This window comes from Granulicella sp. S190 (assembly GCF_009766095.1).
Taxonomy (GTDB): Bacteria; Acidobacteriota; Terriglobia; order Terriglobales; family Acidobacteriaceae; genus Edaphobacter.
This window is the reverse complement of record NZ_LMUD01000039.1, coordinates 30,143-83,440: the sequence shown is the minus strand read 5'-3', so window position 1 is coordinate 83,440 and position 53,298 is coordinate 30,143. Positions and strand designations below refer to the sequence as shown.

Below are 53,298 nucleotides of genomic sequence, written 5' to 3'. Positions count from 1 at the left end.
TTGGGTGGGTCGGGGGGGAGGGTCTTCCAAAGGGCGGCGTACTCGGGGCGGTCGTAGGCGCGGGCGGCGAAGAGGAGGCTGGGGGGGCGGATGGGGAGCGAGGTGAAGTAGGTCGCGTCGGCGCGGTAGGGCCAGGAGCCTCGGCTGAGGATGTAGGGGTAGATGCGGGCGACGACGGTGCGCATGCCAGGACCGTCCTGGAGCTCGTAGTCCCAGACACTCTCGAAGCGGGAGGAGAGGAGAAGGCAGATGGCGGCGAGCATGTCGAGGTTGAAGAGGGTGTTGCGGTATGGGTTTGGGGTGGTGAGCTCGTGGGGGAAGGTGCCGTCGGCGAGGATCTGGGCGCGGATGGTGGAGCTCTTGTACTGGTGGCGGAGGGTGGTGAGGGGGCTGTCGTCGGTGAGCTGGGTGAGGTGAGCGATGGCGGCGGCCTGGAGGAGCCAGGAGGAGCCGTGGTGGCTCTTATGGTCGCGGGCGAGGCCGGCGAGGCGGGAGGTGTTAAGCCAGTCGAAGTAGTCGGTGAACCATTTGGTGAGGGTGGCGAGGTCCTCGTCGGTGAAGACTTCGGAGGGGAGGAGGAAGGGGAGCGATTGGACGATCTCGGCGAGGTGGACTGCTTCGATGACTCCCTCTGGGCGGCCGTTTTTTGCGGGGGGTATGGTCTGGGCGTACTGGATGCTGGGCGTCATGCGGGTGGCGGGGGTGAGGAACCAGGCGCGGAGGTGAGCGGCGGCTTGCTGGGCGTAGCGTGGGTCGCTGGTGAGGAGGAAGGCGGCGGTGAGGGCGGGGACGTAGAGGCTGAGGTTGAGCAGGGCGTCGCGGTGGGCGGAGAAGGCGGCAGGGTTGGGGGTGCTGTCTGGGTGCTGGGTCTGTTGAGTCCATGGGCCGGTTGGGTTGGCGGGGTCGGGAGAGTAGTCTTCGGCTTCGGAGTAGAAATCGTTAGGGGTGCCGGGGCTGCGGGGGCAGAGCAGGGTGGTGAGGGGGACGGGGGGCTGGGTGAGGTAGCTATTGGCCTGGGCGAGGATGCGATCATGGTCGATCGCGGCGACGTCGGGGCGGGCGGAGGGTGGTGCTGGGTGCAGGGCCTGGGCGGTCAGGAGATTGCGCGAGAGGAGGATGGTAGCGGTTTGGGCGCAGAAGGTGCGGCGGTTAATGGCCATTGTTGGCAGAGCCTCTTCGGCGGCAGAGTATCACGGAGGCTCGTTGGTTTGCCTGCTGTGTAGCCCCTCCCCCCTCATGGGGGTATCTTGCGGAGAAGGTACTTTTTATCAGCAGTTTACGAGGGGTCGGTGTCTGTAAAATGTTGAAGGATAAAGGGTTGTGCGCAAAATACTTGTAATCAATAGGATAGAGATCAAAAAGACGCTCCGGCGTTGCATTAGCCTCCTCTTGGATCGAACGCGGCGTTCGTACTTTGCCTAAACAAACGACAGCAATACAGCGATCCATCCCCTTCGACTACGCCCACGGTCAGGATGCTGAGCTATACCGTTTTCGCTTTGTTCGTTGTTTTGTTTGCTCGATGGCAGCCAGAGACCGCTTCGCTTCTGAACGACGCCTGTAGTGAAGAGCCAGGTTTCAGTTTTCCTGAGCTCCTTATTTATTTTAATGGATTACTAGAAACTCATGCGCCACGAGAATGTGCCCGTGGCGCATGGGGATTTGGGACTTCGGGGATTGACAGGTTTTAGACGGCGTCGGGTTTCAGGACCAGATTCTGGCCCTCGCCGCTGGTTCGCGTGGTGAGAGAGCGATTTTTGTCTTCGATGCGGCCGAAGGTGCTTATGAGAAGACGCTGCATCTTGGCGGCGGCACCGGTGACTGCGGTGGGAATGTCAGAGGAGTCGTTGGTGACGGCGAGTGCCTGGTGATGTTTATGACGGACTTCGAGGCGGCAGCGTTTGTCCTGCGCTCCGGCCTTGTCACCGTTTTCGTCGCTGAGGTGAACTTCAACACGGGTGAGTTGGTCTTTGAATCGGTCCAAGATGCGGTTGAGATCGGACTCGATCAAGTTGGAGAGTTTGGTGTGCATGGAGATGTTTTTATCGCTGCTGATTTGAATCTGCATTCGTTAAACTCCTTCTCTCTTGCCTGTCACGTTAGACGTAGTGGGAAGTAGTAAAGGAGGCGATTTTTTGCAGGTTGACCTGAGAAGGCTGTGCAAAACTCCAAATTATTTTTTGTGGGTGGACGAAGAGCAAAAGCAGAGACAAAGGCGAGATACGGGGGTCTCTCCACTGCACCGTTCACGATAAGACTGTGAACGGCTTCGGTCGAGTTGACGTTTCTTACGGGTGGTCTCTGCTGCGCCGTGTGAAAGCTGCATGGCTTCGGTGGAGGTGACGTTCTTGGGGGGAAGCCTGTATGCAAGAAGTAGAGACTATAGGCGATGAGTAACTGTCGCTTGCGGAGCTTTGACTGCTTGCAGATAGGTGGACGCCATGAAGAGGAGCTCTTGATGCAGGGTGTCGAAGTGTTTTTCTGGGGCGCCGGATTCAAGCAGCCTGCGGCTGACTCCGGCCATGGCACTCATCAGCATGGAGGCTACGAGGTGCGGATCTTTGGCGAGAGGCTCGCAGGTGGTTGATAACATCTCCACTACGGCTTTGTTGGAGCGGAGGCCCATGCGCTGCGCCATCTTGGCTCCGTCCACATCGGAGCTGACAGAGTAGAGAGCGACGCTGGTCTTGGCATCCTTCATCTTGGCGCGGAGGAAGGTGGTGATAAGAGCGGTCGCCATACTCTCGAGGGTGTTTCCTTTTTGCTCCTGCGTGACTTGTTCGATGGCTTTGGTGACGTCGTCGAGGTGACGCTTCAAGGCAGCTTGCAGGAGAGCGCTCTTGTTGGGAAAGTACTGGTAGAGGGTCCCGATGGAGACGCCTGCACGCAGAGCTACCCTGGTTGTGGTGAGGCGCTCTTTTCCTACGCTCAGTAAAACCTGAGTGGTGGCGTCGAGAATGGCATCGACGCTGGCAGTGGAGCGAGCTTGAACTGGCTGTTTACGGGGCTCCAGGAGCGTGTGCGAGGCTTGAGGCAAATGCGAACTCCTAAGCGGAAGCTTTCTTCATCTAACTACAGGTAACTGTGATGGCAGGGAATTGAAAAGAGGAGAACACGGTGATGACACAGACAGATGGTAGCGCGAAGTTGGGCGGCAGTTTTACTTTTCCGAAGACCGGGATGCGAGTAAATCGCATGGGGTATGGCGCGATGCAGCTTGCGGGAAAGCAGGTGTTTGGGCCGCCGCGGGATGTGGATGCGGCGATTGCGGTTCTGCGGGAGGCGGTAGAGGCTGGCGTGAACCATATCGACACCAGCGATTTTTATGGGCCGCATGTGACGAACCAGATTATTAGGCAGGCGCTGCATCCTTATGCGGATGGCTTGGTGATTGTGACGAAACTGGGGGCGAAGCGGCCGGCGGATGGATCGTGGCAGCCGGCGATTGGACGGCAGGATCTGATCGATGGGGTGCATGACAATCTACGTAACCTCGGGCTGGAGGCGCTGGATGTTGTGAACTACAGGACGATGGGAGATGGGCATGGTCCAAAGGAGGGCTCGATCGGCAAGCAGGTGACGGTGCTGGCGGAGCTGCAGCAGCAGGGGCTGATTCGCCATATTGGCCTGAGCAATGTGACACCGACGCAGCTGGCTGAGGCGCAGGGGATCGCGGAGATTGTGTGCGTACAGAATTTGTATAACGTGGCCAATCGAAGCGATGACGAGTTTATCGACAGCCTGGCGAAGCAGGGGATCGCGTATGTTCCGTTCTTCCCGTTGGGAGGGTTTACGCCGCTGCAGTCTTCTGTGCTGGATGATGCGGCAGCGTCTTTGAATGCGACTCCGATGCAGGTGGCGCTGGCGTGGCTGCTGCATCGTTCGCCGAATATGCTGCTGATTCCGGGAACATCATCGGTGGGGCATCTGCGGGAGAATCTTGCGGCCGCGACGATTGAGATTCCTGCGGATGTGATTGCGACGCTGGACTCGATTGGGGTGGCTGCGGCGCATTGATTTGAATGTGTGCGATTGGCGAGTGCCCCGTTGCGAACTTTGCGGGCACTCGCTGCTTGTTTGAGGTCACGCGATGGCGGCGGTGACCAGTGATTGCGCTTCCCTCTGAATCTGCTTGAGGTGATCTTTGCCTTTGAAGGATTCGGCGTAGATCTTGTAGACGTCCTCGGTGCCGGAGGGGCGGGCGGCGAACCAGCCGTTCTCGGTGGTGACTTTAAGGCCGCCGATGGGGGCGTGGTTGCCGGGCGCTTCGGTGAGGATGGCGGTGATGGGTTCGCCTGCCAGCTCCTTTGCGGTGACTTGTTGTGGGGAGAGTTTGGCTAACTTTGCTTTTTGATCCTTGGTGGCTGCGGCGTCGATTCGCTCGTAGACGGGGTCGCCGTATTTGGCGGTGAGTTCGGCGTAGAGCTGGCCGGGGTCTTTGCCGGTGCGCGCAGTCATCTCGGCGGAGAGGAGGCCGGGGATGAGGCCGTCCTTGTCGGTGGTCCAGACCTGGCCGTTGCGGCGGAGGAAGGTGGCTCCGGCTGACTCTTCGCCGACGAAGCCGAGGGTGCCGTCGATGAGGCCGTCGACGAACCACTTGAAACCTACCGGGACTTCGAGCATGGGACGGTTGAGGCCTCTGGCGACGCGGTCGATGATGCTGGAGGAGACCAGGGTTTTGCCGATGCCTACTTTTTCTGACCACTCGGGGCGATGGGTGAAGAGGTACTGGATGCAGACGGAGAGGTAGTGGTTGGGGTTGAGCAGGCCGGTGGTGCGGGTGACGATGCCGTGGCGATCGTGGTCGGTGTCGGCGGCGAAGGCTACGTCGTACTTTTCCTTGTTTGCGATCATGCTGGCCATGGCATAGGGGCTGGAGCAGTCCATGCGGATGCGGCCGTCCCAGTCACAGGTCATGAAGCGGAAGGTGGCGTCGACGTTGGGGTTTATGATTTGTAACGATGGGAGGTACTTTTCTGCGATGCGTGGCCAGTAGTGGACGCCGGCTCCACCGAGTGGGTCTACGGCTAGCTTGAGGGTGGTGTTTTTGAGGACGTCGAAGTCGATGACGTTGCTGAGGTCGTCGACGTAGGCGGTGATGTAGTCGTGACGGTGGGTGGTGGAGGCGGCGAGGGCCTTGGCGTAGGGGATTTTTTTTACGGCGGTGAGACCTGAGGCGATAATCTCGTTGGCGCGGTTCTCGATCCACTTGGTGGCAGTGGTGTCAGCGGGGCCGCCGTTGGGTGGGTTGTACTTGAAGCCGCCGTCTTCCGGGGGGTTGTGGGAGGGGGTGATGACGATGCCATCCGATTGATGATCTTTGTGCGTCGCGTTGTAGGTGAGGACGGCGTGGGAGAGCGCGGGGGTGGGAGTGTAGGCGAGATCGGTATCGACCATGACGTCGATGCTGTTGGCGGCGAGGACTTCGAGGGCGGTGGCGAAGGCGGGCTCGGAGAGGGCGTGGGTGTCCTGGGCCAGGAAGAGGGGGCCGGTGGTCATCTGGTCGCGGCGATAGTCAACGATGGCCTGAGTGATGGCGGCGATGTGGTCTTCGTTGAAGGCGGTTTTGAAGGCGCTGCCGCGATGGCCGGAGGTTCCGAAGGCTACGCGCTGGGAGGGGACGGCGGGATCGGGATGGAGGGTGTAGTAGGCGGTGACGAGGCGGGAGAGATTGACCAGGTTGGCGGGAAGGGGTGGTTTGCCGGGCTGGTTGGGGGTCTGGGTGGAGTTGGTGCTCATGCCGTTTTATATCCCTCTTCGACTGCTGGTTGGTTGTGACCGTCGAGTGCTTTGATCTCAGACACTATATGGGATGCGTGGGGTGTGGGAAATGTGTGTATGGCGCGCGGGTTGCGGATTTGGCGATGACACGGAAGTGGCACGGGGGAGAGCTTGTGTTTTGTGCGGGGTTCGCCTAAAACGGAGAGGATCCGGGTTTTGTTTTTTGTTGGTACGTGCTGGGCCGCTTCATGGGTTTCTACGTGCACTGTTGAGTATCGATCGTTGAACGATGGCTGGTCTGGTTGGCGCGGTGCGCTGCGGTGGCCTGTCCATGAGGGGTTGGATGGGTTTGGTACGGAGAATCTGTCTGCTTGGTGCGGGGTTGCTGGCGGCTGCTTTGCCTGCGTTTGGGGTGGAGGCGACGCTGGTGGCAGACGCACATGTGAACAGCGCGCGGCCGACGGCGAACAGCGGGACTATCTCAAATCTGAATGTGGGCGGCGGGTATACGGCGCTACTGCAGTTCGACCTATCGATGCTGCCGGCGGGAACGACGGCGGCGCAGGTTTCACGCGCGACGCTGAGGCTTTATTGCAACCGGATGGATACGGCTGGGCAGGTGAGCGTGCAGCCAGTAGGCGCTGCGTGGGGCGAGTACAGCGTGACGTATGGAACGCTGCCGTCGCTCGGGAGTGCGACGCAGGTGGTTTCAGTGGGGCAGGCCGGAGCATATGTGGTGGTGGATGTGACCGGGCTGGTGCAGGGGTGGGTGAGTGCTCCGGCGACGAACTTTGGGATGGCGCTGACGGCCGGGACGGCGGTGGTTCAGTTCGACAGCAAGGAGAATGACCTGACGGGGCATGCGGCGGTGCTGGATGTGGCGCTGGCTTCGTCCGGGGCGGCAGGGGCTACCGGGGCTACGGGACCGGCCGGACCTGCTGGGGCTGTAGGAGCGACTGGACCTGCGGGCGCCACGGGACCGGCTGGTGCGCCGGGGCTGAGTTTTCAGGGGGCGTATGCGGCTGGCTCTACCTATGCGCTGAACGATGTGGTGACTTATCTGGGGTCGAGTTTTGTTTCGCTGACGGGCGGGAATCGGGGGAATACGCCGGGAGTTGCGGCGCAGTGGGCGGTGCTGGCCCAAGGCGGCACCGGATCGGGCACCGGTGGGACGGTTGGGTTGGCATACCAAGGGACGTATGGTTCAGGGACAAACTATGCGTTGAACGATGTGGTGACGTATCAGGGGTCGAGCTATGTTTCGCTGATCGTGGCCAACCATGGGAATACGCCTGGGTTGAGTCCGGGGCAGTGGGGTGTGCTGGCCTTGGCGGCGGTGGGGATTCAAGGGCCTGCGGGAGCTACCGGCGCGCAGGGTTTACAGGGATTGACTGGGCCGCCTGGACCGACGGGTGCAGCGGGACCGACCGGAGCGACCGGGGCTGCGGGCGCTGCCGGACTGCCGGGGCTGGTTTACCAGGGGAGCTACGCTTCGACGACGAACTACGCGCTGGGAGATGTGGTGCTGTGGCAGGGGTCGAGCTATGCTTCGCTGCTGAATGGGAATCGCGGGAGTACTCCAAGCTTGAGCCCGGGGCAGTGGGGAGTGCTGACGGCGCAGGGGCCTGCCGGGGCTACTGGCGCACAGGGTCCGCAGGGCGTTGCGGGTGTGCAGGGTTTGCCGGGGTCGGTGGGGCCGAATGGGCCGACGGGTCCACAGGGTGTGCAGGGAGTTCCGGGGCAGGCGGGAGCGCAGGGCTTGACGGGAGCTACCGGGGCGCAGGGGTTGAGCGGGCCGATGGGTCCCCAGGGGCCTGCCGGTCCGGTAGGGATGACGTTTCGCGGGAGCTACTCGTCGGCGGTGAACTATGAACTGGGGGACGGGGTCTTGTTCGGCGGGTCGGCGTATGTGTCGCTGGTGGCGAATAATATTGGGAATACTCCGAGCGTGAGTCCGACGCTGTGGTCCTTGTTCGCGACTGGGGCGCAGGGTGCCCAAGGGTCTGCTGGACCGGCGGGTCCGCAGGGATTGCAGGGGCCTGCAGGGGTTGCGGGTGCGGCCGGTGCGCAGGGTGTGGCGGGGGCTATCGGACCACAGGGTCCCCCGGTTGCGAACTATACCGGGAACTATGTTTCGTCGACGAACTATGCGCTGCATGATGCGGTGAGCTTCAATGGTTCGACGTATGTTTCGCTGACTGCGGGAAATGTGGGGAATACGCCTTCGTCGAGTTCTGCGCAGTGGGCTTTGCTGGCTGCTCAGGGGGCAACGGGACCCGCAGGTGCGGCTGGGCCTGCAGGGCCGACGGGTGTTGCCGGGCCCGCGGGGGCCGCTGGGACGGTTGGTCCGCAGGGGCCTCCGGTCAGTTTTGTTGGCGGATGGCTGGTAGGGACTAGCTATGGAGTTGGGAGCGCGGTGAGCTTTGGCGGGTCGAGTTATATCGCGCTGGTGGCGAATAGCGGGAGAGAGCCGGATGTGAGTCCGAGTTTCTGGGGGGTGCTGGCTCAGTCCGGAGCGCAGGGACCAGTCGGAGCAACCGGGGCTACGGGGTTACAGGGGCCTACCGGGTTTCCCGGAGCGCAGGGGTCTGCCGGGCCGACGGGCGCAACGGGGGCGCAGGGACCTGCGGGTTCGACTGGAGCCGTGGGGGCTGCCGGTCCACAGGGGATCGCGGGACCTGCGGGAGTTGCCGGGCCGGTGGGAATGGTCTACCGGGGGAGCTACTCTTCGGGAACGAACTACGGGTTGAACGATGCGGTGAGCTATCTCGGATCGAGCTACATCTCGGTGGCTGCGAGTAATGTGGGGAATGCTCCGAGTGTGAGCCCGTCGGTGTGGAGTCTGTTGGCGGCGCAGGGTTCGGCCGGGGCTGCGGGAGTGACCGGGGCGACCGGCGCGCAGGGAGTCGCCGGGGTTGCGGGTCCGCAGGGCGCTACGGGCCCGGCTGGACCGGCGGGGGTTGTGGGGGTGACGTATCGCGGGGCGTGGGGCGTTGCGGCTACTTATCATGCGAACGATGTGGTGAGCTTCGGTGGAGCGACGTACCTGGCGGCGGTGGGGTCGGTTGGCTCGGAGCCGGATACTTCGCCGTCGGTTTGGGCGGTGCTGGCACAGAACGGGAGCGCAGGGGCTACTGGTCCGGCTGGCGCTCCGGCGACGGTGAGCGTGGGAGCGGTGGCGACGGGTGCGGCTGGGACGCAGGCCAGTGTGACGAACGTTGGGACGAGTAGTGCGGCGATCCTGAACTTTACGATTCCTCAGGGTGCGGCTGGCGCGAATGGAACGGGCGGGGGCAGCGGCGGTGCGGAGACCAGCGGGATACCGTTCGCCTCGATCTTTCATTCGGTTTCGTTCAACCTGCTGTTTCACTCCGTGAATAGCGCGACGGACGCTTCGACCGAGACAGATGCGGTGCTGACGTGGGTTCCGGCGGGATGCACGGCTACGCAGTTGAGCGTGTTTTCGCACCAGACGAATACGGTGAATGTGATTCTGCGACAGGGCAGTAGCGCGGGGAGTATGGCAAATACTTCGCTGGTCTGCTCGGTGGCGCCGGGCGGGTCTTGTACGCAGAACGGAAGTGTGACGGTGGCGGCGGGAAACTTTGTGGACTTTACGGTGACTGGCGCGAGTGGGACAGCCTCGGGGATGTGGGTGGCGCTGGCTTGTAACTGACGGCGTGCGGTGGGAGCGAAGAGCACAAGCAACAACAACAAGAGCTGGAATACGGGGGTCTCTCCACTGCGTCGCGCGATGACGACTTCTGGATGCGTTTTCGATCCGAGTTATAGCTGAGATTTCCGCTGAGAGTTACAGGCCTGCGGCGAGCGAGGTGCGGAGGTCTTTTGCGAGCGTGAGGAGGGTGGTGAGTTCGGCTGGAGTAGGGGACTTGAGGATCTGCTCGATCTGGCGGGCGATGTCAGTACCTTGCTGAAAGCCGAACATGCCGAGAGAGCCGGTGAGTTTGTGAGCGATGCCGTATGCCTCGAGGCGAGGGGCTTCGTCGAGGGACCCGGAGGCGGCGATGGAGGCGGTGCGGTCGAGGAGATCGAGACGCTCGCGCAGGGTGGGAAGGTTCTTCTTCCAGAGGGTTGCGAGGAGAGTGTCGATCTGGTCGGCTTTTTTCATTGGAGCGGAGAGGGATGGAATGTGTCGTTGGGGAGCGGGTCGAACGCATTTGATGCGCAGAGCATGAGAGTTAGTTTACTGCGGATTGTGCGGCTGGTGGGGAGGAAGGCAACCGCAGATTCCCTTCGGGAATGACAAACAAAGAATACAGATAAAGGGTACGAGCAGATTTTGCGCCAACCGCCACTTTGTTCTAATCTTTCCAGCCGAGGGTGGTGGAGATCTGTTCGGCGAGGGTGAGGGGATCGAAGGGTTTGAAGAGGATTCCGGCCAGGCCCAGTCCGGCGAAGCGGCGCTGATCGACTCCCTGAACTTTTGCGGTGAGCAGGAGGACGGGGATCTGGGCGATGGCGGGGGTCTGCTGCATTCTTCCGAAGGTCGTGGGGCCGTCGACTCCGGGCATCATGACGTCCATGAGAATGGCGTCGGGCTGCTCGATGGTGGCGATGTCGATGCCTTCGGCACCGGAGCTGGCGGTGAGTATCTCCCAGCCGGCGGTGGCTTCCAGGGACAACGCAGCTACTTCGCGGATATCGTCTTCGTCGTCAATGATGAGAATGCGTCGCATAGGCGAGTTTCATTCTCTCATGTGAAAAGAGTTTGTGGAGTCGGCTGGTAGCTTCGCGGTCAGGCGTCTAGGGAGGAGAGAGAAGTGCGGCAGAGTTTTGCTAGGCGCCCTGACCTGTGGCGGCGAGGTCGGCGAACTTACCACGGAGACGCTGGACCATGGAGAGAACGAGCTCTTCGACCTCCTGCGGCTGGACCTTGGCCTTGGTGAGGAACTCGGTGGGGCCGAGACGAAGCTTGGCCATCTCTCCCTCTGAGATCTCGCGGCCGGAGTAGACAACCAGCGGCATGGTGCGGAGGGTGGGCTGCTGGCGAAGCCACTCGACGAGAGAGAAGCCGTCGCCGTCGGGGAGGGTGAGATCGAGGATGAGGAGATCGGGCGGCCGGGTGATGCACTGGCGGATGGCCTGCTGGCGAGTGGCGGCGTGATCGATGTGGACGGCGGCGTCTTGAAAGCTGGCGGTGAGGACGCTGGCGAGGTCTTCATCGTCTTCGACGAGGAGGACGTAGGCGGGGCCCTCGCCTTGATGGAGGACACGGCCTAGTTCGGCGAAGAGGAGATTTTCGTTGAAGGGTTTCTGGACCCAGCCCTGGGCGTCGCCGGTGAGCTGAGGGCGCAGGGTGGAGGAGAGAACGCTGAGGACGACGACCGGGATGTTGGCGGTGACGGGATTGTTGCGGAGTCGCTGGAGGGTCTCCCATCCGCTGAGTCCGGGCATGTAGAGATCGAGGAGGATGGCTTCGACGTGATGCTCTGCGGCGAGGACGAGAGCCTGTTCGCCGGAGCTGGCTTCGACGACGGTGTAGCCCTGCCGGTGGAGGTGTTCGGCTACCACGGTGCGAATGCCGGGGTCATCGTCGCAGACGAGGATGCAGCCTTCGCCGCGTGGGGCAGGCTCGGCAGGAGCGGTGACGTCGGTGGCGCGCGAGGTGCGGGGCAGCATCATGTAGAGCGTGGTGCCGGGGCCAAGGTTTCGCTGCGCCCAGATGGAGCCGCTGTGCTGCTGCACGATGCTGCGGCAGATGGCGAGGCCAAGGCCGGTGCCGCCCTTCTGGCGGGCGTCGGAGGGTTCAATCTGCTGGAAGCGGTCGAAGATGCTGTCGAGCTTGTCGGACGGGATGCCGCGGCCTTCGTCGGCGACTTTTAGGAGGATGGAGTCAGAAGCTGCCTCGGTGTGGATGCGGACTGTGGAGGCGGGAGGCGAGAACTTGATGGCGTTGGAGAGGAGATTGGTGAGGACTTGGAGGATGCGATCGGAGTCGCCGTCGAAGAAGAGGGCCTCCGGATAGGCTGCCTGCGCGACGGTGGAAGGCTCGAGCGCGAGGTGGACGGTGTTGGCGTCGGCCATCGGGGTCATGGTGTCGATGGCCTGCTGGGCGAGATCGCGCAGGGAGCAGCGGCGAATCTGGAGAGGAGCGCGGCCTGACTCCATGCGCTCGAGGTCGAGGATGTCGTTGATGAGGCGGATGAGGCGGTCGGTGTTGGTGACGGCGATGCGAAGGAGATTGAGGGCTTTGGCGTCGACGTCGCCGATGATGCCGGAGGAGAGAAGGCCGAGCGCGCCGCGGATGCTGGTGAGAGGAGTGCGCAGCTCGTGCGAGACGGTGGAGATGAACTCATCCTTGAGCGTGTCGAGTTCTGAGCGATGGGTGAGCTGGAGAGTGTGCTGGTGCTGCTGTTCGCGGGCCTGGTTCAACTGTTCTGTCAGTTCGCGGGTGGTGCGTTGAGCACGGAGGAACGCGATCAGCAGAACGGCGGAGGTGGCGAGCAGCGAAAGGAAACCAAGTAGTGAAAGGATGTGCATGTTTTCCGGTAACCCATGGTAACTTCTTGTGCTATATATTCGTAACTTTATTTGGTGACCGTTGGAAGCGTTATAGCACGTACGTGTTAAAGCACAGCTTGGATGAGGATTCGGCCAAAGATTGTGCGGAACCCGATATCGTTCTGCGTAGATTCTGTTTTCAGGGTGAGAATGACAGAAAACTAGTTGTAGCGGCAATAACACCTCAGTGGGTTATCGGAGATGACAACATTGGAGGGAAAGCACTTAGACGAAAAAAGAGCATAGAAAAGCCGCCTTTTGCTGGGAAAAAGGCGGCTTCCGTTGGGTTTTTAACGGGTTTAGGCCGAGACGGGTACCTGGTCGAGGATGGTGGCCCACTTTTTCCCTTTCCGGGAGACATGAGCGTTTTTGTGGAAGGCGTAGCCGGTAATCAGAGGGAGAGCGAGGGTGGCTTCGGAGAAGACCATCTGCTCGTAGGTAAGGTCGACCTTGCCCCAACTGGAGGCTTCCTTGAGGGTGGAGCCTGAGAGGGCACCGTCGCGGGCATCGGCCACAGTGATCTGGATGGCGTACTTGTGCATAGAGGCTTCTACACCAAGGATATCGGCGGCTACTACGATGTCCTGGGCGAAGTTCTTGGGAACGCCGCCGCCGATCATGAGCAGACCGGTAGTGGGATTGGCGATCTTGAGCTGGGTGATCTCGTAGAAGTCCTTGGCGGAGTCGATGGAGACCATGGGCTTGCCCTGGCGGGCGTGCTGGTGAGCGACCAGACCGAAGCCCGCGGAGCAGTCAGAGAAGGCGGGGCAGAAGATGGGAACGTTCTTCTCGTAGGCGGCGAGGACGATGGAGTCGCGGCCACCGGCCTGGGGAGTCTTGCCGTTCTTGCTGAGGTAGGCGCCCATCTCGCGGATGAACTCGCGGGAGCTGTGGGGGCGGGGCTCGAGAGAGTTCGTGATCTGGTGGGTGGTCTCATCGCAGATGCGGAGCTCTTCTTCATCGATGAAGGTGTCGTAGATGCGGTCGATCATGAGCTCGCGGAGCTCGGCGTCGCCTGCGCCATATTTGTACTCGTCGCCAGCGACGTAGTGGTTGAAGCCGAGGGCCTCGAAGAAGTCCTGGTCGACGATGTTGGCACCGGTGGAGACGATGGCGTCGACCATGTTGTTGCGGATGAGGTCGACGAAGATCTTCTGGAGTCCGGCGGAGATGAGGGATCCGGCGAGGCAGAGGATGACGCCGCAGTCGGTGTCGCGGAGCATCATGTCGTAGATGTTGGCGGCGCGGGCAGTGTCACGCGCGGAGTAGGCCATGTGGGACATCGCGTCGACGAGGGGGACGACGTTGTGCTGCTTGATATCGAGGTGCTGAATGGGGCGGGCGAGAAGTTCTTTTTTCGTAGGCATGGCCTATCAAGGATAGCAAGCTGCGCCGCCTGTTGACAGGGTGATTTGAAAATTTGCGATGAATGAAGGCCTGGAAGGTAAGAGTTGCGATTTAAACGAGACTTGTGAACGGCTGTGGAAATTTTTCATGTAACGGCTGGGATGAAAGTGCGCTCTAAAGGGTTAATCGAGTAAAGCGTAGTTTCGCCGCTGATGCGGGCAATTGTAGACGCCTGATTGCTCGAGCATGTGACCTTTACTCTTTTCTATGGCCTTGGATTGTTGACTATGGCCGCACTCATAACCAACGCTGACATTTGTAAAACATCAGCCCAAGCAAGTCTGCACCTTATTAGAGGGCTTGCAGTTTTCATCTGCTAGGAGATAACTATGTTAAATCGTCGAGATTTGTTGAAACAGAGCAGTTTAGTAGCTGGCGCACTGAGCTTTGGCTCCGTGGCCACAGGGAGAGCGAGCGCTCAGAGCACGCCGTCCACGATACAGAACTTTGAGGTGACCGCGAACGGTTTCATCTTCGAAGCCATCTCCTGCGGTCCGACGACAGGAGAGCTGGTCCTGTGCCTGCATGGATTTCCCGAGTTTAAAGAGACCTGGATTCCCGTAATCCAGGCGCTTGGCGCACAGGGCTATTATGCAGTTGCTGTGGACCAGCGGGGCTACTCGCCCAAGGCGCGTCCTACGTCTGCCTCCTCTTACGCCCAGGCCAATCTTGTGTCCGACATCGTGGGTTTCGGAGCGTCGCTTAAGGGAACCGGTGTGAAGTTTCACCTGATAGCGCATGACCAGGGCGGTTCGGTGGGCTGGGCCTTCGCTGCGGCGAACCAGGCGCTGCTGCTGTCGACGACCATTCTTGCGACACCGCACCTGAACGCCTTTGTGCCTGCGTACACGCAGTCGGGGAATCCGCAGCAGACCGCTTCCAGCTACATTCCGATATTGCAGGGATCCAGTGGAGTGGAGTTCATGACTGCCAATAACAATGCAAACTTCTTCGGTTCTTACAATGGCGTTGTGCCTTTAGCGAACCAGTTTGTGACCCAGTTTACTCAGACCGACCCCGGCTCATTGGCGGCTGCATTGATGTGGTACCAGCAGGAGAACTTTACGGTTGCGAATGGTGCTTCCGTCAACGGGCCGGTCACTTACATCTGGGGCGCGCAGGACGCGTTCCTGTTGAAGCAGGCCGCAGTGAACACGGCGAACTTCGTGACTGGACAGTACACGTTTGTCATTCTGCCGAATGTGGGCCACTTCATTCAGGACCAGGTTCCCCAAGATGTTGTGACGATCTTCCTGCAGCAGGTAAGTGCAAATCTCACCTAAATGGTTCCTCAGTATTGAAGAGCGGTCCGGAGTTCAACCGGGCCGTTTTTTTTTGTTTGCTGCGCTTCTTGTCTCCTGCAGGGATTTATTGTTAGAGAGATATTCTTGTTTTTTCAGGCTGTTACAAGGGCCCAGGCTCACGACAACGACGATCCAGGAAAGACGGAGCCGGAAGATGAATGTGAACTTTGCGGAGCGGGCGCATAACCATAACTGGAAGCTGGACCCGATTGTACGGTCGCTGCTGGATACGGATTTTTACAAGCTGCTGATGCTGCAGTTTATCTGGAAGAACTTTCCTGCGGTTCATGTGACCTCGGAGGTTACAAACCGGACGGTGGCGGTTCGGCTGTCGGAGCAGATTCCGATGACGATGCTGGTAGACCAGATGGAGCATGTGCGAGGGCTGCGATTTCGCAGATCGGAGATTATCTGGCTGGCTGGCAATACGTTTTATGGGACGCGGACGATCTTTGAGCCTGCGTTTCTGGAGTGGCTGGAGCGGGATTTTCGGTTATCCGACTACACGGTGACGGAGAATGACGGGCAGCTTGTGATTCGGTTTGAAGGTTTGTGGACCGAGGTGACGATGTGGGAGGTGTACGGGCTGGCGCTGGTGAGCGAGATGAAGACGCGGGCTGCGTTGAGTACGTTGAGCGAGCTGGAGCTGGATGTGTTGTACGCGCGGGCGAAGACGAAGCTGTGGGAGAAGATCGAACGGCTGCGGACGATGCCAGAGGTGAGGATCTCGGAGTTTGGGACGCGGCGACGGCACAGCTTTTTGTGGCAGGAGTATGTGGTGGAGGTGATGAGGGTGGCGCTGGGGGCAAGCCTCTCTGGAACGTCGAATACGTTTCTGGCTTATAAGCATGACCTGGAGGCGATGGGGACCAATGCGCATGAGCTGCCCATGGCGATGGCCGCGCTCGCTAAGAGTGATGAGGAGCTGCATGAGTCGCAGTATCGGGTGCTCGAGCTTTGGCAGAAGAGCTATGGTGGCGAGCTGCTGATTATGCTGCCGGATACTTTTGGGACGACGCAGTTTCTAGAGGGCGCACCGGATTGGGTGGCGGATTGGACAGGACAACGGTGTGACAGCAAGGATCCTTTTATTGCCGGGGACGAGTATGTTGCGTGGCTGACGGCGCATGGGAGGGATGCGAAGAAGAAGCGGCTGATCGCCTCCGATGGGTTGGATGTGGACGATATTCTTCGGCTGCATGAGTACTTTCATGGGCGGATACGGTTTAGCGCTGGGTGGGGGACCTTGTTGACGAACGACTTTCGCGGGTGCCATCCACGCGGAGAGACTACGTTGGAGCCGATCAGCCTGGTTTGCAAGTTGATGACGGTGGAGGGAAGGCCTGCGGTGAAGCTTTCGGATAATGCGCGGAAGGCTACCGGGCCTGCGGAGGAGATCTTGCGGTATCGGCGGGTGTTTGGGAGTGTGGCTGTAACGGGCGCTTTGATTACGGTTTAGTTGGCCTGCCGGCCGGGCCCGCTACGCGCGGGGCGGTCACTTCGTGACTTGTATACCTTTTTGTGATTTTGCTGGGTCTCGTGTTGCTCGTCTGTTTATTTTTTGTTGGGGGGAGCCTCGTATACTTTTTGCATGAAGAGAGTGATGGGTGCGGTTCGGGTTGCGGCAGCAGTTGCCTTGTTGCCGGTGATGCTGGTTCAGCAGGGTATGGCATGGGGCCGGGATGGGCATATGATGATCAACCGGTTGGCTGGGGCTGCGCTGCCAAATGATGTGCCGGAGTTTTTGCGGTCGAAGCAGGCGTTGGATGCGCTGGAATACTATGGGCCGGAGCCGGACCGGTGGAAGTCTCCGCTGGAGCCGGAGCTGAATGCGGCGGGATTTCCGGAGCACTTTATCGATCTGGAGTGGGCGGACCTGGTAGGGGAGCTGCCACGGCGACGGTACGACTATGTGAGGGCGCTGGCGTTTGCGCAGAAGTCGCACCCGGATCTGGCGTTGACACCGGAGAAGGTTGGGCTGCAGCCCTATGTGACGGTCGAGGTGTGGGAGCGGCTGAAGAGTGCGATGCGGGACTATCGCGCTTTGAAGGACGCGCACAAAGATACGAAGCCATCGGAGTGCGAGATTGTGTTTCTGGCTGGATGGCTGGGGCACTATGTCGCGGATGGCTCACAGCCGTTGCATACGACGATTCAATACAACGGGTGGACGGGGCCGAATCCGCAGGGATATACGACGGAGCACAAGATTCATGCTCAGTTCGAGTCGACGTTTGTGACGGCGAATGTGAAGCCGAACGAAGTAGCTCCTTTGATTACGGAGAAGCCGGTGGTGCTGGGGGATGTGTTCACGGACTACATGGCTTACCTGCGGCATACCAACTCACTGGTGGAGAAGACGTACCAGTTGGAGAAGACCGGGGCGTTTGCGGGCGCTGGGACGCCGGAGGGTAAGGCGTTTGCGGAAGAACGGCTGGCAGCGGGAGCGACGGAGCTTCGAGACATGATCTATTCTGCGTGGGTGAAGAGCGCGGAGCCTCTGCCGCCTTCGAAGTGGGCCGATTAGGAGAGTTATTTTTCTGCTTGCTTCGTTGCGGAGAGGAGCGGGTATTGGTGGTGTTCTACGCGCTTGAGAAGCCGGCGGAGGATTGGTGTTAGCGCGAGCGCGAGGATTGGGATGGCGAGCGCTGCGAGGAGAGCCCAGAGGAGAAAGGCGTGCCACTCCCACAGCCAGAGCTGACGGGAGAGAGCGATGGGGTGCTCGCGCGCGGCGCGAAGAAGCTCTGGCGCCGAGAGAGGCATGGGCGCGGTGTGAAAGAGGCGGCTGGCTGCGCGGATGAAGGGGATGACGAGAATCAACTCCAACGGGTAGACGATGTGGTTGGCGATCTGCGAGGCGGCCAGGTTGAGGCGGAGGACGAAAGCAATGGCGAGGCAGAGAAGGGTGGTGCTACCGAGGATGGGGTTGATGCCGATGAGGAGGCCGACGGCGAGGCTCCAGGCTAGTTTTTCTGGTGAAGCACCCATGCGGAGTAGAGCAAGGATGGGAAGAGCGACACGGCGATAGAGCCAGCTGTGATGTGCGGGGGCTGGAGCTTCGGAGCCGACGTTGAGATTGGATTCGCTGGGTTGCACTGATGACAGGATAGACTGCGCAACGAGGGCTGATGTGGTGGGGCCCGGTTTGCGAAAGCGAGGATTCGATCTGGTGAACTTTTTTCGGGCTGCGTGGCGGAGTGTTCGGCTGGTGGGAATGTTTGCCAGGGCAGGCGCGGAGCTGGTCGTGACGCGGCCTGCGACGCGGGAGCAGAGAGCGGCGTGGCTGCATCGTTTTTGTGCGCGGGCGATGCGGGGGCTGAAGATTGAGATCGATGTGTCGGGAAGCTTTCCGACGCGCGGTGCGGTGATCTCGAACCACCTGAGCTATCTGGATATCGTGGTGTACGCGGCGCTGCACCCTTGCGTGTTTGTGTCGAAAGCGGAGATCAAAAGCTGGCCGGTGGTGGGGTGGATGACGACGATGTCGGGCACGGTGTATGTGGCGCGGGGGCATGGCGGATCGGCGATGAAGGCGCGCGAGGGGATGCAGGCAGCGGTGGATGCGGGGTTGCCGGTTGTCTTCTTTCCGGAGGGGACGACAACGAACGGGAGCGGAATGCTGAAATTTCATAGCGGCCTGCTGGCGCAGGCTATTGATGGGGGTGCGCCGGTGACGGCGGCTCATATTCGCTATGGGTTTCGAGAGCAGAATGGGCCGGATGTGAGTGTGGCGGACGATGTCTGCTACTGGGGCGACAGGGACATGCTGGGGCACATCTTTACCTTTCTTGGGCTGCGCGGGGTGCGGGCGGAGGTGCTGTTTGCGGATGAACCGATTGAGTTTTCGAGTGATGCGCTTCACCGGAAGCAGGCGGCGATAGAGGCACGAGCGGCGGTGACGGCGCTTGCGACGGCTCACCCCTTGGGGGAGAAGAACGAGTAGCGTGGCAGATGCATCATTTTTGATTCAACGAATGTTCACTTGCCGTGAACATTCTGTAACAGAAGACGAAGCAGACTGACATCGAACGCACCACATTCCTGGAAGTTACAAGGAGAGTCGATGCCAACAGTACTTAAGTCGCGGTCTGCCGTACTGCTTCCGAATAGAGCTGCATCTCCGGAGCTGCCGTCGAAGAAAGATATTCGGCTGGAGGCGGGAGAGTATGTTGTGCGGCTGGCGCTGAGCGAGGGGGAACGGGCTGCGGCGTACAGGCTGCGATTTCTGGTGTTCAACCTGGAGATGAATGAAGGGCTTGAGGCTGCCTACGTGGATGGATATGACAAAGACCACTTCGACGATGTGTGCGACCACCTGATTGTGACAGAGAGAAACACCGGCGCGATTGTGGGGACGTACCGGATGCAGATGGGCGATGTTGCAGGGAAGTACTTTGGATATTACAGCGAGCAGGAGTTTTGCTTTGCGCCATATGAGTCGATGCGATCGCAGATTGTGGAGCTGGGCCGGGCGTGCATCCATCGGGAGCATCGCTCGCCGGAGGTGCTGCACCTGTTGTGGAGGGGGATTGCACGCTATGCGCTGGTGAACGGCGGACGGTACATGATGGGATGCTGCTCGCTGACGTCGCAGGATGCGGAGATGGGGCACGCGGTGTATGAGTCGCTGCGGAGCTGCATGGTAGAACCGGCGCTGCTGACAGTGGCGACACCGGCATTTCGGTTGCCTGCGGCAACGGTGACGATGACAGAGGTGCGAGCACCGAAGCTGCTGCGAGCGTACCTGACGATAGGGGCGAAGATATGCAGCGAGCCGGCGATCGATCGCGACTTCAAGACGATCGACTTTCTAACGCTGTTGGATCTGCAGACGCTGCATCCGCGCGTGGCAAAGAGATTTCTCGAGGGTTGCTGAGGTGAGTCGGACGATTGCGCTCTGGCGGTTTACGCGCTCGGTTTGGCGGAGCTTTTTATTTGTGGGCCTGCTGGTAGCGGCGGTGGTGGACTGCCGGGTGCGGCGACCGAGGGTTGGCGCTGAAGGCGCGGTGTGGATCCATGGATGGTGCCGACGGATTGTGCGAGTGCTGGGGTTCGAGTGCAGCGTGGAAGGGCGCGTGCCGAGTGGTGGTGCGGTGGTGTCGAATCACCTGAGCTACCTAGATATTCTGCTGTACAGCTCGGTGCAGCCGTTTGTGATGGTGGCGAAGACGGAGGTTCGTGGATGGCCGCTGCTAGGCTGGCTGACGGCACAGGCGGGAACGGTGTACGTGGAACGGGGCGGTGGGCCGCCGACTTATCCGCAAGTGAATGCGGCGATGGCCGAGGCCTACCGAAGCGGGTTGCCAGTGTTGTTTTTTCCTGAAGGAACGACGACGCCGGGGGGCGGGGTGTTGCCGTTTCGCCGGGGGCTGTTTCATTCGGTGCTGAAAGATGAGATTCCACTGCGGGTTGCGGCGCTGCGGTACGCGCTTGATTCGCATGTGGTGAATGGCGACGCGACGGTGGGGGAGGATGTGTGCTGGTGGGGCGATATGGAGTTTGCGCCGCACATGTTCCAGTTTCTTGGGCTGCAGGGACTGCAGGCGCAGATACGGTTTGGCGAGGAGATCATTGAGCGGGTCGATCGGTTTGTGTTGTCGGAGAGCGCGCAGGGGGCAGTGGCGGAGATGTATGAAGAGTTGGGATTAGAGGCTGGGGCGAGACTGGGTTGGGAGCACGACTCCGAGCTGGTGGAGGCGCTTTAGAATCTGCTCGACGGACCAGTCGAGGGCATCTGTGCCTTCCACGGTTACAGAGGCGTATGCGGCTGAGGGGAGTACGTACTTGTCGGCCATTGGCTTTGCGGTGGCATCGAATTGGGCGCGAACACTCTCTTCGGTGCGACCACGCTCGCGCATGTCGCGATAGATGCGGCGGTTGAGACAGATCTGGTTTGGGGCGTCGACGTAGATGCTGAAGTCGTAGAGGGTGCGGAGGTCTTCATAGTGGAGGGCGAGGATGCCTTCGATGATGAGGAATTCGGCAGGGTGGATGAGCTCGGTCTGGTTGGGGATGCGGGTGTGGTTGGCGAAGTCGTAGATGGGGCGATGGATGGGTTGATAATTTGCTAGGGCGTTGATGTGCTCCACGAGCAGGGTGTGTTCGATGGAGTCGGGATGATCGAAGTTCTGTAGCGGACGCTGGTCCAGCGGCAGGTGGCCGAGGTCGCGGTAGTAGAAGTCGAGGGGGAGGAGAGTAGCTTTGAACTGCTGTGTGAGCTCTTTGGCGAGGGTGGTTTTGCCGGAGCCGGAGCAGCCGGCGATGCCGAGGATGAAGGGACGGCGGGGGAGGCTAAGTTGCTCGGATGGGAGGCTCGGCATGCGTATCTTCTGATGGTTGAATTGCGTGTAGAGATTGTTACGGTTACGGTTACGATTTTTTACCTGCCACTAACTGTTCCATGGTGATCTGGGGAATGAGCGCGGTGAGGAGGCTGGTGAACTGCGTTTCGACACGGCGGCCAGTCTCCATGACCTCTTCATGGTCGATGGTGTCGGCGGTCTCTTGTCCATAGGATGGGATTCCTGCGGCCATGTTGGTGACCAGGGACAGGCCGAGGATTTCGAGGCCCATGTGGCGCGCGACGATGACTTCGTGCACGGTGGACATGCCGACGAGGTCCGCGCCGAGGGTGCGGAAGGCACGAATCTCGGCGGGGGTTTCGAAGCTGGGGCCAAGGACGGCGAGATAGACGCCTTCGGTGAGGAGAAACTCCTGGCGGGCGGCCTCTTCGATGGCGAGGGTGCGGAGGCGGAGGGAGTAGGCGGTGGACATATCGAAGAAGCGCTGGCCGGCACCGGGAATCATGCTGAAGCGAGGTTCGTTGGGGCCGAGTGCGGCGTTGGTTCCTGTGAGGTTGATGTGATCGGAGATGACGACGATGGAGCCTTGCTGCAAGGTTGTGCGAATGCCGCCGGCGGCGTTGGTGACGATGAGGGTCTTGCAGCCGAGGAGGCCGAGGACGCGGGTGGGGAAGGTGACTTGCGCCATCTCGTAGCCCTCGTAGGCGTGGACGCGGCCCTGCATGACGGCGACGGGAACTCCGGCGATGGTGCCAAGGACGAGGTGGCCGGAGTGGCCCTGGACGGTGGATTGCGGGAAGTGAGGGATGTCGGCGTAGGGGATGCGGGTGGCTGATTTGACGTGGTTGGCGAAGTTGCCGAGACCTGAGCCGAGGATGATACCGAGAGATGGCAGGAGCGGGGTCTTGTTGCGGATGTAGTCGGCGGCGGATTGGGCTTTGCTGTAGAGGTCAGTGGGCTTATTGGTCTCAGTCATCTCGATCCTTGCGGCTTCGTCTTTCAATAAGAGTAACTCGACTGCCGAGCGGAAGGCTTGGCGGACGAGCCGGTTTTGAGTCGGAGGAGATTTTAGCGTGGTTGATCCGGGTTTATTTGAGGAGCATGGAGACGATGCTGGCGGACATGAGATTGGCCATGGTTCCGGCGAGCATGGCGCGCAGGCCGAGTTGAGCAAGGTCGTTTCGGCGGTTGGGGACGAGTGCTCCGATGCCTCCGATCTGCATGCCGATGCTGCCTACGTTGGCAAAGCCGCAAAGGGCGAAGGTGGCGATGGAGAAGGTTCGGGGAGCGAGTGCGGACTTGATGGCGCCGAGCTGAGTGAAGGCGACGAACTCGTTGATCATGGTGCGGGTGCCGAGGAGGTTGCCGATGGTGCGGGCGTCGTGCCAGGGGATGCCGATGAGCCATGCGATGGGGGCTCCGACGACTCCGAGGATGGCGTTGAGGGAGTGCGGGAAAGGAATGTGGCCGTGAGCCCAGGCGAAGTTTGAGATGCCGAGCATGATGGCGTTGAAGAGGCCGACGAGAGCGACGAAGCTGATGAGCATGATGGCGACGTTGAAGGCGAGCTGGCCGCCGTCGATGGTGCCACGGGCTACGGCTGCGATGAAGTTTTCGTTCTTGTGCTCTTCGTTGGGCGGCATGTGAACGGTGCCGGCGGTGGCGGGGACTTCGGTTTCGGGGACGAGCATCTTGGCTACGAGGATGGTGCCGGGGGCGGTCATGATGACGGCGGAGAGCAGATCCTGGGCGTTGATGCCGAAGCTGATGTAGGCGGCCATGATGCCACCGGAGACATGAGCCATGCCTGAGGTCATGATGACCATGAGCTCGCTGCGGGTGGCGCCGGCGAGGAAGGGGCGGATGGTGAGGGGGGCTTCGGTCTGGCCCATAAAGATGCTGGCGGCGACGTTGGTGCTCTCGGCACCGCTGGTTCCCATGGTGCGCTGCATGATCCAGCTGACCCAGCGGATGATGATCTGCATGAGGCCGATGTGGTACATGATGGCGAAGAAGGCGCTGACGAAGATGATAGTGGGGAGGACGGCGAAGGCGAGGACGGCGAGCGGGTCGCCAGGGGTGCCGAGGCGTCCGAAGACGAGTGAGGAGCCGTCGGCGGAGTGGGCGAGCAGCGAGGTGATGACGGCGGAGACGGAGTGGAGGATTGCCTGGCCGGTGTTCCACTTGATGACGAGGAAGGCGAAGAGGATCTGCAGACCTAGTCCCCAGATCACGGTGCGCCAACGGATGGCGCGGCGGTTGGTGGAGAAGGCGTAGGCGAGGCCGAGGAAGACGATGAGGCCGAGCAGACCGGTGAATCGAGACAAAGGCTTCGCTCCTACTGCAGAGGTGAATACGTTTGGGTGCTTGGGTTGAGTGTACCGGGAGGGAGGGGATGGGGCCTAAGGATTTCCTGTTTGGTGCTGGTTTGCAGTTGATGCGGAGACGAGGAGTGGCGACCGGAGCGATGAGATGCGGGTGCTTCTCCTTCAACGAAGCTCAGGGTCAGAAGGTGAGTTCTCTAGGTTGAATCGGATTTCAGATTGAGGTTTCGCGCGAGGCGGTGGAGGTACTTGGGATGAATGCCGAGGGAGCGCGCCGCCTCTGGGTAGTTGCCCTTTGCTTCGCGGAGTGCGTTAACGAGGAGGTCTTTTTTGGATTGGTTGAGGACGTCGTGATATTTCGCTCCCGCAAGCTTTGAGGACTGTTCTTCAAGGATGACGTTGGGAAGATCTTCGGCGAGGATCTCGTCGGTGAGGCCGAGGACGATGGCGTGCTCGATCGCGTTCTCGAGTTCGCGAACGTTACCCGGCCAACTGTAGCCCATGAGAAGAGAGCGTGCTTCGGACGAGATGCCTTTGAAGGGACGCTTGTTTTTGGCCGCGTACTTCGACGCGAAGAAGAGGGCGAGGAGAGGAATGTCTTCTCCGTGCTCGCGCAGCGGCGGGACGGCGACCGAAACGACGTTGAGGCGGTAGTAAAGATCCTGGCGAAACTCGTTGGACTTGATGGCCTGTTCGAGATTTTTGTTGGTGGCGGCGAGGACCCGGGCCCGAAAGGCTACGGAGTGGGTTCCTCCAACCCGCTCGAACTCTCTTTGCTGCAGGACTCGCAGGAGCTTGGCCTGCATGGGCGGGGCGAGTTCGCCGATCTCATCGAGAAAGAGTGTTCCGTCTTCCGCGGCTTCAAGCTTTCCTTTTCTCATGCCGAGCGCGCCGGTGTAGGCTCCCTTCTCGTGGCCGAATAGTTCGCTTTCGAGAAGGGTCTCCGGGATGGCGGCGCAGTTGATGGCGATGAAGGGCCGTTCGCTTCGGGGGCTGCTCTGATGGATGGAGCGCGCGACGACCTCTTTGCCGGTGCCGCTCTCTCCACGGATGAGGACGGTGGAGTCGCTCTGAGCGACGCGGGAGACGAACTCGCTGACTTGACGAATCTGCCGGCTCTCACCGACGAGGTTCGTGACTGGGTTGAGCTGCTTCTTCAACTGGGAGTTCTCTGTGCGCAGTGAGTCGAGGGCGAGGATGTTTTCGAGAGTGACTGCTGCAATGCGGGAGACCGAGTCCAGGAAGTTGATGTGCTCTTCGAGGAAGGGTGGCGCGGGAGGTGCGGAGGTGAGATAGAGGACACCGATGGTTCTTTCGATAGCGACGAGGGGAAGACAGAGTATGTTGTGCGAGCTGCCTGACTGCGGGTCAGCGCTTCTGGTGATCGGGGTACGCTCCCAGAAGGCCTGATGAACGAGGTCGCGCTGAATCTCAATGGCTGTGGCGGCATCTGACTGACGGGTCCAGCTACAGATGTCTAAGGTCTCTTCTTCAAAGTCAGTGAGCAGGACGACGGCTCCTTCGTCTGCGGGGACGACTTCGAAGATGAGTTGGAGAAGTTCTCGCTGCAGAAGTTGAGAGTCGCGGATGGAGTTGATGACGCTGCTGATTCTGAAGAGGGCCGCGAGGTCGCGCGCCATGCGTCCGACTTCGATGGAGAAGGCCGGGAGTCCGGCGGGAGGTTTGATGTGCGTGGTCTGCGAGGAGGGGCCGGAGAGATCGCTGGCGCGTCGCCTGGGGATGGGAAGCGCGGGGACTGGAAGCGCGTCGCTCTCGCGTGTGAGGAAGAGAAAGTCGGCGGCGCCGATGCGAATGGTGTCGCCGTCGTCGAGTGCCCTGCGCAAGACGGGCATTCCGTTGACGAAGGTTCCACTCCTGCTGCCAAGATCAACCAGTTCATACTGTCCACTTTGTTCGCTTATTGGCTTGATGGTGCAGTGGGTTCGGGAGACCGTGGGATCGTTGAGGCATAACTGGTTTGTTTCGAGTCGACCGATGGTGAGGGGCGCGTCGATCAACTCTCGTCTGACGCCGCTTGTCGAGCCTGAGATGGCGAGGAGCCGCGGATTCATCGGGGCCTCCGTTGAGTGAAAGTGTAGCTGAAGACGGCAATCGCCGCGATTGACGGGACGCCGGGAACCGATCGGATACCCGAGGGGAACCATTCGGATACCAACAGTAGCCAATGTAAACGGAGGCAGCGGCTGCATGGGCGGAGGGATTTGGGCTATCTCGTTGCAAATGCGTGGGGGGATTTTGTTTGAGGTGCGTTTGGCCGGCTTTGGCTATGCGCATGCAATATATCCGGGCGTAACAGCAAGCTCAGGAGAGAACGAATTCCAGAGATTAGATGAAACGGAAGATCAAAGGGACCCCGAGGGAAGAACCCTCAAAAAGGAGAACGTCATGAAAAACCTCACCGCAGTTGCTCTCTTCGTCGCCGCCGGTTTTGTCACCGCTGGTAGTGCCTTGGCTCAGGATCACAAAGTCACGGCAACCATTCCTTTCAACTTTACGGTTAATGGCAACTCGCTTCCCGCCGGGAGCTATACGGTTGGCTCCGACATCAACTCTCCAAGGATCCTGACTCTCTCAGATCGCGCGAAGGGGGTTTCTGCGATGGTCATCACCGTTGCCGATGCGGATGCTTCGGATGGCGGCAACAAGCTGGTCTTCCATCGCTACGGCAATCAGTACTTCCTGAGCGAAGTACGCACAGCGAATGCCTCGATGAACTGCCATCTTCCAACGTCGAAGCAGGAGAAGAACGCGAGAGCGCAGACCCAGGAAGCCTCCCTGCGCGTCAATCACGATGTATTGATCGCTCTTAAATAGTTGCTCACGAAGGATGGAGCACGGCCCGGGGCAATTGTTCCCGGGTCTTTCTTTTTTGTGCATAGTACGCAAGTGCAGAGCCGGATCAGATCGTGGGGCTTGTCTTCGCGATGACTTCGCGGAGAAGTGGTTTGAGCTGGGGTGGGGCTGGGGCGATGTGAAGGGTTTCGCGGAGCATGGCTTCGGGCTCGTCGAGCAGCGAAGCGTCTTCCGAGAAGAGGGTGACGAGCGGTTGACCAGTTTTGATCTCATCGCCTAGTTTTGCGTGCATCTCGATGCCAGCGTGGGCGCTGACAGGATCGCCGGGTTTGGCGCGGCCTGCACCGAGGCGTTGGACGGCCCAGCCTACCTGTTTGCAGTCCATAGAGCTAAGGTATCCGGAGTGAGTTGCGGTGAGGGTGCGCGAGGCTGTGGGCTGATGGTGGGCGGCAGAATCGTGAAAGACGGAGACGTCGCCGCACTGGGTGGCGACCATTCTGAGCCACGCTTTGAAGGCGTCACCGCTGAGGAGAATCTCATCGGAGAGCTTCGCTCCTGCTTCGGGAGTGGCGGAGTGGCCCGCAAAATGAAGCATCCAGCCAGCGAGGATGTTTGAGAGTTCGATGAGGTCGGAGGACATGGGATGTCGCTTGTTTTGAAGGATGTCGACACACTCCCAGACTTCGACCCAGTTGCCAGCGAAGCGGCCCAGCGGCTCATCGTGGTTGGTGAGCAGGGCGACGGTGCGTGTGCCGGAGGCTTCGCCGGTCTCGACCATGAGTTGGGCGAGGAGTTTGGATTGCTCGTAGGTGGGCATGAACGCGCCGCTGCCTACTTTGACATCGAGTACCAGGGCCTTGAGGTCTTCGGCTAATTTCTTACTCATGATGCTCGCGCAGATGAGGAAGGGAGATTCGACGGTGCCGGTGTGGTCGCGGAGAGCGTAGAGGATGCGGTCGGCGGGGACCAGGCGTGGGGTTTGGCCGACGAGAGCTGCGCCACATTTTTTGAGGGTCTGACAGAACTGGTCGAGGGTGAGTTGAGTGTTGAAGCCGGGGATAGTCTCAAGCTTGTCCAAGGTTCCACCGGTGTGGCCGAGGCTGCGACCGGAGATCATGGGGACGCAGATGCCGGGAGTGCCGGCGCTGTTTGGAGAGGCGAGACCCGCGGCGGCGAGGATGGGCGCGACGAGGAGCGAGGTCTTGTCGCCGACGCCGCCGGTGGAGTGCTTGTCGACGGTGAAGGTGTGGAGGGGAGCGGCGTCGAAGGTCTCGCCGGAGTGACGCATGGCGTCGGTGAGGGTGGCGAGCTCCTGCGGATTGAGACCGCGTTGGAAGACGGCCATGAGGAAGGCTGCGATCTGGGCGTCGGTGACGAGCTGCCTGGATAGTGTGCGCTCGACGAGGGCGTGGATGAAGACCTGGATCTCGGCATCGGTGAGGACATGGCCGTCACGTTTATGGAGGATGACGTCGATGGGGTGGATGGTCTGTGTCATGGGATTGTATCTGATGTAGTTACGAATTTTTAGAGGAGGAAGGCGGCGGGGAGAAGTTGCGCCATGGTGGCTTCGGCGCGTGCGCCCCGTTCGGCGGGGTAGAAGACTATGGTGTCTGGGCTGCTGAACTCGTGGATGGTCTGGCGGCAGGCCCCGCAGGGCTGGCTGGCGGTGGCGTTGAGGTTGGCCACGGCGATGGCGCGGATGCGAATGCCGGGGCCGCGAAGAGCGACGGCGGCGGCGATGGCCGTCTGTTCCGCGCAGGTGGTGAGGCGGTATGAGGCGTTTTCGACGTTGCAGCCGGTGACGATGGTGCCGTCAGTGAGGAGGACGGCTGCGCCGACGCGGAAGTTGCTGTAAGGAGCGTAGGCGTGGTGAGCGACGGCGATGGCCTGCTGCTGCAGATGGTCGATCTGGGCAGAGGTGAGGCCAATGGGGTGTTCGACAGAGGACATGATGGAGTGAGGCTATCGGGTGCGGGGAGCGATAGCAAGTGGTCGCGCCTCATGATTACGTCTCTGCGCCCGATATACAGAGTGTGGACGAGCTGACAAAGGAATTTCTTGCGGAGAGCCAAGAGGGTCTGGACCGGATGGAACGGTGTCTGACCGAGCTGGAGATGCGCCCGGACGATGTCGATCTGCTGGGAGAGATCTTCCGCGCGGTGCATACGATCAAAGGGACGACGGGGTTTCTGGGATTCGACCGGCTGGAGAAGCTGGCGCATGCCGGAGAACATCTGCTGGGGGCTCTGCGAGATGGCAAGCTGGTGGCGACGTCGGATCTGATCAGCGGCTTGCTGCGCCTGATGGATGGACTACGCGCGATTCTGGGGTTGATCGAAGAGACGGGTAGCGAAGGGACCAGGGCCGGTGATGAAGACGGGGAGTTGATCGCGGAGCTTGCGCGTTTGAACGGGCACGAGGCAGAGGAGTTGCCGGAGATAGAGACTCCGCAGATCGCTCTAGTAGAGACGGGCAGGGTTCAGGGTGAAGCGCCGGTGGCTTCCAGGGGAGACGCGTCGCCTGCTCTGCAACCGGTAGCCGTGAGTGAGAAGGCGAGTGCGGATAAGACACTGCGAATCGATGTGGATGTACTGAACCGCATGATGAACCTGGTGGGGGAGCTGGTACTGACACGCAACCAGATGCTGCAGAGCGGCATGGACGCGGCGAATTTTCCAGAGCTGGCGCGGCGGCTGGATAGCGTGACGGCGGACCTGCGTGAGACGGTGATGCAGGCGAGGATGCAGCCGGTAGGAAATTTATTCGGTAAGTTTCCAAGGATGGTTCGCGATCTTGCACGGACTTGCGCTCGTGAGGTTCGGGTGGAGTTCAGCGGGCAGGAGACAGGGCTTGATAAGAGTCTGCTGGAGGCGATCAAAGACCCGTTGACTCACGCGGTGAGGAATGCGGTGGACCATGGGATCGAGTCGCCTGCGGATCGCGTGCTGGCGGGCAAACCTGCTGAAGGGTGTCTGCGGCTGAAGGCATTTCACCAAAGCGGATCTGTGGTGATCGAGGTTGAGGATGATGGAGCAGGAATCCCGATAGAGCGAGTGCTGCAGAAGGCGGTGGAGCGCAATTTGGTTACGGCGGAAGATGCATCGGCCATGTCTGAGAGAGAGGCGCTGCAGCTTATCTTTCTCCCGGGATTTTCGACAGCGGCTGCAGTGACTACGGTTTCGGGACGCGGCGTTGGCATGGATGTGGTGCGGGCCAACGTGGAGAAGGTTGGTGGAAGCGTTGAGGTGGAGTCTCGCAGGGGGATAGGGACGACGTTGCGTCTGAGGGTGCCGCTGACGCTGGCGATTGTTCCATCGCTGGTGGTGAAGAGTGGAGGACAGAGCTTTGCGCTGCCACAGAGCGCGCTGGTGGAGTTGGTGGATCTCCCGCAGCGCGAGTTTGCCCAGGTGGTGCAGCGGATAGGTTCGTCGGAGCTGTATCGGCTGCGAGAGCGCCTGCTGCCGATGGTGTGGCTGGACCGCCTGCTGGGTTTGGATGCGTATCAGCCAGAGACGTCGAAGGGACATTACCTGGCGGTACTTGAGGCGGAAGGGTGCAGGTATGGCCTGGTGGTCGACGACCTGATGTCGCCGGAGGAGATTGTGGTGAAACCTCTTTCGCCCGTGCTGCGTGAGATCGGTCTGTTCTCCGGAGCCACGGTGCTAGGAAATGGAATGCTTGCTTTGATTCTGGACGTGGGCGCGACGGCCGCACGTGCAGGGGTGAAACCGGTTGAAGGTGAGCTTTCTGAAGCAGGCGGTGAAGAGGAGATGGCGCAGGCGGCTGCGGAGATCTCGTTCCTGATCTTTGAAGATCGCGCCAGGGAGAGAACTGCGCTGCCGCTCGATGTTGTGGAACGGATTGAGAGCGTTCCACTGGGACAGATCGAGTATGCCGGCGGCAGGCCTTTGTTGCAGTATCGCGGAGAACTTTTGCCCTTGAGAGATGAGGGAAGCGTGTTGCGTGAGATGGAGGATGCCCGGCGGCAGGGCGAAGAGCCACTGGTGACGGTGCTGATCTGCGGCAATGCAGACACCCAAAGAACGCAGAGGGGCGGCATGGTGGTTCGACAGGTGTTGGATGTTTCCACCGGGACATTACTGGAACAGGATGCAGCGAACGGGGAGATGGAGCTTGCGCTGGTGAAGGAAAAGCTGATGCAGGTTCATCGAGAGTTCGGAGCTGGAGTGAAGGTTGCGTGGCAGGAGGTTGCATGAAGATAGGCGGTTGGGAGAAGGTCGACGAGCTGCTGGAGGAGAGTGACGCAGTGTCGATGTGTTCGCTGTATGCGGGCGGCGAGATGTTTGGAATCGACACGAGGAAGATTCGCGAGGTGCTTGGAGAAAAGGATCTGCAGCGGGTGCCGATGTCGCCGCAGTTTCTCGCGGGAGTTGTTCCTTACCGCGGAGAGGTGCTGACTACAGTGAATCTCCGGGCGCTGCTCGGCATGGGCGCACACAGTGGTCGGTCCTGTGTGCTGGTGATGGACGATGAGGCTGAGGAGCGGTTTGGCCTGGTGGTGGACGCGGTGGGTGGCGTGGTCATGGCCAGCCGGAGGAGGTTAGAGGACAATCCCAGCACGCTGGAGGCGCGAGGGAGATGGCTCTTCGATGGAGCTTACAAGATGGAGACGGGGCTGATGGTGCAACTGGATCCGCGAAAGCTATCGCCGTCGCGGCTGTCAGAGGTGGGATTGTTTAAAGACAGTTCGAAGGGAGGTGCCGATGCGAGCCCTGATCGTTGACGATTCGAGTTTTATCCGGGAATACCTGCGACATCTGCTGAACCGGATGGATGTGGAGTGTGAAGAGGCGAAGGATGGAAGCCATGCCCTGGCGGTGCTGGCGGCGGAGGAGTCTTTCGACCTGATGCTGCTGGACGTGAACATGCCGGTGATGAACGGATTGGAGTGTGTGAAGGCATTACGAGAAGCGAAGCTAGGCCCGGAGATGAAGGTGATGATGGTGACGACCGAGGCCGATCACTCGTTTATTGCGACGGCACTAAATCATGGTGCGGATGAGTTTCTGATGAAGCCGTTCACTCCTGAGAGCCTTCGGGAGAAGATGCTTCTGCTTGGGGTGATTGCTGCATGACGCCGGTGGGGCGGAAGGGTGAGGAGCAGAGATGGGATCTTTAGAGGAACGGCCGATTCGCATCCTTGCAGCGGATGACTCGGCTGTGATGCGCGGTGTCATGGCGAAGCTGTTCCAGATGCATGCGGAGGATCGATCGAGCGAGCTGCCGCGTATGGAGTTGTGCGGCGTCGCGCGGGATGGGACGGATTGCCTGGACCAGGTGAAGCGGCTTATTCCGGATGTCCTTGTGCTGGACCTTGAGATGCCTCGTCTGAATGGGCTTGAGGTACTGCGCCGGTTGCGTGTGGAAAGCACTGCTTTGCCTGTGATCATGTGCAGCTCCTACACGGAACATGGGGCCAGGTCGACCTTGGAAGCGTTGGCCTACGGCGCTGCCGATTATGTGACTAAGCCAGCAGAGCAAAGAGACTTCTTCTCGGCGATGCTGTCACTGTCTCAACAGCTGCTGCCGAAGATTGCCGCAGTGGCCAAGGGATCGAAGCGGAGAGAAGAACGGGCTGCGACAAAGAGCGGTGCGGGCCATGCGCTTCAGCTGAGGGTGGAGGGGGCGCCCAAGGCTTCTTCCGTGATCGAGGTGGTGGTGATTGGATTGTCTACTGGTGGGCCGTCAGCCCTGGAGCAGCTGCTGCCACGGCTGCCTGCGGATTTTCCCGTCCCTGTGCTGATTGTTCAGCATATGCCGAAGTTGTTTACTGGCGCGCTTGCGGAGCGATTGGACAAGAGCAGTTCTTTGCGTGTGAAAGAGGCGTACGAGAACGCGATGATTCGACCAGGCACCGTGTGGCTGGCTCCGGGAGATGCACACATGGAGGTTGGCCCAGGCAATGGCTTGATGGACAGAAAGACCGGCAGTATCGCAGGCCGGGACAGCAGGATTCGATTGCATCAGCGGGAGCCGTTGAATCACTGCATGCCAGCAGTGGACTATCTTTTTTTCTCCGCGGCACGGATGTATGGAGCCTCCGCTCTGGCCCTGGTGATGACTGGAATGGGTGCAGATGGGCTGGACGGGGCGCGAGCCATCCATGAATGTGGGGGCGTGGTTCTGGCGCAGGATGAGTACAGCTCCGCCGTTTGGGGTATGCCGGGCAAGGTGACCGAGGCCGGCATCGCGAGTGCAACGTTGCCGCTCGCGGAGATTGCCGGTGCGCTGCAGCAGAGGGTCTGCACGGGGCGACTGAGGATTAACGCGGAGGGAAAGGCGGGCTCTGCAACCGGGCCGCAACGGGAGATGAACGATGACTTGCTCTGATTCAGATTATGCGTATCTTCGCGAGCTTGTGCTGGAGCAGTCGGCGAACCAGATCGATCCGTCACGCAATGCTCTCTTCGACACGAGGCTGACCCCGATAGCGCGATTGTCGGGGGCGGAGAACCTTGGGGATTTTGTGAGTATGTTGCGGTCTGGGCAGACGGCGCATCTGCATCGCGCTGTGGCTGAGGCGATGACGATCAACGAGACGAGTTTTTTTCGCGATATGAGGCCGTTTGAGATGTTGCGTCAGGTGCTGATTCCAAAGTTAGTCGAACGCAGGGCAGAGGAGAGACATCTGCGTATATGGAGTGCAGCGAGCTCGACCGGACAGGAGGCCTACAGCCTCGCGATGATGATGGTGGAGCACTTTCCGGAGCTTGCGGGTTGGGACGTAAAGATTGTCGGTACGGATATCTCGCGGCAGGTCGTCGATTATGCCAAGAGAGGGCGGTATCGAAGACTGGAGGTCAATCGAGGATTACCGGCGCGGATGCTGCTGAAGTATATGACCCGTGATGGGGAAGAGTGGGGGGTGAGTCCGCAGATTCGTTCGATGTGCGAGTTTCACTATGCCAATCTGTGTGCCCCGTTGCCTTTTTTGCCTACGTTCGATTTGGTCTTGCTAAGAAATGTGTTGCTTTATTTTTCACAGCAGGATCGGAGGACGCTCTTCCGCGAGGTTCATCGGAAGTTATCGCCGAATGGCTACCTGGTTTTGGGAAATGCTGAACAGGCAGAGGAGTCTACAAATTTGTTTGAAGTCGAATTTGGGGCTGATTGCTACTTTTATAGCCCGGTGAATGTTTTCTGACGGGTTGAGCTGATGTCGGGGTATGGATCGCACTTAGCGGGCTGGAGACGCATCCAATAGGGTAGGCAGTTATGCTGCTGTAAGTGTCCCCTGAAGCTATGCCACAGAAGCCCGCCAAAGCGAAGAGAGCCGAGAAAGAGGGGATTGCACCGCCACCTCAACATCCCCTTCAGGGCGATGAGGTTTTGACTCTCTTCCATCCGATCACTGAAAAGTGGTTTCGTGCTGTCTTTGATTGGCCGACGGCTCCGCAGGTAGAGGGCTGGCCCGCTATTGCGCGCGGCGAGTCGACGTTGATCCTGGCTCCAACCGGCACTGGCAAGACGCTGACGGCGTTCTTGTGGTGTCTCGACAAGCTGATGATGCGGACTGCGCCTGAGGCCGAACGCGGGTGCCGGGTGGTATACCTGTCGCCGTTGAAGGCGCTGGCAGCGGACGTGGAGCGCAATCTGCGATCTCCGCTGGTGGGTATCGCCAATATGGCGAAGCGTGAGGGGATTGCAGTGCGCATGCCGGAGATCAGTGTGCGTACGGGCGATACTTCGCCGAAGGAGCGCGCGCGGTTTCGAAGACATCCTGGCGACATTCTGATTACGACCCCGGAGAGTCTGTATCTGTTGCTGACCTCGGAGGTGGGCGAGTCGCTGCGGTCGGTGGAGACCGTGATTGTGGATGAGATTCATGCGCTGGTTCCGAATAAGCGCGGGGCGCATATGGCGCTGTCGCTGGAGCGGTTGGAGGCGTTGACGGGAAGAAAATTGCAGAGGATTGGGTTGTCCGCGACGCAGAGGCCTCTGGAAGAGGTGGCACGGTTTCTTGGTGGGGCGGACACGTCTGGATTTGTTGCGGATGAGAGCGCAGCTCTGAGTCACGCTGCAGAGGTTGAAGCAGAGACTGCCAATATGTTGATGGAGGTTGCCGGTAAGGAAGATGCGAAGGCTGATGTGCGTGGGGGAGCAACGCGGTTTCGTCCGGTGACGGTGGTGAATGCGGGGGCGAGAAAGGTGCTGGAGCTGAGGGTGGAGGTTCCGGTGGAGGATATGGCTCGTCTTGGCGAGATTCAGGAGCAGCCGAGCGGCCCGGCTTCGCAGGGGCCGAAGAGGACATCGATTTGGCAATCGATTCATCCGCGTCTGCTGGAGATTATTCAGGGACGGACGTCGACGCTGATCTTTGTGAATGCGCGAAGGATCGCGGAGCGGCTGGCTGGTGCGTTGAACGAGCTGGCAGGAGAGCAGATTGCGAGGGCACATCATGGCTCTCTGGCTGCAACGCAGAGGAGCGAGATCGAAGAGCTGCTGAAGGCGGGGAAGATCAAGGCGCTGGTTGCGACCTCTTCGTTGGAGTTAGGGATCGATATGGGGGCGATCGATCTGGTGATTCAGATCGAGGCTCCGCCGTCAGTCGCCAGCGGGATGCAGCGGATTGGAAGAGCAGGGCACCAGGTGGGTGCACCTTCGCATGGGATTATCTTTCCAAAGTACCGGGCCGATTTGATTGCATGTGCGGCAGTGACGCGGGCGATGCATGAAGGGCATGTGGAGGCGACGAGGTTTCTACGGAACCCGTTGGATGTGCTGGCGCAGCAGATGGTGGCGGTGATTGCGCATCCTCCGCTGAACGTTGCTGATGCGGAGCGGCGAACGAAGCATAAGACCGAGGAAGAGGAGAGCCCCGGGCTTAGCTATGCTGCGCTGTTTGGGCTGGTGCGGGGTGCGGCTCCGTTTGCCACCTTGAGCCAGAGCGTCTTCGACGGCGTGCTGGATATGCTGGCGGGGCGATATCCGTCGGATGAGTTTGCGGAGCTGCGGCCGCGGGTTACGTGGGATCGAACGAGGAACTGGATCACTCCGCGGGCTGGTGTGAAGCGAATTGCGATTCTGAATGGTGGGACGATTCCTGATCGCGGGACGTATGGAGTGTTTTTAGCGGGAGAGAGATCTAAGCCGATTCGGGTGGGCGAGCTCGATGAGGAGATGGTCTTCGAGAGTCGAACGGGGGATACGTTTATCCTTGGCGCTTCGACGTGGCGGATCGATGAGATTACGCATGACCGGGTGTTGGTGACGCCTGCTCCGGGTGAGGCGGGGAAGATGCCGTTCTGGCATGGAGACGGGGCGGGAAGGCCGCTAGAGTTTGGACGAAGGATCGGGGCGCTGGTGAGGGAGCTTCGGGATGCCCCACGTAATGTGGCGATGACCCGGTTGACGACGGAGCACGATCTAGAGCCGGGAGCTGCGGAGAATGTGTTGAGGTATCTGGCTGACCAGGAGCTGGCTACTGTGAATGTTCCGGACGACCGGAATATCGTGGTCGAGCGGGTGAGGGATGAGCTAGGGGATTGGCGGGTCTGTGTGCTGACACCGTTCGGCAGCAGAGTGCATGCGCCGTGGGCGATGGCGGTGACGGCGAAGCTGCGTGCAGGCAACGGGCAGGAGGTGGAGACGATGTGGTCGGAGGACGGCTTTGTGCTGCGTTTTCCTGAGACCGATGAAGCTCCTGCTATCGATTCGATCCTGCTGGAGCCCGAGGAGGCGGCGGAGCTGGTGCTGCGGCAGCTGGGTTCGACGGCGTTATTTGCCGCCAAGTTCAGAGAGAGCGCCGCGCGGGCGCTGTTGTTGCCGAGGAGGAGAGCAGATGGGCGAACACCGCTTTGGCAGCAGAGAAAGCGGGCCTATGACTTGTTGAGCGTGGCCAGCCGGTACGCCTCGTTTCCGATTTTGCTGGAGGCCTATCGGGAGTGTCTGCGGGATGTATTCGATATGCCTGCTTTGATGGAGACTTTGCGCAGTATAGAGAGTCGTTCGTTGCGAGTGCATACGGTGGATTCGCGGACACCTTCACCATTTGCTTCGGCGTTGCTGTTCAGTTATGTGGCGAACTACATCTATGACGGGGACGCTCCGCTGGCGGAGAGACGGGCTCAGGCGCTGTCGATCGATCAGGATCAACTGCGGGAGTTGATGGGGGATGCGGATCTTCGGGAGCTACTGGATAGCAACGCAATTGAAGAGACGGAAGAGCAGCTGCAGTGCTTGGTTGAGACGTATCGTGCGCGGAATATGGATGGGGTCCATGATCTGCTGCTGCGGTTGGGGGATTTGAGCAGGGAAGAGCTGAGACGGCGATGTGTTACTGATGAGGTTGCAGATTCGGTTGGGAAGTTGATGCGGGCGAGACGGGTGTTGGAGGTGCAGATTGCGGGAGTGAAACGTCTGATCGCGGTGGAAGATGCGGCGCGGTACCGAGATGCGCTGGGAGTGCCGCTTCCGCCGGGATTGCCTTCGGCTTTTCTGCAGGAGGTACCGGATGCCCTGGTGGACCTGATGCGGAGGTTTGCGCGGACGCACGGGCCATTTACGACACCCGAGGCTGCTGGCCGGTTCGATCTTCCGGCAGAGAGCGTAGAGGCTGTGCTGCAGCGGCTGATAGAGAGCGGCAAGGTGGTCGAGGGTGGGTTCAGACCGGGAGGGATTCACCGGGAGTGGTGCGATAACGAGGTGCTGCGGGCGATTCGCAGACGGTCGCTTGCGCGGCTGCGGAAGGAGATCGAGCCGGTGGAGCAGAGAACGCTGGCGAGGTTGTTTACGCGGTGGCAGGGTGTGGTGCAGCCACGCCGGGGGCTTGATGCAGTGCTGGACGTGGTTGAGAATCTGCAGGGAGCACCTTTGCCAGCATCGATTCTGGAGACGGAGATTCTGCCCGCTCGTCTGGTTGGGTATAAGAGCGCTGACCTGGATACGTTGATTGCGGCGGGGGAGGTGGTCTGGGTTGGGTTCGATCCGATTGGCGAGAGAGACGGAAGGATTGGGCTTTATCTTGCGGAGAAGCTGCCGGTGTTGTGGCCGATTGGCCGCTCAGTCGCGGAGGAGCGTGCGAGCGGTGTTCGCTCCGGTCAAGAGGACAGCTCTTCTGTAGCTACTGGAAGGGAAGAAGAGATTGTTGCTTATCTGAAGGATCATGGGGCTTCGTTTTTTCAGGATCTACATGATGGGGTTGGCGGTGGGTATCCGGGGGAGACGCTGGAGGCCTTGTGGGGTCTGGTTTGGAAGGGGATGCTGACTAACGATGGGCTAGCCGCCTTACGCGCTTACTGCGAGCGGCCTGCGGCGAGTGCCTCGAGGAAGTCAGCGCGGAGGGTGCATCAGCAGACGGGGTTTCGGTCGAGAAGAACGACTCCGCCAACGGCGCAGGGGCGTTGGGCGTTGAACCTGGCGGCGTTTGCGACGGAGCGTTCCGCCACGGAGTGGAGCCATGCGATTGCGCAGCAGTTGTTGACGCGGTATGGCGTGGTGTTTCGCGAGACGGCCCATGCAGAGAATCTACCGGGCGGTTTTTCGGCTATCTACGATGTGATGAAAGCGTTAGAGGAGAGCGGAAAGATTCGTCGCGGGTACTTTGCTGCGGATCTTGGGGCGACGCAGTTTGCCATGCCTGCGGCGGTGGATCTACTGCGGTCGCTTCGTGTGCAACAGGATCCTGACAAGGTGGAGATGCTGCAGCTGGCGGCTACCGATCCGGCGAATCCTTATGGAGCGTTGCTGCGGTGGCCTGCTGCACCAGATGCTGGATCTTCGTTGACGAGGAGTGTGGGAGCTAGGGTGATTCTTTGCGATGGGTTGCTCGTGGCCTATCTGCGAAGAGGGAATCCAAACCTGCAGGTGTTTCTGCCGGAGGAGGAGCCGCAGCGGTCGCAGGTGGCGCGAAGTCTGGCGGAGTTTCTGGTGTCGCGCGTGCAGGATCAGGAGGATGCGCAAGGGCGGGGCGGGATGTTGATTGCGAGTTTGAATGGGACTGCGGTGGCAGAGCATCCTATGGCGCGGTTCCTGCTGGATGCTGGTTTTGCTGCCGGAGCGATGGGGTTCAACGTGCGGAGGGGATTGCCTCCGCTGCCAGGTGTTCGAGGCGAGGTGAGAGTGAATGCCTGAGGGAGACACAATCTATCGGACAGCGAGAGCTTTGCAGAAGGCGATTGGGGGTAAGGTCGTCACGGGATTCGATACCGGGTTGGCGAAGCTTGCACGGGTGAATGATGACGCGCCCCTGGTGGGCAGAGTGGTGGAGAAGGTTGAGTCGCGGGGGAAGTGGTGCCTGATATTTTTCTCCAGCGATCTGATTCTGGTGACGCATATGTTGATGAGTGGAAGCTGGCATCTGTATCGTGCGGGCGAGAAGTGGTGGATGGGGCGGGACCGGATGCGGGTGGTGATTCGGACGGCGGAGTGGGAGGCGGTAGGGTTCAATATTCCGGTGGCGGAGTTTCATACAGCGGGGTCGCTGGAGCGGTCGAGCCAGGTGCCGAAGCTGGGGCCGGATATCTTGTCGGATGAGTTTACGGTGGAGGGCGGGGTGGCTCGGCTGGCTGCATTTGGACGAGAGAATCCTGAGGCGGAGATCGCGGTGGTGCTGTTGAACCAGCGGGTTCTAGCTGGATTGGGCAATGTCTATAAGAGCGAGGTAGCGTTTGCTGCGGGGGTGAACCCGTTTCGCGCGATGAGGACGATTACGCCGCGCGAGATGGAGGTGATGGTGGAGGTTTCGCAACGATATATGAAGGCGAATGTGGTGGATGGAGCTGGGGATGGGATTGTGACGTACTCGGGGAATCGGAGGACGACGCACTCTTCGAATCGCGAGGAGCGGCTTTGGGTGTATGGGCGGCAGGGTCAGGAGTGTCGCCGGTGCGGTGCGACTGTGATGATGAGGAAGCAGGGTGTACAGGCTCGGTCAACCTATTGGTGTCCGGAATGCCAGCCTTGGGTTGGGATGGGGGAGACGGCCGCTCCGGTGGGACGGGCCATGGTGGTGAGACGAGGGAAGATCGGGTGTTAGATCTTCCCTTCGGAGATTGATTGCTCTGTTGCTGGATTATTGCGGTGGTGGGGTGGGTTGTTGTTTGTCTTTATCCTTGCCGCCGCCGAAGATCTTTTGCAGGAAGTTTCTCTTCTTGGGTTGGGCTGGCTGCTGGGTGTTGTCGGGAGCGTTGCCATCCGGTGGGGTGTTCGGTGGCGGGATGCGAACGATAGGTGCGCCGGTGGTGGCTGGCGGAGGAGTGTTGGCGTCGGATTTACTGCCACCGATGCCGAGGATCTTCTGGATGAGATTTTGCGGGCTCTCGCTCATCTGGCTGCAGGTGTTGGTGGGTGCAGTGCCGTCGAGGAAGGCGGCGTAGAGGATGTTGCCGGGGCAGGTAGGGTCGGCGAGAAGGCTGCTGACCTTGTCGATGCGCGCGGTGGTAATGCCTTCAGGCGCGGAGAAGGGTTTGACGTCCGAGTATTGAGGGAGTTGGATGGCCCGCTTCATAAACTCGGCCCAGATGGGGGCAGCTGTGTCTGCACCCTGCACATGGCGGGAGAGGCCGGTGGAGATGTCCGTGTAGTCGTCGTTGCCAACCCAGATGACGCAGAGGAGGTTAGAGGTATAGCCGGCGAACCATACATCGTGCGAGGTGCCTGTCTTACCGGCTGCAGGCGCTGAGAAACCGTGAGCGCGAACACTCGCGCCCGAGCCGTAGTTTATGACTCCTTCAAGCAGAGATTGGGTGAGAAAGGCGGTGCGGGGGTCGAGGACTTGTTTGGCCTCAGGGGAGTAGTCGGCGACGATGTCTCCACTTGCGTTTCGTACGGAGGCGAGCATCCAGGGGGTCAGGTGAACGCCGTTGTTGGCGAAGACGGTGTAGGCCCCAGCCATGTCGATGGGAGTGGCGTTGTAGGTGCCGATGGCCACCGACGGAGTTCCTCGGGCGTTGACGATGCCAGCGGAGCGGGCGAGGGCGGCAACGTTTTCAAAGCCGACCTGCTGGCCAAGGGAGATGGTGGCGATATTGAGAGAGTGAGCGAGGGCGGCAGCGGCGGTGACCATGCCGGGATACTCGTTCTTGTCGAAGTTGCCGGGGGTGTAAGCCTTGCCGTCGTACATGAAGGTGGTGGCGTCGTCGTCCAGCTTGGTGAGAGCAGTGAAGACCTGGCCGTCGCCCAGGGTGGTTCCATTGAGCGAGGTGTTGTAAGCGGTAGCGTAGACAAAGGGCTTGAAGATTGAGCCGGTGGGCCGCTCCGCCACTGAGTGGTTGAGCTGAGAGACTCCGTAGTTGCGGCCACCGACGAGCGCCAGAATCTGGCCGGTGTGGGGGTTCATCGCGATGAGCGAGATCTGCGGATAGGTAATGGGGCGTGGCTCTTCGCCTTTGGGTTGCTTGTGGAGCTTGCGAATGAGTTCGTCGACGTTCTTCATGCCGATCTCGACAGCCTCGGAGGCGACGCGCTGAAGCTCGGGGTCGAGCGAGGTGTAGATGCGCAGGTTCTGGTGGGCGATGTCCTGATCGCCGATGCGTTTGACGAGCTGGTCGTGGACGAGGTCGACGAAGTAGGGGGCTTCACTGGCGTCGATGTTGGGCGGCGCGAGACGGAGGGGCTCGGCTTTGGCGCGGCTGGCTTCGCTGGCTGTGATGGCACCTGTCTCGACCATGGAGTCGAGGACGACGTTGCGGCGCTCCATAGCGCGCTCGGGATGGCGGTAGGGGTTAAGACGAGTGGGCGACTGGATAGTGCCAGCGAGAAGAGCGGACTCGGCAAGGTCCAGTTGCTGAAGGTTTTTGCCGAAGAAGGTCTGAGCTGCTTCGCCGAAGCCGTTGATGGCGTAACTGCCGCGCTGACCCAGGTTGATCTCGTTGGCATACATCTCAAAGATCTGCTTCTTGTTGAAGCGGGCCTCGAGCTGGAAGGTAATGAGGATCTCTATCAGCTTGCGCTTGATGCGTTTTTCAGGGGAGAGAAAGAGATTCTTCGCGAGCTGTTGGGTTAGCGTGCTTCCACCGCAGGTACGGTGGTGGGTGACGACGTCGGAAAAAGCACACTTGGCGATGCGGAGGTAGTTGATGCCGCCGTGGTTGAAGAAGTCCCGATCTTCAATGGCGATGACGGCCTGCACCATGCGCGGCGGAATCTCGTCGTAGGTGACCAGGCGGCGTTTGGTGCGGTTCTTGTCTTCGGAGAGGGCGGTGATGAGCTGTGGCTCGAGCTCGTAGGCGCTGAGAGTGACACCGTTTTCAGCGGTGATGCTTTGCACGATGCCGCCACTGGTGTTGATAGTGGCACCGTCGGTGTTGTGGTAGCTTTCGGAGCCGGGCTTGATGAAGATGTTGTCGGCGTTGAGCTGATAGGTGCCAAGCTTGGAGTTGGCGTTATAGCCTGCCTGACGCAGGTCTGCAGCGATAGAGGCTGCGGAGAGCTTCTGGCCTGCCCGAACTTCGCGTGGCGCGGCGTAGATCTGCGAGACGCTGGCGAAGATGGGGCCGGCTGCAAGACGGTCGTCGACGACCCGCTGGTAGTGATAGTAGAAGTAGCCGAAGATAGCCGAGCCGACGACCAGAATGCAGAGCAGCGTGAGGAGTGCGATGCGCAGGACGCGCGACTCTAACGTCGAGGCTTTTGTGCCGGGTCGCGCGTTGTTGCCGTATTTGAGTTTGACTGGCAAGAGACTCTTTCGTTGGACGGTTAGAGGCCAGCTGCGGAGAGCGAGTTGTGCAGCGTGGAGGTTATCTGGCTGGATACCCTGGCGGTGATCTCGTCCAGGGGAACGTCTTCGGCGAGGTTGTGGAGACGGTCGAGAAATTCTACCTTGCCCTCGGCGACACCGCGACCGATGTTGATTCGATACGGGATGCCGACGAGGTCGGCATCTTTGAACTTGACTCCGGCGCGTTCGTCGCGGTCGTCCAGAAGTACGTCTACTCCAGCTGATTCGAGGTCAGCTGCGATTTGTTCTCCGGCGGCGAGAAGGGCCGCGTCGCCTACGTTGGTGATGGTGACAACGGCCTGGAAGGGAGCGATGGCCGGATGAAGAGCGTAGCTGGCGCCTTGGTTTGCGGCGGCTGAGGTTTCGATGGCGGCGGTGAGGATGCGCTCGATGCCGATGCCGTAGCTACCCATGATGGGGGTGACCTCTTTGCCGTCGCGGTTGAGCACGGAGGCTCCCATGGACTGCGTGTACTTGCGGCCAAGCTTGAAGATGTGACCGATCTCGACGGCCTTGCCGAGGCGCAGAGGCTGGCCGCCGATGGGATCGCGCTCGCCTTCGATGATGTTGCGAACGTCGGCGACGAGGGTTGGCTTGAAGTCGCGCATGGGGGTGACGTTGCGGAGGTGGTACTCCTCCTTGTTGGCTCCGGCGATGAGGTTGGTGCGGCCTTCGAGGGCCTTGTCGAGGATGACGAGGGTGCCGGGTTTCTTTGGATGAGGCGCGGCCTCGAGGCCAATGGGGCCGAGATAGCCTGCAGGGGCTTTGAAGGTGGCTTCGAGTTCTTCGGCGACCATGGGGCGGAGCTCGCCTCCGGCGATGGCGAGAAGCTTTGCCTCGTTGAGGGAGTGATCGCCGCGCAGGAAGACGACGACGGGGCGGAGCTTGCCCAGCTTGGCGTGGTCGGCCGCGGGGAGTTCGGCCATGTAGGCCATGGTCTTGATCTGGTGGACCGGGGCGAGGTTGAGAAAGGCGCCTACCTCCTCGATGGTGCGTTGGCCCGGGGTGTGAACCTCTTCTGGGTTATCGCTAATCGGTGCGAGATCTTCGACGGGGGCAAGCTGCGAGGTGGCTTTTTCGAGATTGGCTGCGTAACCGGAGGAGCTGCTGGCGATGAGGTCTTCGCCAGCGTCGGTGTAGACCATGAACTCCTGCGACTGGGAGCCGCCCATGGAGCCGGAGTCGGCATCGACGGCGACGAACTGGAGGCCGCATCGGGTGAAGATGCGGCGGTAGGCTACATCGTGTTTGTTGTAAGACAGGTCGAGACCGGCGTCGTCGATGTCGAAGGAGTAGGAGTCCTTCATGATGAACTGCCGGACGCGGAGAAGGCCGGATTTGGGGCGGGGCTCGTCGCGGAATTTAGTCTGGATCTGGTACCAGATCTGGGGGAGTTGCTTGTAGCTGCGGAGTTCGTTGCGGGCGATCGAGGTCATGACCTCTTCGTGGGTCATGCCGAGACAGAGGTCAGCGCCCTTGCGATCCTTGAGACGAAACATGTTTTCGCCCATGACGGTCCAGCGGCCGGACTCTTCCCATAGCTCTCGCGGATGGAGGGTGGGTAGCAGAAACTCCTGGCCGATGCGGTTCATCTCCTCGCGGACGATGGCGACGATCTTGTTGATGGATCGGTTTCCCAGGAAGAGAAAGCTGTAGATGCCTGCGCCCAGCTGACGGACGTATCCGGCGCGGAGGAGAAGCTTGTGGCTGGCGACTTCGGCGTCTGCGGGTGCTTCGCGCAGGGTGGGAATGAAGAGTTGAGACCAGCGATGCATAGGCAAAAGGAGCGCTTTCCGGCCCATCGCGCCGGAGCGGCGTGGGCATTTGAGGATGAGCTTCCATTCTAACCGGGCATAGTGAGATTTATTTTGTGACCAGGATGGTTCTCGTGCACGAGGCATGCAATGGGGTTAGGTCAACATTGCTGCTGCTATGTCGTTCATGTGACAGACTTTCTATTTGAATAAAGCCTATAGTCCAGTCAATCGCATCTACCCGCCCTGCATTACGTGGGCAACCCGTCTTTGCGGCTAGAGAGGCGACTCTCGTGCAAAGGACGCTTGAGGTGCGAAATAACCACATTATGGCAGAGATGCTTCCGCGACCAAGAAACCTCATACTGGCACAGTTGCCGGATGCGGAATATGAGGCATTGGCCAGATCTCTTGTGCCTGTCGAGCTACCGCTGGAGACTCGTCTCTCGGAGCCGAATGAGCCCATTGAGTTTGTTTATTTTTTGAACAGCGGCCTGATCTCGACGGACGCTTTGACTGAGAAGGGCGAGTCGGTGGAGGTGGGCGTGATCGGACGTGAGGGATTCTCGGGTCTGCCCGCGCTTCTGGATCAGCCGCAGATGTCTCACTCGGTGTTGATGCAGGGAGTTGGACAGGGGCTTCGCATTCGATCCTCTCTCGTCCGAGATGAGTTTTTGAAGGGCGGTACGTTCCAGCGGCTGGTTCATTCGTTCGCCTATCTGCAGCTGGTTCAGACCTCACAATCCGTGCTTTGCAACCGGATGCATGAGGTGGATGCGCGGCTGGCACGATGGCTGCTTACCTCGGCCGACCGGATGGAGTCCGATTCGCTGAACCTGACGCAGGAGTTTCTGGCACAGATGCTGGGAGTGCAGCGATCAACGGTAACTGTTGCGGCTGGAGATCTCCAACGAGCGGGAATTATCGGCTATAGCCGGGGGAAGATCAATATTCTGGACAGACCTGCGCTGATCAGGAAGGCATGTGAGTGCTACGGCATCGTCACCTCGGCGTATGAGCGAATTATCAAGAAGGATCTGAGTGAAAGTCTGGTTTATGTCTAGTAAATGGCAGAGGCGTGGCATCCGCTTTTGCTAACATCGCAGCCTTCAGCGCGACACAATAGCGGATCTGAGGCTGTTCTTACCGCTCGAGAAGAGTGCTGTCGGAGACGACTATGTCGAAGGTCCTGGTAGCTGGCGATGATATCCGATTGTTGAGCACGCGAGTCGCCGTGCTTACCAAGACCGGTGCCGATGTCATCTCCTGCACGGGCTCGGAGACGATCGAAGAAGTAAAGAGATGGAGGCCGGACCTCGTCGTGCTTTGTCACTCGCTTTTGCAGGTGGAGGCGGGAACGATTGCGGATGAGATTCGGAGCTGTTACAAGGCCACGAAGATCCTGATGGTTCTGCCAAATGCAAGCTATGAGGACCCTCTTCAGGACACGAGGTTTGATGATACGTGCCTGTCGAATCCTGAGCGCCTGATTGCTAGTGTCAATGAGCTACTGCGCGTCAGGGATACGCATTCGATACCGACGATGGCTGACGGCGATAGCTCTGATACGGTGGATTCCGGACTGCACGGCGACTACAGGATGTAGCTCCTGGCGGACAGGGCAGGTGGAGCAGCTAGTTGAATTGAAGGGTCCACAGATCGTGGAGATGGACTACTCCTTCTACGTGGCCGATGTGGTCGATGACAATGAGCGACGTGATCTTCTTATCTTCCATGATGGCAAGGGCAGACGAGGCCAGAGCGCTGCCTTCGATAGTGTGAGGGTTTGCGTTCATGATCTCGGCGGCGGTGTGCTCAAGGGCGTGGGAGCCGTCGCGTTCGAGCAGACGGCGAAGGTCTCCATCGGAGATCATGCCGGCGAGGTGACTGTCCTCTTTGAGGACTGTGGTCATGCCGAGTTTTTTCCGCGACATCTCGTAGATGACCTGAGGCATCGGGGTAGAGGTGCTGACCTGCGGGAGAGCTTCGCCAGAATGCATCAGCTCGCGGACACGGGCGAGCCGTCTGCCGATGCGACCGCCGGGGTGAAGATCGGCGAAGTCTTCTGCCTTCCAGCCACGACGGCGGCTTACTTCGAGGGCGAGGGTATCTCCCAATGCGAGCATGACGGTGGTGGAGGCGGTGGGCGCGAGATTGAGTGGGCATGCTTCGATGGAGACGCTGACGTCGAGAGAGATGTTGCTGGCTTGAGCAAGGGTGGAGGTGCTGCAACCGTTGAGAGAGATCAATGTAGTGTTGAGGCGCTTGAGCGTTGGCAGGAGGCGGAGCAGCTCTTCGGTTTCGCCGCTATAGGAGAGGGCGATGACAATGCTCTGGGGAGCGAGCATGCCCAGGTCGCCGTGAATGGCCTCCGCAGCGTGAAGAAAGTGAGCCGGGGTGCCGGTAGAGCGCAGGGTGGCCGCGATTTTGCGTGCGATGATGCCGCTTTTCCCTATGCCGGTGACGATGACTCGGCTTTGGCTGGCGATGGACTGCTGGAGATGATTGACGGCAAGCGCGAAAGAGGATGACAACGTGGTATCGAGGCGAAGGGCAAGCTCGTTGAGGGCTGCTGCTTCGATGCGGACGAAGTCTGATGGGCGCGATGACTCGGGGGCTTTGATGGACATAGTGGCCGAACCATGTCGATGCTAGCAGAGTGTGGGTTCAGTCCTACGCATAGCGCACCGGAAGGTTTTCTCTTTGGATAAAGCGGCATAACCAGGCAGGATTGTGGTCTTTGCATCGTTTAAAAGAGCTTTGCGTCTAAACTGGAGAGGCAGGGTGTGGCATGGACCGCGCGCCGGAGGGATATCGAACGTGAAGCGAAGTGGATTGGTCTTTGGTGTGATGGTGGTTGGAATTGCCCTGCTGTTGTGGGCAGGATGGCATAATCTGCGGGAGCGGAAGCTGGCGATGCAGCAGGCCCAAGAGAATCACGTGGTTCTGGTGCCGGAGAAGGCAGGCACGGCAACCCAGGCGGATTCGCAATCTCCTGCGGCAGAAGCGATGCAGATGCGCGGCAAGGTGGCTCCGGCGTTTACCTTGGCGACCCTGGATGGGAAGAAGGTGTCGTTGAGCGATTACAAGGGACGGCCGGTTCTGGTGAACTTCTGGGCGACCTGGTGTGGGCCGTGCAAGGTCGAGATGCCGTGGTTCGAGGAGTTCCGGAAGCAGTATGCGGCGCAGGGCTTTGAGATCCTGGGACTCGCGGATGATGTGGACGCAGGGAAGGATGCGATTGCCAAGGTAGCGCAGAAGACCGGCGTAACTTATCCCATTCTGCTGACCGATGGAAAGATTCAGATGGCCTATGGTGGACCTGATGGGATGGACTATCTGCCGATGTCGTTTTACATCGATAAGAGCGGCGTGATCGTCGAAGAGACGGCCGGGCTTGGCAGCAAAGATGAGATTGAAGCGCACATCAAGAAGATTGTTGCTTCTGGTGCGGCAGCGGGTGCGGGTGGACAGTGACAGGGTTGAAGGCATTTTGCGTGGGCTTGCTGGCGGCGTTACCGGCTGCGGCTTTGGCGGCTCAAATCGGCAATCTCGATGCGCCTGCGGTGAAGCCGAAGTCGTATGTGGTCTACGCGGCAGAGGAGCAGAGCGTGACAGCGGGTAAGCGCAGTGTGCTAGAGCTGCATTTCCGCGTCTTGGACGGCTACCATGTTAACTCCCACGCTCCGAAGTCTGAGCTTTTGATTCCTACCAGGATCGAGTTGCAGCAGGCTACCGGAGTCCGCGCTGAGACGATGGAGTATCCTGCGGGAACTTCGTACAGTTTCAGCTTCGATCCTACCGAAAAACTTGATGTTTATTCGGGTGCGTTCACTATGAGGCTGCCGGTTGTTGCCGAGGCTGGAGCTCATACGATTGATGGAACGCTGCGGTATCAGGCTTGCGATCATGCGGCGTGCTACCCGCCGAAGAGTCTGCCGATACAGGTGATCTTCACTGCAAAATAGCTTTCTTGTAGCTTGGGTGCCTCTGCATCTCTGTTGGTAGCTTCGGTACATCTGTCTGTATTTGCGATGGAGTGGTGGCATCATGGAGGGACAGGACAGGACAGGAGCGGGCGGACAGGAATGGAAGAATTTCGAAGGCTGACACGGCTGCCAGCGTATGTCTTCAACATTACGAGTGAGTTGAAGGCTGCTGCACGTAAGCGTGGCGAGGACATTATCGACTTTGGGATGGGCAACCCCGATGGCGCAACGCCAAAGCACATTGTCGACAAGCTGATTGAAGCGGCGCAACGTACTGCTACGCATCGCTACTCGTTGTCGCGTGGCGTGCCGCGGCTGCGAAGAGCGATCTGCAACTGGTACAAACGGCGCTACGATGTCGATCTCGATCCTGAGACTGAGGCGATCGTGACGATCGGTTCGAAGGAAGGGATCGCGCATCTCTGCCTGGCGGTGCTTGACGATGAGGACACGGTTGCGGTGCCGAATCCCAGCTATCCGATTCACATCTTCGGGCCAGTGATTGCAGGGTCGAAGGTGCAGAGTATACCGATGCGAGGCGGTACCGCTGAGGCTCTGCTGGAGGAGTTGGAGCATGACCTGCCGCGCATGGAGCCGCGGCCTAAGCTGCTGATTTTGAACTTTCCTTCGAACCCTACAGCACAGTGCGTAGAGCTTTCTTTTTTTGAGCGGATCGTCGCGCTGTGCAAGGAGTTGGGGATCTACATCATTCATGATCTGGCCTATGCGGACATTGCGTTTGATGGATATCGGGCGCCGAGCATCCTGGAAGTGTCTGGGGCGAAGGAGATTGCGGTTGAGTTTTTTACGTTGTCGAAGAGCTACAACATGCCCGGGTGGCGGGTAGGCTTTATGGTGGGAAACACCAAGCTAGTCGCGGCTTTGGGGCGCATCAAGAGCTACTTTGACTACGGTACTTTCACGCCGATTCAGGTAGCGGCGATCTGTGCTTTGGAGGGTCCGCAGGAGTGTGTGGCGGAGATACGCGATATCTACAAGGAACGGCGGGATGTTCTGGTGCCGGGGTTGAATAAGCTGGGGTGGCCGGTGGAGCTGCCGAAGGCTACGATGTTTGCGTGGGCGAAGATTCCGGAGCAGTACAAAGGGCTTGGTTCCATTGAGTTTTCGAAGAAGCTGCTGCTGGAGGCGAAGGTGGCGGTGAGTCCCGGCGTGGGTTTTGGCGAGCATGGGGATGGGCATGTGCGGTTTTCGCTGATTGAGAATGAGGAGCGGACCCGGCAGGCACTGCGGGGAATCAGGCAGATGTTCAAGGCGGGTTGATGGTTTGTTTTGCAAGAAAAATGCCCTGGTGGTGAGCCGGGGCTTTTTGCTGTTTTGCTGGTGTTTTTGAGGGGGGTTACGGAAAAACGTGGTGCGTGGAGGTGGTTTTTGGGTGGTGTGAACGTGGTGGGATGCGTGGTGAAGGTGGAGTTGCGGGTGGTGATTTTTGGGTGACGAAAGATGCGCCAACCTTTTGAAGTTTATTTTTGCGAGTGCTGATTTGCCGGGGGCGGGATGGGTGTGCCCTGATGGAAGGCGATCTGCCATCTTCCGTCCAAGTGTAGCCAGAGGGAGCTGCGCCAGGATTGGGCTATGGTTTCACCGGCGAGATCTCTACGGGTGGCCTTCCAGGTTGCGAGGATCGCGTTTGGTGAGATCTCTCGCGTGGAAAAGTCGCTGAGGAGTGAGGGCAGGCGAGGTGGCTCGTTTTGAAGGTCTTCGAGGATGGCGGTTTTGTCAAAGACGCGGCCGGAGCTGCCGAACTCGACGAAGTCGTCGGTGAGAAGAGCAGAGACCAATTCCGGATCACGGCGGACGGCTGGATCGAGGAGGCGCTCTTCGAGTTGCCTGAGGTGATCGGGTGTGTTCATACTCATCAGAGTGCAGGGTAAACCACAAGGGGCTGGCTTGAAGAGGCGCTTTGGCGTTCTTGCATGGATGTGCGTCGCGATCTCCGGGAAGGCTCTGCTGAGTTTGGCGCAGGCTGTTGCACCTCAGGGGCCAGAGGCTGCGCTGAGCACTTACTCAACGCTGGTGCAGGTTCCTGCGCTGGTTCGCAGCAAAGATGGGCGGCTTGTGTTTACGCTGACTGCCGACGACTTTAAGCTGACCGACGATGGGGTTCCGCAAAAACTAAACCTGGAGCAGGATACGGGCGGCGAGCCATTAGCGCTGGTCGTGGTGATTGAGACGGGCGGGGCTGGGGCTCGCGAGTTCAACAAGTCCGATACCCTGGTGCCGGGACTGGGGCCGATGCTGGGGATTGATCATTAGATCATGGCGACGAAACGCGACTCGCTGACCGTCCTTTTCCGAACCAAATGCTTGATTGATTTTCGGAGGCTGTTTATTTCTCATATGAATAGCCGACCTGTGACGTCATTCCCGACTTCTTGGGCCTTACCGGCTGCGGTACTGGAAACGGCTTCTTCGGCCACGCGCCGCAGACCTACAACGTCACCATCACAGCCACCAGCGGGAGCCAGGCAGGTCACGGAATACTACGCAAAACGAGGAGTCTAAAACGCTCACGGTAATCGTTGCCGTAGGCGAACTCGACCAGGAACAATCGCCTGCCTTCCAACGCAGTCACAGCCCGATGACGCACTGAAAAGAGAAAAGCGATGAAGAAGAAAATCTTGCTCTGCTCTGTTGTCCTTTGCTGTCTTGTTTCCGTTTGTGAGATGCGGGCGCAGAGTGCCCCTGAAGCAAAGGTCAATGTTCCTGCTACGCGCTCCGGGGTACTCCTTCTGGCTCATGGCGGGAGCGCCACGGAGTGGAATGAAGAAGTACGGCATGTCGCCGATCAGGTCGATCTGACCATTCCTAACGGAGGTCGCCTTCGGGATGGCAACCAAGTCAACCATGCAGGCAGCTATCGACCGGCTGAAAGCTCGCGGCGTAACGGAAATTGTCGCCGTGCCTTTATTTGTGAGTTCGCATAGTTCGGTCATCGACAGCACGGCATATCTTCTCGGCCTTCGCAAAGAGAAACCCGAGGACCTGACGATGTTCGCCTCGATGGATCATGGGGCAGCATGGCGATGAACCATAGCACGATGGCCCACGATCCAGCCATGAGTGCTAAGGCCGGGAAACCCATCGCCACCTCCGTTCCCGTTCACATGGCTGAGGCACTTGACCATCATCCTGCTGTTGCTGAAATCCTTAAGGATCGCGCAGAGTCTATCAGTCAGGATCCGCCCATGAAGTCGTGCTCCTGATCGCGCATGGGCCGGTGCATGACGATGAGAACAAGCTGTGGCTGAATGCATGAGCCTTCTGGCGGAGCAAATCCGAAAACAGAAGCACTACGCGGGCACCCGGCGGTCTCGCTTGTGCTGGGCATGAGCGGGCTGTACGATCTCGAACCGATGCGGCTCTGCTATTTGAGCGAGAAGCTCCATCTCACCCCGGATGAGGTCGCTGTTTTCAGCCCGGGAATCACACATCGGCCCTGGCGCGCGAACTCTGCTCACCGTGGGGGGTAATGAACTGCCCGAATTGCGCCGGGAAGCGGAAGGTATCTCGAACTCGCGAGGATCAAGCCTACGGCTCCGAACGAAGCCTGGAGTATGGACTTCGTGATGGATCAGCTGCAGGATGGAACGCGGTCCGCGCCTTGACGATCGTGATGTGCATACGAGAGAAGCTGTAGCGATCGAAGTAGGACAGAGCCTGAAGGAGACGATGTTGTGCGGACACGGAACCAGTTGAAGCTAGACCGTGGCGTGCCGAAGGTGCTGTTCTGTGACAACGGCAGGGAGTTCACCAGTCAGGCGATGGATCTATGGGCTTATCGCAACAGCGCTAAGATCGACTTCTCCAGACCCGGCAAGCCAACCGACAACGCCTTCGTTGAAAGTTTCAACGGAACCCTGCGAAGTGAATGTCTGAATACCCTCTGGTTCCTCGATCTGAAGGAGGCAAAGCACCTGATTGAAGCGTGGCGGCAGGAATTAATGACAGTCGTCCTCACGCTTCTCTCGATGACAGGACGCCGAGAGAGTTCGCTGAACCTAAACAGGTCGAAGACTAACTCTGACCTTGGTACAGGAAAATTAGGCCCTTCATAGCTGCGCTAAACTAACAATCCCACTGGTGCAAAAGATCCGGTTGATATATCGGTTCTCTTATCAGACAGTCCATGTGAGGTGCGCATATGACCAAGGGGAGAGAGACAGTTCACAGATTCGCAGCAAGGTCCATCACTGTGGGCGTGAGAAAGAGATCCCGGATATCGAAATGCCGCCCGCGACTACGGAGAAGGCTCAGCAGCCTGATGATCAGCAGCGAGTTTCCTCCGGATACGAAGAAGTTATCCTCCCGGCCGACCCGATCCACTCCCAGAACCTCAGCAAAGGCTTGCGCCAACAGAATCTCCGCTTCCCCCTTGGGCGCTACATACGCAATACTCGCATGCGCACTGGACTCCGATGCTGACACAATGGGTGACTTCGTGCGGTACTCCATCGCAGCCGCATTCCACTCATACAGAAGATCCTCACGCTCCCCTTCCGGAAGCACCTCTAACTGGCACAACAGGGTCTGCGGAGACGCCTCGAGTGCCCCGACCAGAGAGTCCAGCGCCGCCTCCATGAAGGCGCAGATCCGGCCGGGATCGATCGAAGACGCGGTCTGCGCGGTCAGCCAGAAGCCGTCTCCCAGGTCATCGATCGAGAGATAGAAGGGATAATTGGTACGTTCCTCGCTCCGCAGAAACGTCATGCCCTGTAGTGCTTCCGGCAAAGAGTCGGAAGCGATTTCCGGGTTATAGCGATAGTTCAGCAGCGAGGAGAACAGCGGCGCGGGTGCCGGCACCGCGCTACAGCGCTGCGCCAGGGCTAGTGAGGCATGCTCATGCCGCAGAAGCTCCGACAGCAAAAGATGCGTCTGTCGCAGGCCTTCCAGTACTCCATCTGTCCCGAGACTGATTCGCAATGGCAGCGTGTTGATGTAAAGCCCCAGGGCACCGGCAGCTCCTGCATCACCCTGCATACGACCAAAAAGCACCGTGCCAAACACGACATCCTCACGCCCCGAGACACGGGCCAGCACCGTTGCCCAGGCAAGGTGGCACAGACTCGCCGTACTCACCCCGAAGCTGCGCGCTCTCTGCCTCATCCGCTCCCCAAGAGCAGCCGGAAGCTCCAGCATGGCCTCGACGATCTCCGAGCCATCTCCCTGCACCTCCAGCAGACCGAACGGCGCTGTCGGCTCCTCCACATCCCCCAGCATCCGGCGAAAGAAGCTCTCATGCTCTTCTCGGCTCATACCTAGACGCGCCTGGACCACGTAGTTCCGGAATGGCACCGGCGCAGCCAGCGTTGCCGCTTCACCCAAGAGATGTATCCGCAGCTCTCCCACCATGCTGATCAGTGAGGTCTTGTCTTCGGCGATGTGGTGGATCAGCATCAGCAACAACCAGCGGTCCTGGGCTGCGTCATGGGCGACGTAGAGTCGTAGCAGCGGCGCCTGT

At 59.8% G+C, this 53,298-nt stretch carries 42 protein-coding genes and 2 pseudogenes; 24 read left to right on the top strand and 20 right to left on the bottom strand.

All coding sequences use genetic code 11. The annotated features are described in order from the left end of the window. The 3 genes from GSQ94_RS17020 to GSQ94_RS17010 all read right to left on the bottom strand — a co-directional run. Positions 1–1,160, bottom strand: a 1,160-nt coding sequence (locus tag GSQ94_RS17020) for an alginate lyase family protein (protein ID WP_158945059.1), incomplete at its 3' end; no start/stop codon positions are given. Positions 1,161–1,687: 527 nt separating this feature from the next. Then, entirely contained in the window at positions 1,688–2,068 is a 381-nt protein-coding gene (locus GSQ94_RS17015; protein WP_158945058.1) for an HPF/RaiA family ribosome-associated protein, read from the bottom strand. A gap of 312 nt (positions 2,069–2,380) precedes the next feature. Continuing rightward, positions 2,381–3,037, bottom strand: a complete 657-nt coding sequence (locus GSQ94_RS17010; RefSeq protein WP_158945057.1) for a TetR/AcrR family transcriptional regulator — start codon at positions 3,035–3,037, stop codon at positions 2,381–2,383. Between the two features lie 83 nt (positions 3,038–3,120). On the opposite strand from GSQ94_RS17010, the gene GSQ94_RS17005 reads away from it, so the two are divergent. Next, positions 3,121–4,017 carry an aldo/keto reductase family oxidoreductase gene (locus GSQ94_RS17005; protein ID WP_158945056.1) on the top strand — a complete coding sequence of 299 codons (897 nt, stop codon included), beginning with the start codon at positions 3,121–3,123 and terminating at the stop codon, positions 4,015–4,017. Between the two features lie 66 nt (positions 4,018–4,083). Here GSQ94_RS17005 and pgm read toward each other — a convergent pair whose 3' ends face one another. Continuing rightward, complete coding sequence (gene pgm, locus GSQ94_RS17000; RefSeq protein ID WP_158945055.1) at positions 4,084–5,739, bottom strand: phosphoglucomutase (alpha-D-glucose-1,6-bisphosphate-dependent); 1,656 nt, start codon at positions 5,737–5,739, stop codon at positions 4,084–4,086. Between the two features lie 325 nt (positions 5,740–6,064). Between pgm and GSQ94_RS16995 the strand changes: the two genes are divergently transcribed. Then, on the top strand, positions 6,065–9,397 hold the full coding sequence (locus GSQ94_RS16995; RefSeq protein ID WP_158945054.1) for a DNRLRE domain-containing protein: 3,333 nt from the start codon (positions 6,065–6,067) through the stop codon (positions 9,395–9,397). 135 nt (positions 9,398–9,532) lie between these two features. Here the strand turns inward: GSQ94_RS16995 and GSQ94_RS16990 are convergent, their stop codons facing one another. The 4 genes from GSQ94_RS16990 to GSQ94_RS16975 form a co-directional block, all read right to left on the bottom strand. Beyond that, entirely contained in the window at positions 9,533–9,850 is a 318-nt protein-coding gene (locus GSQ94_RS16990) for an Hpt domain-containing protein (protein WP_158945053.1), read from the bottom strand. 193 nt (positions 9,851–10,043) lie between these two features. After that, complete coding sequence (locus GSQ94_RS16985; protein WP_158945052.1) at positions 10,044–10,418, bottom strand: response regulator; 375 nt, start codon at positions 10,416–10,418, stop codon at positions 10,044–10,046. 100 nt (positions 10,419–10,518) lie between these two features. After that, on the bottom strand, positions 10,519–12,222 hold the full coding sequence (locus GSQ94_RS16980) for a response regulator (protein ID WP_158945051.1): 1,704 nt from the start codon (positions 12,220–12,222) through the stop codon (positions 10,519–10,521). A gap of 320 nt (positions 12,223–12,542) precedes the next feature. Further along, positions 12,543–13,610: a deoxyhypusine synthase gene (locus GSQ94_RS16975; RefSeq protein WP_158945050.1), complete on the bottom strand. Its 1,068-nt coding sequence runs from the start codon at positions 13,608–13,610 to the stop codon at positions 12,543–12,545. A 369-nt stretch (positions 13,611–13,979) separates the two neighbouring features. Here GSQ94_RS16975 and GSQ94_RS16970 point away from each other — a divergent pair, with 369 nt between their 5' ends. From GSQ94_RS16970 to GSQ94_RS16960, 3 genes are all read left to right on the top strand, one after another. Further along, positions 13,980–14,933: an alpha/beta fold hydrolase gene (locus tag GSQ94_RS16970; protein ID WP_158945243.1), complete on the top strand. Its 954-nt coding sequence runs from the start codon at positions 13,980–13,982 to the stop codon at positions 14,931–14,933. Positions 14,934–15,108: 175 nt separating this feature from the next. Next, positions 15,109–16,413 carry a nicotinate phosphoribosyltransferase gene (gene pncB / locus GSQ94_RS16965; RefSeq protein WP_158945049.1) on the top strand — a complete coding sequence of 435 codons (1,305 nt, stop codon included), beginning with the start codon at positions 15,109–15,111 and terminating at the stop codon, positions 16,411–16,413. A gap of 132 nt (positions 16,414–16,545) precedes the next feature. Continuing rightward, positions 16,546–17,481, top strand: a complete 936-nt coding sequence (locus GSQ94_RS16960; protein WP_158945048.1) for a S1/P1 nuclease — start codon at positions 16,546–16,548, stop codon at positions 17,479–17,481. Positions 17,482–17,486: 5 nt separating this feature from the next. On the opposite strand, the gene GSQ94_RS16955 is transcribed toward GSQ94_RS16960, so the two are convergent. Continuing rightward, positions 17,487–18,050 carry a DUF2062 domain-containing protein gene (locus GSQ94_RS16955; RefSeq protein ID WP_254063939.1) on the bottom strand — a complete coding sequence of 188 codons (564 nt, stop codon included), beginning with the start codon at positions 18,048–18,050 and terminating at the stop codon, positions 17,487–17,489. A gap of 73 nt (positions 18,051–18,123) precedes the next feature. On the opposite strand from GSQ94_RS16955, the gene GSQ94_RS16950 reads away from it, so the two are divergent. The 3 genes from GSQ94_RS16950 (at position 18,124) to GSQ94_RS16940 (ending at position 20,659) form a co-directional block, all read left to right on the top strand. After that, positions 18,124–18,897: a 1-acyl-sn-glycerol-3-phosphate acyltransferase gene (locus tag GSQ94_RS16950; RefSeq protein WP_158945047.1), complete on the top strand. Its 774-nt coding sequence runs from the start codon at positions 18,124–18,126 to the stop codon at positions 18,895–18,897. A gap of 120 nt (positions 18,898–19,017) precedes the next feature. Continuing rightward, complete coding sequence (locus GSQ94_RS16945; RefSeq protein ID WP_158945046.1) at positions 19,018–19,830, top strand: GNAT family N-acetyltransferase; 813 nt, start codon at positions 19,018–19,020, stop codon at positions 19,828–19,830. A 1-nt stretch (position 19,831) separates the two neighbouring features. Further along, entirely contained in the window at positions 19,832–20,659 is an 828-nt protein-coding gene (locus GSQ94_RS16940; protein ID WP_158945045.1) for a 1-acyl-sn-glycerol-3-phosphate acyltransferase, read from the top strand. On the opposite strand, the gene udk is transcribed toward GSQ94_RS16940, so the two are convergent. The 4 genes from udk to GSQ94_RS16920 all read right to left on the bottom strand — a co-directional run bounded on the left by udk (position 20,600) and on the right by GSQ94_RS16920 (position 25,652). Next, positions 20,600–21,274, bottom strand: coding sequence for a uridine kinase (udk, locus tag GSQ94_RS16935; protein ID WP_158945044.1), 675 nt, complete (start codon positions 21,272–21,274; stop codon positions 20,600–20,602). The genes GSQ94_RS16940 and udk overlap by 60 nt on opposite strands. A gap of 49 nt (positions 21,275–21,323) precedes the next feature. Continuing rightward, positions 21,324–22,232 (bottom strand): purine-nucleoside phosphorylase, encoded by a 909-nt coding sequence (locus tag GSQ94_RS16930; RefSeq protein ID WP_158945043.1) that lies wholly within the window; start codon positions 22,230–22,232, stop codon positions 21,324–21,326. A 112-nt stretch (positions 22,233–22,344) separates the two neighbouring features. Continuing rightward, positions 22,345–23,583, bottom strand: a complete 1,239-nt coding sequence (locus GSQ94_RS16925; RefSeq protein WP_158945042.1) for a NupC/NupG family nucleoside CNT transporter — start codon at positions 23,581–23,583, stop codon at positions 22,345–22,347. Positions 23,584–23,777: 194 nt separating this feature from the next. Next, positions 23,778–25,652 carry a sigma 54-interacting transcriptional regulator gene (locus GSQ94_RS16920; protein ID WP_158945041.1) on the bottom strand — a complete coding sequence of 625 codons (1,875 nt, stop codon included), beginning with the start codon at positions 25,650–25,652 and terminating at the stop codon, positions 23,778–23,780. 334 nt (positions 25,653–25,986) lie between these two features. Here GSQ94_RS16920 and GSQ94_RS16915 point away from each other — a divergent pair, with 334 nt between their 5' ends. Continuing rightward, positions 25,987–26,415, top strand: a complete 429-nt coding sequence (locus GSQ94_RS16915; RefSeq protein WP_158945040.1) for a hypothetical protein — start codon at positions 25,987–25,989, stop codon at positions 26,413–26,415. An 85-nt stretch (positions 26,416–26,500) separates the two neighbouring features. On the opposite strand, the gene GSQ94_RS16910 is transcribed toward GSQ94_RS16915, so the two are convergent. Next, positions 26,501–27,892 carry a thymidine phosphorylase gene (locus tag GSQ94_RS16910; protein WP_158945039.1) on the bottom strand — a complete coding sequence of 464 codons (1,392 nt, stop codon included), beginning with the start codon at positions 27,890–27,892 and terminating at the stop codon, positions 26,501–26,503. Positions 27,893–27,921: 29 nt separating this feature from the next. Further along, positions 27,922–28,347: a cytidine deaminase gene (locus GSQ94_RS16905; RefSeq protein WP_158945038.1), complete on the bottom strand. Its 426-nt coding sequence runs from the start codon at positions 28,345–28,347 to the stop codon at positions 27,922–27,924. 38 nt (positions 28,348–28,385) lie between these two features. Between GSQ94_RS16905 and GSQ94_RS16900 the strand changes: the two genes are divergently transcribed. From GSQ94_RS16900 to GSQ94_RS16870, 7 genes are all read left to right on the top strand, one after another. Continuing rightward, positions 28,386–30,614 (top strand): chemotaxis protein CheA, encoded by a 2,229-nt coding sequence (locus tag GSQ94_RS16900; RefSeq protein ID WP_371417547.1) that lies wholly within the window; start codon positions 28,386–28,388, stop codon positions 30,612–30,614. Then, positions 30,611–31,141 (top strand): chemotaxis protein CheW, encoded by a 531-nt coding sequence (locus GSQ94_RS16895; RefSeq protein WP_158945037.1) that lies wholly within the window; start codon positions 30,611–30,613, stop codon positions 31,139–31,141. The genes GSQ94_RS16900 and GSQ94_RS16895 overlap by 4 nt, the downstream gene beginning before the upstream one ends. Further along, positions 31,122–31,493: a response regulator gene (locus GSQ94_RS16890; protein WP_158945036.1), complete on the top strand. Its 372-nt coding sequence runs from the start codon at positions 31,122–31,124 to the stop codon at positions 31,491–31,493. The genes GSQ94_RS16895 and GSQ94_RS16890 overlap by 20 nt, the downstream gene beginning before the upstream one ends. A 31-nt stretch (positions 31,494–31,524) precedes the next feature. Next, on the top strand, positions 31,525–32,748 hold the full coding sequence (locus GSQ94_RS16885; protein ID WP_158945035.1) for a chemotaxis response regulator protein-glutamate methylesterase: 1,224 nt from the start codon (positions 31,525–31,527) through the stop codon (positions 32,746–32,748). Further along, positions 32,735–33,562 (top strand): protein-glutamate O-methyltransferase CheR, encoded by an 828-nt coding sequence (locus GSQ94_RS16880; protein WP_158945034.1) that lies wholly within the window; start codon positions 32,735–32,737, stop codon positions 33,560–33,562. The genes GSQ94_RS16885 and GSQ94_RS16880 overlap by 14 nt, the downstream gene beginning before the upstream one ends. A gap of 98 nt (positions 33,563–33,660) precedes the next feature. After that, a complete protein-coding gene (locus GSQ94_RS16875) occupies positions 33,661–38,490 on the top strand; it encodes a DEAD/DEAH box helicase (RefSeq protein WP_158945033.1) in 4,830 nt (1,609 codons plus the stop codon). Continuing rightward, a complete protein-coding gene (locus tag GSQ94_RS16870) occupies positions 38,483–39,394 on the top strand; it encodes an Fpg/Nei family DNA glycosylase (RefSeq protein ID WP_158945032.1) in 912 nt (303 codons plus the stop codon). Before GSQ94_RS16875 ends, GSQ94_RS16870 begins: the two co-directional genes overlap by 8 nt. Before the next feature lie 36 nt (positions 39,395–39,430). Here GSQ94_RS16870 and GSQ94_RS16865 read toward each other — a convergent pair whose 3' ends face one another. Both GSQ94_RS16865 and GSQ94_RS16860 read right to left on the bottom strand, forming a co-directional pair. Continuing rightward, positions 39,431–42,034 (bottom strand): transglycosylase domain-containing protein, encoded by a 2,604-nt coding sequence (locus tag GSQ94_RS16865; RefSeq protein WP_158945031.1) that lies wholly within the window; start codon positions 42,032–42,034, stop codon positions 39,431–39,433. Positions 42,035–42,054: 20 nt separating this feature from the next. Beyond that, complete coding sequence (locus GSQ94_RS16860) at positions 42,055–43,851, bottom strand: proline--tRNA ligase (RefSeq protein ID WP_158945030.1); 1,797 nt, start codon at positions 43,849–43,851, stop codon at positions 42,055–42,057. Between the two features lie 377 nt (positions 43,852–44,228). Here GSQ94_RS16860 and GSQ94_RS16855 point away from each other — a divergent pair, with 377 nt between their 5' ends. Together GSQ94_RS16855 and GSQ94_RS16850 are read left to right on the top strand one after the other, a co-directional pair. Next, positions 44,229–44,894 (top strand): Crp/Fnr family transcriptional regulator, encoded by a 666-nt coding sequence (locus tag GSQ94_RS16855; protein WP_254063937.1) that lies wholly within the window; start codon positions 44,229–44,231, stop codon positions 44,892–44,894. A 113-nt stretch (positions 44,895–45,007) separates the two neighbouring features. After that, on the top strand, positions 45,008–45,436 hold the full coding sequence (locus GSQ94_RS16850) for a hypothetical protein (RefSeq protein WP_158945029.1): 429 nt from the start codon (positions 45,008–45,010) through the stop codon (positions 45,434–45,436). A gap of 28 nt (positions 45,437–45,464) precedes the next feature. Here the strand turns inward: GSQ94_RS16850 and GSQ94_RS16845 are convergent, their stop codons facing one another. Beyond that, on the bottom strand, positions 45,465–46,460 hold the full coding sequence (locus GSQ94_RS16845) for an SIS domain-containing protein (RefSeq protein WP_158945028.1): 996 nt from the start codon (positions 46,458–46,460) through the stop codon (positions 45,465–45,467). A gap of 154 nt (positions 46,461–46,614) precedes the next feature. Here GSQ94_RS16845 and GSQ94_RS16840 point away from each other — a divergent pair, with 154 nt between their 5' ends. From GSQ94_RS16840 to alaC, 3 genes are all read left to right on the top strand, one after another. Beyond that, positions 46,615–47,307: a TlpA family protein disulfide reductase gene (locus GSQ94_RS16840; RefSeq protein ID WP_371417546.1), complete on the top strand. Its 693-nt coding sequence runs from the start codon at positions 46,615–46,617 to the stop codon at positions 47,305–47,307. Between the two features lie 5 nt (positions 47,308–47,312). Then, positions 47,313–47,798, top strand: coding sequence for a protein-disulfide reductase DsbD N-terminal domain-containing protein (locus tag GSQ94_RS16835; RefSeq protein ID WP_254063936.1), 486 nt, complete (start codon positions 47,313–47,315; stop codon positions 47,796–47,798). A 120-nt stretch (positions 47,799–47,918) separates the two neighbouring features. Beyond that, positions 47,919–49,100 carry an alanine transaminase gene (alaC, locus tag GSQ94_RS16830; protein ID WP_158945026.1) on the top strand — a complete coding sequence of 394 codons (1,182 nt, stop codon included), beginning with the start codon at positions 47,919–47,921 and terminating at the stop codon, positions 49,098–49,100. A 200-nt stretch (positions 49,101–49,300) separates the two neighbouring features. On the opposite strand, the gene GSQ94_RS16825 is transcribed toward alaC, so the two are convergent. After that, positions 49,301–49,690 carry a DUF4440 domain-containing protein gene (locus GSQ94_RS16825; protein WP_158945025.1) on the bottom strand — a complete coding sequence of 130 codons (390 nt, stop codon included), beginning with the start codon at positions 49,688–49,690 and terminating at the stop codon, positions 49,301–49,303. 37 nt (positions 49,691–49,727) lie between these two features. Here GSQ94_RS16825 and GSQ94_RS21165 point away from each other — a divergent pair, with 37 nt between their 5' ends. The 3 genes and pseudogenes from GSQ94_RS21165 to GSQ94_RS16810 form a co-directional block, all read left to right on the top strand. Then, a complete protein-coding gene (locus tag GSQ94_RS21165) occupies positions 49,728–50,093 on the top strand; it encodes a hypothetical protein (RefSeq protein ID WP_216843122.1) in 366 nt (121 codons plus the stop codon). A 570-nt stretch (positions 50,094–50,663) separates the two neighbouring features. Continuing rightward, positions 50,664–50,867: pseudogene (locus GSQ94_RS16815) on the top strand (hypothetical protein); the annotation flags it as partial. Positions 50,868–51,355: 488 nt separating this feature from the next. Then, positions 51,356–51,858 (top strand): annotated as a pseudogene (locus GSQ94_RS16810) (integrase core domain-containing protein); the annotation flags it as partial. A 146-nt stretch (positions 51,859–52,004) separates the two neighbouring features. Here GSQ94_RS16810 and GSQ94_RS16805 read toward each other — a convergent pair. Beyond that, positions 52,005–53,298 (bottom strand): condensation domain-containing protein (locus GSQ94_RS16805; RefSeq protein WP_254063935.1); only part of this gene is annotated, 1,294 nt, incomplete at its 5' end.

Bases quoted from the DNA above. Each gene is read 5' to 3' on its own strand.
- GSQ94_RS17005 (WP_158945056.1), top strand. From the start codon at position 3,121: ATGACACAGACAGATGGTAGCGCGAAGTTGGGCGGCAGTTTTACTTTT.
- GSQ94_RS16905 (WP_158945038.1), bottom strand. From the start codon at position 28,347: ATGTCCTCTGTCGAACACCCCATTGGCCTCACCTCTGCCCAGATCGAC.
- GSQ94_RS16920 (WP_158945041.1), bottom strand. From the start codon at position 25,652: ATGAATCCGCGGCTCCTCGCCATCTCAGGCTCGACAAGCGGCGTCAGA.
- GSQ94_RS16845 (WP_158945028.1), bottom strand. From the start codon at position 46,460: ATGTCCATCAAAGCCCCCGAGTCATCGCGCCCATCAGACTTCGTCCGC.
- GSQ94_RS16895 (WP_158945037.1), top strand. From the start codon at position 30,611: ATGAAGATAGGCGGTTGGGAGAAGGTCGACGAGCTGCTGGAGGAGAGT.
- GSQ94_RS16915 (WP_158945040.1), top strand. From the start codon at position 25,987: ATGAAAAACCTCACCGCAGTTGCTCTCTTCGTCGCCGCCGGTTTTGTC.
- GSQ94_RS16885 (WP_158945035.1), top strand. From the start codon at position 31,525: ATGGGATCTTTAGAGGAACGGCCGATTCGCATCCTTGCAGCGGATGAC.
- GSQ94_RS16890 (WP_158945036.1), top strand. From the start codon at position 31,122: ATGCGAGCCCTGATCGTTGACGATTCGAGTTTTATCCGGGAATACCTG.
- GSQ94_RS16945 (WP_158945046.1), top strand. From the start codon at position 19,018: ATGCCAACAGTACTTAAGTCGCGGTCTGCCGTACTGCTTCCGAATAGA.
- GSQ94_RS17015 (WP_158945058.1), bottom strand. From the start codon at position 2,068: ATGCAGATTCAAATCAGCAGCGATAAAAACATCTCCATGCACACCAAA.
- GSQ94_RS16970 (WP_158945243.1), top strand. From the start codon at position 13,980: ATGTTAAATCGTCGAGATTTGTTGAAACAGAGCAGTTTAGTAGCTGGC.
- GSQ94_RS16995 (WP_158945054.1), top strand. From the start codon at position 6,065: ATGGGTTTGGTACGGAGAATCTGTCTGCTTGGTGCGGGGTTGCTGGCG.
- GSQ94_RS16910 (WP_158945039.1), bottom strand. From the start codon at position 27,892: ATGACACAGACCATCCACCCCATCGACGTCATCCTCCATAAACGTGAC.
- GSQ94_RS16875 (WP_158945033.1), top strand. From the start codon at position 33,661: ATGCCACAGAAGCCCGCCAAAGCGAAGAGAGCCGAGAAAGAGGGGATT.
- GSQ94_RS16990 (WP_158945053.1), bottom strand. From the start codon at position 9,850: ATGAAAAAAGCCGACCAGATCGACACTCTCCTCGCAACCCTCTGGAAG.
- GSQ94_RS16860 (WP_158945030.1), bottom strand. From the start codon at position 43,851: ATGCATCGCTGGTCTCAACTCTTCATTCCCACCCTGCGCGAAGCACCC.
- GSQ94_RS16880 (WP_158945034.1), top strand. From the start codon at position 32,735: ATGACTTGCTCTGATTCAGATTATGCGTATCTTCGCGAGCTTGTGCTG.
- GSQ94_RS16850 (WP_158945029.1), top strand. From the start codon at position 45,008: ATGTCGAAGGTCCTGGTAGCTGGCGATGATATCCGATTGTTGAGCACG.
- GSQ94_RS16825 (WP_158945025.1), bottom strand. From the start codon at position 49,690: ATGAACACACCCGATCACCTCAGGCAACTCGAAGAGCGCCTCCTCGAT.
- alaC (WP_158945026.1), top strand. From the start codon at position 47,919: ATGGAAGAATTTCGAAGGCTGACACGGCTGCCAGCGTATGTCTTCAAC.
- GSQ94_RS16980 (WP_158945051.1), bottom strand. From the start codon at position 12,222: ATGCACATCCTTTCACTACTTGGTTTCCTTTCGCTGCTCGCCACCTCC.
- GSQ94_RS16870 (WP_158945032.1), top strand. From the start codon at position 38,483: ATGCCTGAGGGAGACACAATCTATCGGACAGCGAGAGCTTTGCAGAAG.
- pgm (WP_158945055.1), bottom strand. From the start codon at position 5,739: ATGAGCACCAACTCCACCCAGACCCCCAACCAGCCCGGCAAACCACCC.
- GSQ94_RS16975 (WP_158945050.1), bottom strand. From the start codon at position 13,610: ATGCCTACGAAAAAAGAACTTCTCGCCCGCCCCATTCAGCACCTCGAT.
- udk (WP_158945044.1), bottom strand. From the start codon at position 21,274: ATGCCGAGCCTCCCATCCGAGCAACTTAGCCTCCCCCGCCGTCCCTTC.
- GSQ94_RS16960 (WP_158945048.1), top strand. From the start codon at position 16,546: ATGAAGAGAGTGATGGGTGCGGTTCGGGTTGCGGCAGCAGTTGCCTTG.
- GSQ94_RS16985 (WP_158945052.1), bottom strand. From the start codon at position 10,418: ATGCGACGCATTCTCATCATTGACGACGAAGACGATATCCGCGAAGTA.
- pncB (WP_158945049.1), top strand. From the start codon at position 15,109: ATGAATGTGAACTTTGCGGAGCGGGCGCATAACCATAACTGGAAGCTG.
- GSQ94_RS16930 (WP_158945043.1), bottom strand. From the start codon at position 22,232: ATGACTGAGACCAATAAGCCCACTGACCTCTACAGCAAAGCCCAATCC.